Raw genomic sequence first — 57,128 nt, forward strand, 5'->3', positions numbered from 1 at the left:
TTCCAATATCATTAAATGACTTTTAATTAGTCACGATTTTTTCCAAATCCCAAAATACCGAAAACAGTTTTAAATGCGATAAGCGTACCTATAATCAATGAGATATTTGCTATCGCGGAGAACAAGAATGTTTGTTGTCCCAATGCAGTGCATACATCCGGTACAAAACGGATAAATGTGCCTATTAAACCTAAAGCGATAGCTACTACCAATGTTTTGTAGTAATGAGTTTGATTCGCATTATTATCAGTTGTCTTTGGAGCTCTTGGTTGTACAGTTTCTGCCATTTCTATTTCGATTTTATTCGATACAAATGTACAAAATATTCTATGTTTGAAAAATAAAATTGAAAAAACCAGCGAGGATCGAAATCTTACAGGAAAAACACAAAAAATACAGTCAAAATTTCAATCAATATTTAGCCGAACGTCTAGCAATTCGGCATATTTTTCCTGGTTACTTCTCTTTTCTTCGGTTGCAAATAATAGCGCTTATTACTTTCAGAAATATGGAAGCCCTAACGACAATTGAAAACGCGATTAAATTACCCCGCATGACAAAATAAATAAAAATATTGCCTCCATCGTCGGGATGTCATAGTGGAAAAACGTCAAAGGCCACCTTTTGAAGATGCCGTAAGATCGTATAAAATCTCATTGATTTACTCAACTCCACTTTTGCTTACGAAGCTATCCAGTTCTTTATTAACTTCATCCAACAACTGCCGTTCGGTGGGCAGATAAAGCTCGTATTGACTGGCAACGATCTGTTTTTGTTCCTCGGAAAGTGTAAATTTCACGACTGCATCATTTTTACTCGCACAAAGTAAAATACCAATTGTAGGGCGCTCATGTGGGAGCTTTTCAATACGGTCCTAGTAATTGACATACATTTGCAATTGACCTATGTCCTGATGCGTTAATTTATGTGTCTTGATTTCAATGATCACAAAGCTTTGCAATAGACGGTTGTAAAAAACTAAATCAACAAAGAACTCATCGCCTTCAATATGTATACGTTTTTGGCGGGCAATAAAGGAAAAACCATTCCCTAATTCCAACAAAAACTCTTGCAGATGGGTGATAATAGCACCTTCAAAATCTTTTTCATGATAGGCGCTCTCTCGCTTCAGACCTAAAAACTCCAGTACCATCGGATCTTTGATAATCTCTTTGGCATCGGAAGGCATCTTTTCTTGCAAAAGCTAATACACTTTCTTTATCGTTACTAAGTAATAGGCGTTCATATACATTACTAAAGACCTGTCGTTCCAGCTGTATCGATGTCCAGTTATTTTAATGGTTTCGGCGATATAAAACTCTCTTTGCTCTTCGGAGTCAAGCCGCATCAATAAGCGGTATTGTGTCCAGTTCAATTGCGAACGCAGTACGTTCGCAATTGGAAAAATGCGATAGAACTGTCTAAACAACTCAACTTGTCTTCTTGAGAAACCACTACCATATTCAGGCTCCAATTCTTTGGAGATATATCTAGTTAGATATTTTCCATAGTCAGCCCTTACCTTCCTGCTCCTGTTCGAAAATACGTTTGCCGATATGCCAATACATCAATGTACGCTGATGATCGACAGCACGAATAGCATTGTCTTTGGACTGAGCAATAATTGTTTTTATGTCCGATATTAAGTTTGATCTGATAACATAATTGTTTATTTAATTGGCACCAGCCCCATAAATTAATAATACAAAGATAGTTAAACAAAGACTTAAAACACTAATTTATTTAGCATTTTACATTTAAAAAAAACAACATTTTCTTCTATTTCTCCCTTTGATGTAATGACTTAAGCACTCAATAGTTTAAGTCTTCGTTTTTTTGATATTAATATCATTTTAATTGGTGTTATAAATATTAAACTTTAAATCATAGCTTTAGTAGGATTTTCCTCTATTTTCAAATGGCAGATTTCAAATTAAAATACCCCATCATTCTTATTCATGGCACAGCTGCTAGCGATAACAGTTTATTTTGGGGAAGAATTCCAAAGACTTTTAGAGAGAACAACATCTCGTTTTATTATGGGAAGACGGATGGTTGGGGCACTGTGGAAAATAATGCGCGGATGCTAAAGAGAAATCTGACTGATCTTGCAGAAAAAACAGGCACCGATAAATTTAATCTGATAGCTCATTCGAAAGGCGGGATAGATGCTCGTTATTTTATTTCAACACTAGCTGGTGATAAGATGGTTGCTTCTTTAACCACCTTATCTACTCCCCATTTAGGAACACCAATAGCAGATTATTTAATGGAGAAACACCTTTCGGACGATTCTGTCACCAAAAAGCTGATCCAGCATATTTCATTCTTATTCGGTGGCCAATCCCCTTCTCCAGTTGAATTGATCCGTGATCTCAGCGAAAAGAAAATGCTTGCTTTCAACAGACTCAACCCAGACATGGACAACGTATTTTACCAAAGTTTTGCTTCAACAATGAAAAAGCCGCAGGACGATTTATTATATGCGTTAAGTTTTAAATATCTAACACGACGGGCTGGTGAAAACGATGGAATGATCCCTTTACAAAATGCGATCTGGGGTGCTAATTTTGAACACATACACAATTCGCAAGGTATTTCGCATGCTGGGATCACTGATATCACGCGTAAAAATATTGGGAATGTACATATACCACAAACCTATCTAAACATTGCTAGCGGATTAAGTAAGTTGGGACTATAATTTAAGGTGGCCATATCTAAAAAAGATTGTATTGACATTCAAAAAAACATAAATTAGCGTATTAGAATCCTATTTAAAATCCGGCCAAACATAATGATTATGAAAATAAGTTATTTCCTGTTATTTCTGTTCTTATTCGCTCAAAAAGTAATGGGGCAAACGAAGACTGATAGTATTCCCTTTATCGCCTATTGGGCTGCCGGAGATTCCCATAATTTTACCATTACAAAGATAAAGCAACAATGGCAGGAGGACAATCTAATAAAAAATGATTCCACTTCTTTCCAGGCCAGCTTTACAGTGTTGGATTCATCCGACATTGGTTACAGAATTAAATGGGCCTATGACATAGATTTGTCGCAGTTCGCAAATTCTGCTGATTCTACTTCCAATTTGATAAAAAGTATCGCAAAGGATATGATTATGGAAGCCACTTATAGAACAAACGAAATTGGGCAGTTTGTGGAACTCGAAAACCTCGAGGAAATTAAAAATAGAACACTCAGCATTTACAGGACTATTTCTGAATATATGGAAAAATCGGGAAAAATGTCAGCAGAACAATCTGAAAAAATGCAGCTGACTCTTAATAAAATATTTAGTTCGAAAGAATTGGTTGAACAAATGGTTGCAAAAGATATTATATTATTTCACAGTCCATTCGGGTTTCAGTACCCCGTCACAGATACACTTCGTTACGAAGATAAAATAGCCAACCTTTTTGGAGGCCCAGCATTACAGGCAGATGTACGGGTTCATGTTAATGCTTTGGATCCGGACAATAGGTATTGTATTATTTCTCAGACAGCATCTATTAACCCGAAGGATGCAAAAAAATACCTGATGTCTTTACTCCCACAATTAGGTATAACCGACAAAGAAATGGGTGAAATAGCCCAAACGTCAACATTCAATATTGTTGACAAAAAACACCTTGAATATTGGTATGATCCGGGTATACCTAATTTCATTGAAAGTAATAGGCAGTCCATATTACAGACAGGAGATAAAAAAGTCAAGCGTGTTGATATCACGAAAATTCAGTACAACGATTAATAAATGTATATGCTGTACTTCATTATTTTTCTGATCTGGTTTTGCATCCCAGCCCTATTCATCTATTTTATATACTGGATCCTGAAAAAATCCAAACGTAAAAGACTAGGCATCATCACTTCGATCGCGTTCGCTTTTTCCTTCCTTTTACTCACACTATATCTTCTGTTTGGTGACCTGTTATTCTCCAAATCTGATGCGAGAAAATTACTGCGTGAACATCATATCATTCTGAACGATGATTTTAAAATTATCTCCAACCAAAGTGGCGGCTTTAGAGACTATACACATAATTTTAGACTCACTATTTCAGAAAAAGATAAACAGTCTTTTATCCGTCAGAGAACTTGGAGCGATAAAGAAGATGAAAGAATACAGGTACATTCAACAGCTGTAGACAGGTATGAAGGGGATACACTACGCGCCAATTATCATCATGATGACTATTTTTTACCTATTCGATGTACCGCCCCAACGGCAAAGGCATAACTCCTACATTTATAACAATTACTGTATCGGAAAGTAAGAATACCCTGACATACGAAGAAATTTTAGACTAAATCATTGTTAACATCCAACAAGGCTTTATGACAAAGCAATTCTTTTCATCCGTTCCCTTTCTAATTCAAAATAGAACATCGCAAACAAAAGCTCTTCCTCAGCATTTTTGGAATACCAATCAGCTCTGCTATATTTTTTACCTCTTTTTTGAAATATTTGATGACTACAGTCTGTTACTTCATACTTCACAGGAAGCACAGTACAAAGTAACAAAACTAGCTATCCATTCAACATCTTGACCGCAAGTATATGTTTACACAATCCTCTTTTACCCTGATGATTAGTAAACCAATTGCAGGTACATTGATACCTATCGCCCTGTATGACCACTGTATGTTGTACACCTGACCCATCGACTCGAGCTTCAATATAATCTGCTGTATTCTTGACAAATTGCACCCCGGCTGTCGCAACAAGTTTTTTGGCATTTTTTAATCGTGGATTTAATGCCAGGATACGCTCCATTTTAAAAGGCAGCCTGCGGTAATAATGCTGATGACTATGCAGATCATAGCCTAGCAAACCAATGGATGACAATGAAGCAGATAAAGTGTCCATCGTGTCAAAATCCACATCATGCTCAATGGAAAGCATCGTCGGGTCAAATAATTCGTTTGATTTGAGCAACCCATTGACAGCATGTATCCATTCATCGGGAACCGCTTTAATCATATTTTCCAATACATTCCCCTCACCCGAAAACCCTCTATAACTATCTGGTGACAATGCAAGAGTCAATCTCATTTTACCAAAATCTGTTACAAATGCCACACTCTCCCCACCCTTTTCTTGGTAAATAAGTAATTTATCTGCATAACCGAGCAATCCCTCCAATAAACGTAATCGTTGTATCCCACCGATACGTACTGCATCTCCCGTACTTATGGGAGAAAACACAAATCGGTTAGCTCTTTTCGTCAAATAGAATTCCCCTTTCACATTCCCTTTCGGTATGCCCTGAAATAACTGGATAAGCTGAATTTTATTTAATTCAAACTGTAGCTCCATACCCGCCAAATATAATTGGACCGAAGTCAGCCCTTTGATCCAGCGCGGTGGCAAAGTTACTTTCTTTTCAGTCACTTTGGCCTTATCAGTACTAATGGCAACCTCATTGCTTCCTACTCCCAACACCATCTTTTCGCTTTTCTTGACAGCATTTAACGCATTGAGCATCGGTTCATTAAAATCCACATTGGTTGTACCACTCGTAATAAACTCGCCATCAATGGCATCCTCCAATAAATCCAGACGCGCATAGACACCATTGCAGGAAGAAAAGCCCTCAAAACGAATCTGATTGGTCCCAGCTGAAACGATAGGATCCCGTAAACTCGGAGGCACGGGCCCGAAACTCGACCGTACTACTTTCGACAAGGTCAACAAACATTTGGATGTCAATAAAGGATCCGTCAAACTCCCCCAAAAGAAACAAGGTACATTGGCGACTTCTGCCAATTCCGACTGATGTGCCAATACCAATTGCTGTATGCCCGATTGTTGGGTCAGTTGTGAATTTCTTGCATAGCTGATCGCTAAATCTTGCTCCGCCATATTGTTATTTTCTTATTTTTTTCAAAATAGGTTGTAAACTCTTATAAATTTCCAGTTTCTCAAAAACCTGTTGAAGATCATCTGGAAAATGATGTTGCTCCTTGTTCATCAAATCGTAATAATATTCGATGATTTTCTTAAAATTGGTCGGCATTTTTTCAGCAATGTTGTAATGCGCAAAAGCCGCATCCAATAGCTGCAATAAAGCATTGTTATGCTTCGAAGATATATCGCGGCATTGTTCCAGTACTTCAACACAACGACCGATCGGGCCGTAACCATTGCTCAGCAGCATTCCCAATTGTTCACCTAATACAGTGGTGTCCAACCTATTTTCATTAACTGCAGCCAGAATGACTTCAACAGCCATCGCACGCACCTCCTTCTCTTTATTAAAGAGTGAAGTTGCCAGGTATAGATTGGACTGCTGATCAAAACGGAAAAAGTCGTACAGCATCTCCTGTAGGTAAGCTGCTGAAGATTTTCCGCCAATATCACTCCTACTATTCAGCCCCATCGTTAAAAATTGGGAAAGACTTTCCGTATTCTGTGGCATCAAACTATGCATGTAGGGGACATCAGCCCTATACAAATAATAAGACAGTAGAGTATCATTCCCACGGTTGAAAATATCTTTGTGATACAAAAAGGCCTCAGCCCCCTGTTTGTAAGACGGGAAATGATAGGTCAGCTTATCACCGTTATATACCTGTTCCGATTTTCTAGTTGTGTAGTTATAACCGTTATAATAGGTTGGTTCTATTTTCAATACCGGACGGAATGGCTGTCCAGCAAAAGGAATGTCCGCTAAAGGCTCTTTGGTAAATTCTTCAAAATGGCTATCCCGATGATGCGTGCGAGCCACGGTAGCCCATACACCAATCCAATTGACCTGATCGGAATCTTTGGAAGACAATAAATTTTTAAGCCAGGATTGCTGCTGAACCCTCATCGGATCCAGACCCAGGGCATAGCTGATCACATCCTGTACCTGCTGTTCCTTTATTTGTTTTATCAGGGCTTCAATTCCTTCCAGATCTTCACGGACAGTACGGCTCAGGGCTATGGACAAATCCAATAAATTGATCTTCACTCCTACCTCCTCATAAGCCAAAATACGCTTAACGAGAACGCTCGGTGCGATCCAAAATGGCTTATGTGTCGGTAAACTCAAAAGCGGCAGGCGGATACCATCAATCCGATAACGTTGCAATAGTTCCAATTGGCTACCCATCAGACTGACCCATTTGGAGTAATTGTGATACCGATCCTTATCTTTATATACGACAGTGGGTTTATAATACATATTAATGAAGGTCCCTGAGAAATGATTGTACCAGGAAGATTCACGATAGGCTCCTGTCAGTTGTTTAATGTAAGGTTCCAGCTGTATCTGATAGTCTGCTGGAAACACAGCCGTTTGTTGCACCCATGCATTCATTAGGATCTCCACCTGAATCGGGTCAGAGCCTCCGATTACCTCCCCCACCTTGAAAAATAACTCGTTCCAGGTCTGTGGGTATTCATAAGCTTCGTTCAGGCAACGAGCTTCTGTCGGCTGATAAATATATTGCTCTGAAGATTGACCATTCAGCTCTGCTAGGATTTCATCTTCAGAATATCCATCTTCTTGCAAAAGACGCTTCAGGTCAACAGCCACTGTACCCATCATTTGGGTTTTATATAACTGAAGCTTACCAGAAAGTTCTTCTGAAAGCTCTATCTGATTTTTTAAGATAAACTTCGCCGCCCTTTCCTGTAACTGCAAATCCGAGATCATAAAGATATCCGACGTTAGCGAAACAAATCGTTCCCGCCATTCCGGTTTTTGCTTCAATAGCTTATCAAATTGAATCAAAAGAGTTTTAAGACTCGACTTAATATCAGTCCGCATAAAGATAGGTTCGGCCCAATCTAAAAATTCCTGTAACTGGAAATCACTATGCGAGAAGAATGGTTTTAGATAATCGACCACAAAATTGATCACAGCGCTATGTTCAGCATGCAATAAGGGAAAGAACAGTTGCTGATGTTCAATCACTGTATTCTCGGAAAGCTTCATCCGTTCAATAAGCTTTCTGAAATAGCTTTTTAGATTATTATTCCAATTTTTGGTTTGAGCTTCGAGCGCTCCAGTAATGATGAGTTCCGGATCAATTTTTCCGTTTTCCAACAACGTATCAAATACCTTATCCCATAACAGTTCATTGACCGTGTTCTGATAATTATAATTCCAATACGTGCTGTGAATGCCCGTTTCATAAGCAAATACCAACGGGATATCCCGTTGGACCGTCAATTCATCTGTTGTCAGAAGCTCAAAAAACCTTTTTGATTCATAATTATTAAAACCAGAAATTGAACTTGCATAAAGCTCCGGTTCAAAATCAACATGTCCCATTTGCTCCAAAAAACGGAGATTGTCGTAATTAATCTGCTGCCACTCATTTTTACGAACTAACTGTAATAAATATTCGCCCAGCCAATTGGGCTTGGCATAGGTAAGGATCTGTATCACCTCCTTACTCCGGGCCTGGTTCAAAAGTTCATGAAAAATATCCCAATTACCGGCATCCGAGCCAGAAAATGTGGCGAGAGCTAGTAATTTTACCGTACGCTGCTGCTCCTTCGTACCCCGTGTCCCCCAATTGTACTGTGCCTTATTTTTAAATTCAGGATCTTTGGAGAGATCACTGTAATCGACCCAATATCGCTTGGCTGCACGAATTTCTTTTTTTAAAATTTCGAGGTTGCCACTGGAATATTCCTCCAGAAAAGGGATGATATCTTCCATCCTTGCCTCTTTGATAAGCAACTTCAGTGCTGCTACCGCCTCTTCTTTTCGCTGGCTGGCAGCCGTTGGCTGTCGAACAGCTGATCCCTTGTCCTTACTATCTGAATCAACAGTACCATCTTCAGAATAACCTTTTTTTGTCTTCTCAGCAATTAGTTTTTCAGCATCCTTTAGACAGGCTTCCTCCGAATCGAAGGTTTTACTTTTACTTTGTCCCGCCGTTCCATTTCGACCATAGGTAACCGTATGTATTGCACCAGCTGTTTGTATTTCCCAAAATTTATCTGATGTACCGTCTATGTATTTTAAATGCTTAAACATTTTTTCTTAACGTATTATAAATTCTTTTCTCTGATGCTTAAATATAGGAAATTTAAACACAACAATAACCTTTCATTTGTACTTAAGGGACAATAAGAACGAAGAAAATACATCCTTTAAAAAGGCTTCACGTTTATCTACTGAACTTAAGCGGTGCAAATCTCCCTTTTATTTTTTAATCAAAAAATCGTATATTAAACTTAAATCACAGCCATATGATACGCATATATCCCCTATTTAGTTTTGTATTGTTCTTCTCTGCAACAATGACAGTAAAAGCTGGTCTTTCACCCGATAAAAATTATTCTAAGCAATTAACGGATACGCTTCCCGAAAATATAAGAAAGTACATCACACAATTGGCCATTTCAGATGGCTTAGATAAAAACTCCATTAAAATAAAAACGGACAGCTGGGGCGAATTAACAGTTTCGGATAAGTGGAGTAATAGCGTCAAATACAGCAAAAGTCATTGGGACGGATATACAAAAACAGATAAAAGCGGACTTAAAACAGCTATAAAACAGGATTTTTCCGGCAATATTGTCGTAAAATATAACAATGGAAAGGAAACAACAGTCAGAAAAAATGGAAGTGATTTATCCTTTTGCATATTCAGAGAAGGTTACCCTAGCTTACAAAGTATTATATATCCACCATATTTTTTTCTAATGGCATATTGAACCCACAAAACAAGTAATTATCTAAAGTTGTTATATCAATTACCGCTACCCCACAAGATAACTACGCAATAAATCTGCGTACTAATTTATCCAAAGCCATTTTATTTTCGAAATAAAAAAAATAAAAATCTAATAATCAGATAAATAAATATTAATCACACATTAACCTCTTATTGCGCACATATAACGCGTAGGTCAGCTTGCAATTTTGTAATGTCAGTTCAGAATAGTCTGGCACAAATGTTTAACGATAATGCAATGATTATGAAATTCAACTTCCTTAACACTAAAAAACAGCTGGTTACGAATCATGAAAAAGCAAAGGCTTACCTCATGACACCAGAACTGGAATTGTATACTACGGTAGTCACAACTGGATTGAATGATTCATTTTATGAAAGCGGCAACAATAGATTAAATCGAATCAAGGAACTGGTCATAACATGCGAATCGACATTTGTTGCCAAACTGGCTATCTACGCACGTACAGTGATGAACTTAAGGTCCATCCCGATAGTACTAGCTGTCGAATTAGCGAAGAAAGCCTCTGGCGAGTCGATCGTTAGTAAAGCAGTGAGCCGGGTAGTATTGCGTGCTGACGAGATAACTGAACTTCTGGCCTATTACCAGATTGCAAATAACAGAAATGGAGCGAAAAAGTTAAGTAGACTTTCCAAGCAAATCCAAAGAGGTCTTGTAGCCTCTTTTAACAGATTTGATGAATACCAGTTTGCAAAATATAACAGGGAAGCCGAAATTAAGTTAAAAGATGCGCTTTTTCTTGTACACCCTAGTCCTAAGAACGATCAACAGCAGGCTATTTTTGACCGAATCGCAGCGGATAATCTTTCGACCGCATATACTTGGGAAACGGAACTTTCTAAATTGGGTCAGGAAAATTTTAATAACGCCCTGGCCAGATCTGATGCTTTCGCCAGAAAATGGGAAGAGTTGATCGAAAGTAAAAAAATGGGTTATATGGCTTTGCTCAGAAATCTCCGTAATATACTGGAGGCTAACCTATCAGCGCAACATGTCTTGATGGTCTGCAATTATCTCTCGAATGAGCAAGCAGTACTAAACTCTAGGCAATTTCCGTTCAGGTTTCTTTCAGCTTATAGAGAGTTGAAAGTGCTAAAATCGGGTTTAACGTCAACTGTATTGACAGCATTGGAAGACGCTACATTATGCAGTGCCAGAAATATAAAAGGCTTCGGTTTTGAGACTTCGGTTGTGATTGCCTGTGATGTTTCAGGATCTATGCAAAAGCCTATTTCGGCAAAAAGCACGGTTTTACTGTATGATGTAGGCCTAATGTTAGCGATGCTATTGCAGTCACAGTGTAAAGATGTAACAACAGGGATATTCGGTGATACATACAAGATAATCAATATGCCTAAACATCGGGTGCTGACGAATGTAATGGAATATTACAAACGAGAAGGTGAAGTGGGCTATTCGACAAATGGATACCTGGTCGTGGACGATCTAATCCGTAGAAAAAAGATCGTGGATAAAGTCATGATATTTACTGACTGTCAATTATGGGATAGTAATTATAATGGTAATTCTTTGGAGAAATCATGGAATAATTACAAAAGGTTAGCTCCAAAGGCGAAACTCTATCTATTCGATCTGGCGGGATACGGAAAACAGCCTATAGATGTTAAACAAAATGATGTTTACTTATTAGCAGGCTGGTCGGATAAAGTGTTTGATATACTTTCTGGCTTGGACAATGCCCTATCCGCTGTCGAACAGATCCATCAAGTTGAAATATAAGATCATCCCGCAGTAATTTGGCTGCGGGATTAATAAAAGGAATAAAATAAGCAAGTGTCGTAGAAGAGAGTTACTTCGCATTTGAGTTACCCGTGTCACAGGTTCGAGTCCTGTCTCTATAGGTATATAGAGTAGCTCAGTTGGTAGAGCAGGAAAAACAGTCTCTTTTCGTTAGTTACCTTGCTTCATGATAAAATTGGATAAGTGCCGTAGAAAAGAGTTACTTCGGTCCAATGGCAGGTTCAAATCCTGCTTCCGATCAGTTCTAGATAGATCATATCGAAAACGTCGGAAAAAACTCTTTTCATCAGTTGCCTTTCTGATTCTAAACAGAATGCCGTAAACGATAGTTACTTCGTCACCATGAAGGGGAGGAATAATGAAGTTGTAAAATCAACAAGATTATCCGGTTCGAATCCGGCAATGACTAGCCCCCACTATTGTTGCTTTTTGCTTCTGTTTTTTTAAACTAGAAATTTGTCAAGTACAATGTATTCTCTTACATTGTACTTTTGATGGCAAGTCCTCCCAAAAGACTGGGATATATGAGATTCAATACAAATGAAGTTAACGGACAAAATAGATTTTATACCACTGATTGAACTTCCTACCATAAAGGGAGCCCAAAGCAATAGAGTGCCTGGGGGAACTTCCTTTACGAATACGAAAGAATGGGATCTATATCAAGAAAATGAATTAAGGAAAAACTATATTGATATCCCCCGTCCAATCACAACAGGAATTTATCAATATAGACTTTTTGACATTAAGATCGAAGATTTAAGAACAATAATCAAACTACATATTGGAGACATGCCCATAAAAGACTCTTGCTCACTATTTGGCGGGTACGCAATTTCCATTAATGGACAGATTGAATTGTATCCACAATGCTGTGGTCTAATGGAAGAAATCCAACAATGGAAAAAAATATTAAATGAAAATTTCGAAGATTTTTCGTTATTGGAGTGCCACCCTTCACCCCTAATCACCAAAAATCAAGAAAGGATTACCATTTTCTGCGACGATAAATACGAACCTTTCTTTCCATATTTTTCAAAAAATAAAATCGAACTTGATTATCAAAACACAAAAAATGCTTTCATCACACTGCTAAGTCAACTGCATTCTTTCTCCGAAAAATTAGACAACCTAGCGGCAGAATTTAAGGTAAATAATATTGCAAATATCTTGATTTGGGGACAGAATGAAGAGGAGCAATCTCTCGAAGAAACTTAAAAGATAAGCTGGAGAATCCGAGCTTCGCTGAACGGAAAAAATTAGCCATAAGATTTGAGAACAAAAAAGAAAGTTTTCGATTAGAATCAGCCCCAAATAATTTAAAATTTCCAAAAGAAGATTAAAATTCCTAAAATTGCATTCTCATTTTGACAAGATCAGTTTCGATAAGTCTAACATTAACTTATCTCTTCTGTAGATCTGAGCATAAGGAAATCAGTCAAAACTGTTGCTACAGTGGGGTTAAAATTAAAATGTAAATAATAAGATGAAGAAGGTTATATTTTTTCTATTACTGATACCTTTCTGGGCAAGTGCTCAGCAGCAAAATATCCAAGATTTTGTCATAAAAGAGAATCTTTCCAAAAACGGAAAACTTGCGGTTATCGCTTTGGATTCAATAGGCAATACCAATGAGACTATCAATGGAAACTACATGTTTACCATTAACGGTTTCTCTCAGGCGCTCCAATTTCACGATGGTGTAGCTGTTCCAAATCAAAAAATCGAATCGTCTACCTTTGTATTTTTTAATCACAAAAACCAAGAGAAATCTAAAGGTCGCCTGTTTTACATTTATAAGACTGATAATGGGCTTTCTCCCTTTGCCATCAGTGGATTGATGTTTTTGATCATCCCTGCTATTGTATTAGGTATCGCCTACATGTTTAAAAAAGTAATCATGACAGCCATTGCACTGGCAATCGTTTTCTTTATATTCAATCACTCACAAGGATTAGATTTAAGCAAGATCTTTGAGTCAATTTTCTCCAGTCTAAAGAATCTCTTAGGCTAGGGCTAGCATTCAATATCAGTACATCAAAGTCGTAATCTAAGCCACTTACTGAGCTGCTTATAAAAATTATTGTTTACTAGAACGGCATACCGATCCCAAAATTGTACTGTATAAAATTATAACGGTCCGGTTTATGGGTCTGATAATATTGCTCCTTAAATTCTTTTGAATCAAAGAAATTCTTGATGACCCATTGATTGCTTCCTGAAAACTGTGGGTCTTTTACCTTTAAGCCTGCATCCAAACGGATCACAAAGTAATCTGAATCAAAGCGTAGCCCAAAACCGGTACCAATGGCTACCTGTCCCAAAAACTTGTTGAATTTAAATTCGCCGCCAGGATTTAAATCGTCATCTTTTTTTAGCCGCCAGACATTCCCCATATCAACGAACGTTGCTCCGTTCATCTTGGCCCCCAAAAAATTATTTAAGATGCGAAATCTATACTCAGCATTAGCCTCCAATTTAATCTCTCCCAACTGATCTAAATTCCTTAGATTCAGACGAAGATCTTCGCTCAAATTTTGCCTATTGTATGCGCCAGGCCCTAGGGTTCGTGCTTGCCAAGCCCGTATGCCATTCATCCCACCACTATAAAAACTCTTTTCAAATATCAGCAACTTCGAATTGTTACCATACGGAATTGCGATCCCCGGATTAAAGCGGAAGACAAATTGTCTATTTCCGCCAAGGTTACGGTACAAACGATAATCAAATTCGGTTTTCGCATACTGCAAGAACGGTACTCCAAAGATTTTTTTCTCACCATCGGCATTTGCCGGTAGTTTAGCAATACTACTGATCAAATCCAACACATTACCGCTGACATCTACTGTTCCACGGAAATATTGAAAATCTTCCTTGCTCGTCAGCTTTTTTCCGTTCAGAATAAAGGTGTATTGCGTTCCCAATCCGAAATATTGACGGTCATTACTACGTACATACAATTGATACCCCTCCTGTTCGAGATTTTTTCGAAAATTTGAATCTAACCTCCCATCCCGATATTCCAATACTATCGGGGTAAAACTATGATATTTATTCTCTGTTTCATACCAGGAGTAATTCAGCGAAGTAATAAAATAACGGTTGGAATAAGTACGGTCCTGATCAAACAACTGAAGAGTCATCGAATATGTTGTTTTTGGTAAACCAAATTTACCGCCCGGATTAATATGGAAAGGCACCATGAGTCTTGGGATCACTAAATTGACACCTGCCTGAAAATCATTGTTGAATATCTTACTGGAAAGCCCTCCTGCCAAACGAGGATCAAATAGCACACCATACCGCAGCTTTACCTCCAATTGCTCAGAACCACCAAAAATATTACGCTGTGAAAATGTATTTCCAATATTAAAACCACTCATCCCCGAACTAAAAGTATACTCTCCTTCGATCTGGTTACCCATTCGTGGTCGCGGGACGAAATCATAGTGAACATCGAGTTTATTGGAATCTTTTTTTACAAACTGTACTTTCACAGACCGAAAGCCGTTCATCTCGTAAAGCCGATCATAAGACTTATTTTCTTCGGACAACGAATAATAATTCCCCGATCGTAGGTACATATACCTTTCCAAAGGTTTCCAACGAAAGCTATTTGTTTCATCTATAAAAAGAAGTCGTTTTGCAGAATCAGTTATACGGCGAGGTGGTTTCTTTGACATTGCCCCATAATTCCTAATAGTCATATATACACTATCAATTTGATACTTTTTATGTATCGTTGAATCACTGGGATTTTCTACATTTATTTTTAAATCGATCAAGTTTCCACTCAATGTCGAGTCAATACCGACACGCATATATTGCCTCAAGTAGTCATAATACCCATTGTTGCGCATAACAACATATAACTTTTCCCGTTCTTCCAGCAATTTGGCGGCATCATATTGCGTACTGGGTTTAACTTTAGTTTTTGGCAGGATATCCCGATCAAATAACCATTTAACATCCCCATCTTCAAATTTACGTTCGATGTTCCTAATTTGATATGCATTTCCTTCATCAACGTTAAAATTGATATGCGCTCTTTTTTTGTTAACCGTAATCTCGGGACTGACTTTGGCGTTAAAATATCCCTTGGTAAACAAAAAACGTCTGATCTGGTTGGCGGAAAGGTCGACCATTGCTGAGTCAAGCAAATGGGGTGGTTCGCCAACATTTCGAATTTTCTTGGTCTTATAGCGTCCTTTTTTTGTATTGAAGGTATTGTAAATAAATAGATTGACCCTCGAATTAGGTTTTATCTGATTGGAGATATAGGTTTCGGAAGACTCTTTCAATGCTGGTGAAATGCCGGAAATCTGTATTTTTGTAACCAAGGCTTGGTCGTCATCTATATATTTTGAAGATCGGCAAGATGCAAAAAATAGCGTCAAAAGCATTATACTTGCAAATCCGATAAAACGAGGGTACTTAATCATCAATAAAAATGTTGTCAAAAGCGCAAATCAGTCTAATAACGTCTCTACAAAACAAAAAGTATAGAAAACAACATGGCTTATTTATCGTTGAGGGCATAAAATCCGTCAAGGAATTTATCTCATCGAGCTACCAGGTTGAGTCTATTTTCTATACAGACGACGCAAACACAAAAGTGGGTAAAATCTCGCATAATATAAAATCCCATGAACTGACGGAGACTGAATTCCAAAAGATTAGTACCCTAAAATCTCCTCAGGGTGTCCTTGCCCTGGTCAAGCTTCCGAAACAACAACAGATCGAAGTAAGTGATCTAAGAAATTGCTACAATATCGTATTGGATGATGTACAAGATCCGGGTAATTTGGGAACCATCATTCGCACAGCGGAATGGTTTGGGATCAAACATATCATTTGCTCTATTGGCACAGTAGACGCTTATAATCCAAAAGTTGTGCAGGCGACAATGGGCTCATTGGCAAGAATACAGGTTCATTATGTAGACCTGCATGAATTTATCTCTTCAACAGACCTACCGGTCTATGGCGCACTGCTCAATGGGCAATCCATTTACCAGACCAAATGGAGTTCAGAAGGGTTGATTGTCATGGGAAATGAAGGCAATGGCATCAGTGCAGAAGTAATAGTCTTAATAGATCAAGCGGTGACCATCCCCCGCATCGGCCAAGCGGAATCGCTGAATGTTGCCGTGGCAACAACGATATTTTGCAGTGAGGTTGCCCGACAACAACTGGTTTAACGAATTTATTTTCAAAGGAGCCCTATAACCTTTGATGAAGTCCGATCCGGTTTCCTTCGGAGTCTTCAATCTCAGCGACTGCAAAGCCTAGATCTTTATGAAAGGTCGCAGGGTATAATACCTTTGCACCCGTGTTTTCTGCTTTTCTTAAAGTCTCTTCCAGATCTTCGGTATGCAAATAAAGCAGTATCCCCTGATGCATAGGCTGATAAATTTCTCCTTTGGCCAGCGCACCAGTAATCCCCGATAGCTTTTCCTCAAAAGGGAAATAAGCCATCTGAATTCCATCAAACTCTTCCTGATCAAAGGAGAAGGAAAATAGCGCGCTGTAAAAACGAGCAGCGCGGTCCATATTCAGTACGGGAATCTCAAAATAGACCCCTGGATTTCTTGTTTCTTTTGACATACGATTAATTGGAGTTTTCTTAAAGTTCGGCCAATAAAAGAGGTTTCCATCACTAGCGAAGACCAAATATACAAATTTGCCTCAACTGGATTTCTGGAGGATTATTTTTATGTTATCATTGAAGGTTTTTAAAAATTTCGAACAAAAGAAAAAGTTTAATCGTTTCAAAAGCTGTACATTTGAACTACTCTTCAAAAAGTACAGGTATCTTCCACGGTACCGCATACTTGAGGAATTATTCATGCACGACAATTGTTTTAAAATGCCATCTGAACAGAAATCCATCTATACGCTTCAATTTATTTTACTCTGCCTGAGCTCACTCCTATTTTCATCTAGTTTCAATATGATTATTCCAGAGCTCCCTAATTACTTGAGTAGTTTGGGTGGAGCGGAATACAAGGGGCTGATCATCGCACTATTTACATTGACTGCCGGAATTTCAAGACCTTTCAGTGGTAAGCTGACCGACCGTTGGGGCCGTGTACCCGTCATGGCTATCGGATCCATCGTCTGTTTTATTTGTGGTTTTCTTTATCCGATCTTAACTTCCGTCGCTGGTTTTCTGTTTCTGCGGTTGATCCACGGTTTCTCTACCGGTTTTAAACCTACCTCCACCTCAGCTTATGTTGCTGACCTTGTTCCCCAAAAAAGATGGGGCGAAGCCTTGGGAATGCATGGTCTTGCATTCAGTATTGGCACGGCAGTAGGCCCAGCAATAGGGAGCGCAATTTTTGACGCGTTTGGGATTAATGTTATGTTCTACTCCTCTTCCTTCATGGCATTATTATCAATCCTAATTGTCATCAATATGAAAGAAACTTTGGTTAAAAAGGAAAAATTTAATCTTTCCATGCTCAAAATAGACCGAAAGGATATCATCGAATGGCGTGCACTTCCTGCTGGAATAGTTACATTTCTATCCTATACGGCATACGGTGTAATCCTGACCCTTATACCAGATTGGAGTGAACACCTAGGACTTAAAAATAAAGGCCTTTTTTTCCTGGCATTTACGATCGCATCCGTCATGATACGCTTTGTTTCAGGAAAGGTTTCCGATCGCTATGGAAGGCCAAAAGTTATTATTACAGGCATAGTGATTATTGCCGTTGCTTTGGTGGTGATTGGTTTTGGGGATAGCTTTATCGGTATGATGATTGGAGCGAGCATCTACGGTATTGGCACGGGTATATTATCCCCCGCAGTTAATGCCTGGACTATTGACCTGAGTATCCCTGAACATCGCGGCAAAGCGGTCGCAACCATGTATATTTCGCTCGAAGCGGGAATTGGTCTTGGGGCGCTCCTCGCTGGATTATATTATGCTGATGTCATCCTCCGCATTCCGCAAATTATGTATGCAAATGCCGTGGTACTAGTGATCGCTTTACTCTATATGCTAAATTGGCAAAGAAAATCTTAGTTTTTGATATAGGTATGACTATTTATAAACAGATAGCAAATGATAAACAATTATTTAAAGCTTCAATATAAATTGTTGACACGCCATTTTAAGGCGACCGGCCTTCCCATAGCGATTGCGCCACTTTTGTTACTGGGGGTCTGTTATCTTGCCTATTACCTTTTGCTCCAGTATCCTGTTTTTGGGAGCTATGCCTTACTGCTGAGCAACTTCCAGCTACTCTTTCTCCTGACCGAAAAAAATAGGAACGATTTTCTAAAAAATACCTTTAGTAAAAAGGATTTTTACACGATCAGACTACTGGAAAATGGCATTGTGATTTTACCAACCATTGCTATTTTTATATTTCGAGGACTATGGCTATATAACGTCGCGCTAATTGTGCTGGCTGTTATATTTGCTTTTCTGGTTTTTAAAACTTTTGGTAAATCCGTCCCAACTCCATTCGCAAAGAAACCTTTTGAATTTATTATCGGGTTCCGTAAGAGCTACCTGCTGATTCTCGTTTTATATTTTCTGGCAGCAATCGGTTTCTATGTAACGAACCCTAACCTCGTTCTATTTTGTATAGCTGCTATAGCACTGACCTCTATGTTTTATTATCAGTTACCAGAACCTATATTTTATCTTTGGAACAGCCGAGAAACGCCCTCCAGATTTCTCCTGGGGAAATTTAGACGTGGAGTATTGCAATGCCTTTTATTTACCCTCCCACTCCTCTTGACATACGCCTTTATCTTTTCATCTGGATGGTTTAACGCATTAATTGTTTTGGGTGGTATACTATTCCTGCTCCCTTTTGCTATTACATTAAAATATGTCGCTTATCCGCGAGAGATCAATTTTCCGGAGGGCTTTGCACTGGCATTATGTTTCAGCTTCTATCCGCTGATATTAGCACTATTACCATTCTATTACTTTAAAGCCATCAAAAATTTAAAGAACTATTTATGATCGAACTTATTCATATCAGTAAATCCTTTGGCCAGCATCAGGTCTTGCATGAGGTCACCTTTACTTTTGAGGATGGAAAGGTCTACGGTATCGTAGGCGAAAACGGTGCTGGAAAAACAACATTATTTCGTTGTATAGCAGGTTTGGAAACAGCCTCAGGAAAAATCAGTGCAAACCTACGACCACTTAAGAACCATCTGGGCTACCTGACATCAGATCCCTATTTCTTGTCAAAACTGACGGGCGAAGAGTATATCTACCTCCTTACTGACGCCCGTGGGAAAAGTATTAAAAACCTCGATGACAGAAATATCTTCGAACTACCATTAAAAGAGTATGCAAGTTCCTATTCTACGGGGATGAAAAAGAAACTGGCACTAACTGCAACCCTGCTCCAGGACAACAGTTTTTACATTCTGGATGAACCTTTTAACGGAATAGATCTACAAAGCAGTATTATCCTAACCGAAATTATACTGCGCCTAAAAGCCATGAACAAAACCATCTTGATCTCATCGCATATATTTTCCACATTAAAAGATACCTGTGATGAGATCTTGGTACTCGAAGAAGGTCGGATCAGTAAATCTGTCAAAAAAGAACATTTTGGTGATTTTGAAGAAGAAATGAAGGAAAAAATATTAAAAAAAGATATCGATAAACTGTGGCTTTAAGCCCCAGTAAAACCTTAAACGTGTAAGATGGAAAAATACCTGCCGACATTAGAAACCGAACGTCTAATCATCCGTCCGATAAACATGGACGATAAGGACTATTTTTTTGCAATGGATTCGCAGACTGATGTACATACCTTTCTCAATAAAGAGCCAGTTCAATCCATTGAAGAAATGGAAAAAGTGATTGCTCTCATTCAGCAACAATATGAAAAATATGGTATTGGCCGGCTGGGAGTCATTGAAAAATCTAGCAATCAATGGATCGGTTGGACAGGATTTAAATATATTGATGAATTGGAGAATGGACGTATCGGATTTCTGGATCTCGGCTATCGTTTCAGGCTAGAATCCTGGGGCAAAGGATATGCTACTGAAGCGGCATTAGCCTGTATGCAGTATTATCATGAGCATCTGACTCATTTCGAACTTCATGCCATCACCCATACCGAAAACAAAGGATCACGACATGTATTGGAAAAAGTGGGTTTTCAGGTCACCGAAGAGTTTCATTTTGACCATTGGGATATCCGTTGTTTTTGGTATGACCTGATTGAACAGAACAGATCAAACTAATTATGTTAGCTTTAAAAACTAATTTTTTTAACTTTTCATAGTTTCACTGGGATAAAACAAAATGGTTTTGTATTTTTACACGTTCGAATAAAATAAAATTTTGAACATTTCTGTATTGTACAATTTAATCTATTGCTGAGTAAATGAGTGACGAAACAAACTTCCCAACGGAAGATAATCAAGAAGAATTAGGATCAGGAAAAACAGAGGGCGGAAGTCAGACAATACCTTTATCTGGACTGTACGAAAACTGGTTTTTGGATTATGCGTCCTATGTGATCTTGGATAGAGCTGTACCCCATATAAATGACGGCTTGAAACCCGTGCAACGTCGTATTCTCCATTCCCTAAAGGAAATGGATGATGGACGATATAATAAGGCTGCCAATGTCATTGGTAATACCATGAAGTACCACCCCCATGGAGATGCTTCCATTGGAGATGCCATGGTACAACTGGGACAAAAAGATCTATTGATTGACTGCCAAGGTAACTGGGGTTTCCCCATTACTGGTGATTCGGCGGCAGCACCACGTTATATTGAGGGACGACTTTCTAAATTTGCGAATGAAGTTGTCTTCAATCCCGAAACGACGGAATGGCAGCAGAGTTACGATGGACGTAACCGTGAGCCGGTCACTTTACCGGTTAAATTCCCGTTGCTTTTGGCACAGGGAGCAGAGGGTATTGCTGTAGGTTTAGCGACCAAGATTATGCCACACAACTTTATTGAACTCATTGATGGCTCAATTCAGGTACTGAACGGCGAACGCCCAAATATTCTTCCCGATTTTCCCACAGGTGGTATGGCTGATGTGTCCAACTATAACGAAGGTCAACGTGGCGGAAAGATCCGTGTGCGCGCTAAAATCGAGGAGCGAGATAAAAAGACTTTGGCAATTACTGAGATTCCTTTCGGTACCACCACTGGTGGGCTTATCGAAAGTGTTGTCACCGCGAATGAAAAAGGTAAAATCAAAATCAAGAAAATCGAAGACAACACCGCTGGAAATGTTGAAATCATCGTGCATTTAGCACCGGGAATATCCCCTGATGTTACGATCGATGCACTGTATGCATTCACAGCCTGTGAGGTTTCCATTTCACCCAACACCTGTGTCATCAAGGATGAGAAACCTCATTTTATGAGTGTCAATGATATCTTGATTGAGAACACCAAAAACACTAAAAATCTATTGAAGTTAGAACTAGAGATTCGTTTAAACGACCTCCAGGAAAAAATATTCTTCAATAGTTTATTAAAGATATTCATCCAAGAAGGGATGTACAAGCATGCCGATTATGAAAATGCCGGTGACTTTGATACAGTAGTACAGGTTTTAAATCGCTTGTTTGAGCCATTCTTTGATCAGTTTTATCGTGAAATTCTTCCTGAGGACTATAAGAAATTGATCGATAAACCGATGAGCAGCATTACACGTTTCGATGTAAAAAAATCAGACGAAACGATGAAGACGCTTGAAAATGAAATTAAAGAAGTTAAGCGTCATTTGCGTCAGTTGACCGAATATGCTATTGCCTGGCATGAAAAACTGCGTGAAAAATACAGCAAAGATCGTGAGCGCAAAACAGAATTACGCATCTTTGATAAGGTTGAGGCAACGCAAGTTGCATTAGCTAACGCCAAACTATATGTCAATCGTGAAGAAGGTTTCATCGGTTCAGGAATGAAGAAAGATGAGTTCGTATGCGATTGCTCGGATATAGACGATATCATTGTATTCCGCGAAGATGGCAAATATGTCGTCAGCAAAATCCAAGACAAAGTATTTGTTGGAAAAGGGATTATTCATGTGGCGGTCTTCAAAAAAGGTGACGAACGTACCATATATAATGCCATCTATAAAGAAGGCGAAACTGGTACAAGTTATATCAAACGTTTTTCTGTTGTTGGCGTTACGCGCGACAAGGAATACGACGTATCCAAAGGATCTAAAGGATCTAAAGTTTTATATTTCACTGCTAATCCAAACGGCGAAGCAGAAGTTGTCAATATACAGCTCAAACCGCACACGAAATTACGAAAATTGAATTTCGATATGGATTTCGCTGAAATTGCCATTAAAGGTCGTGCATCCCAAGGAAATATTGTCTCCAAATACCCGGTCAAGAAAATCGCTTTCAAAAGCTCAGGTATTTCAACACTCGCAGGACGAAAAATTTGGTACGACGCCATTATGAAACGCTTAAATGCGGATGAACGTGGCCAATATTTAGGCGAATTTGATGGTGATGATAAAATATTGGTTGTACTTTCTGATGGCAGCTACGAGTTATCGAACTTCGACCTGAGCAACCACTTTGATGAGAAAATGATCCGTATTGAGAAATTCTATCCGGAACATGTTTATACCGTAGTACATCAAGATGGTAAGAGCGGCACCTATTTCGTCAAACGTTTTAAATTTGATGACCAACCTATTGGTAAACGCATTTCGTTTATCAATGAAGAACCCGGTTCAAAACTAGTTCTAATGAGCAATGCGGCTGAACCTACAGTCAAATTAGATATTCTAAAAGGCAAATCTCAAACGGAGGAAACGCTGGAACAACCATTGACTGAAATCATTGATGTCAAAGGCATAAAGGCGCAAGGTAATCGTCTTTCCTTCCATACCGTAAAATCTGTAGCCTTAATTACAGTAGATGAGGATCTCAGTGAGAAAGGAAAGAAAAAAACAGAAGTAGCTTCTGTAGATGAAGAAACAAAATCCGATGAGACAAAGGCGGAGGTTTCAACAGCTGAAACAGCAACAGATGCATCCAATGACAAAAAAGAAGATGACATCAAATTAGAGATCACTAATCCTGACGACATCCAAATTGATGACAAAGGACAAATGGAAATGTTTTAACAGCATTTTTCAATAAGTAATCCGCATAAAGAAAAGGCTCGAATATGATATTCGAGCCTTTTTATATTATTATTGATCGCAGGTAGTTCTCAAAGAAAGGTCACCAAGGCCTTGTTTCAATCCTCCTCTCCCACTAATAAACAGTCCACCATCAATTCGCTGTGCTTGACACAAAGCTCCTATATAAAGCTCTTAGGCTTTAAATTCTTTTAGGAATTTTTGAAGTTTCGGCGCAATGACCACTGAACAAAATGGGTTCTCAGGATGATCATTAAAATAATTATGATGATAATTTTCAGCAAGCCAAAATGTAGATGCCGGTTCTACCGCTGTTACAATTGGATCTTCATAGATATCCTCGTTTTCCAATTCATCAATAAAGTTTTTCGCTAGGATCTCCTGTTCTTCATTATGATAGAAGACCACAGAACGATACTGCGTACCCACATCATTACCCTGACGGTTCAATGTTGTCGGATTATGTGTCTTAAAGAAAATTTTCAACAGATCCTCATAATTGACCAACTCATCATCATACTCCAACTCCACCACTTCTACGTGATCGGTTGTACCTGTACAGACCTGCTCATAAGTAGGATGGTCTATATGACCTCCCATATACCCAGGCAATACGGATGTCACTCCCTCGGTATTCTGGAAAATCACTTCCGTACACCAAAAACATCCACCTCCAAATGTTGCTTTCATATTTTTATAGTATTTAGTAATGAGTATTGAGTATTTAGCCTTTGATTTTTAAGCCCTTGGCATACTTGTTATCTCATTTTTCTCACGCTAACGTCGCTTATACAAAGATAATCAATAATAAATTTAATACTTCTATCTAAACCTGTATTCTATAATTAATAGTGCGTAGTGAGTAGTGAGTAGTAAGTATTTAGACTTTGCTTTTATAAGCCCTTGGCATACTTGCTGTCATATTTTTTCCAGTCCCTGATCCTTTGTCTCAAATCTCCTATCTCATCTAAATACTAATAATAGTGTTTTCCTTTGATCAATAGATCCTGCTGTTTGCTGTCGCAAACGGCGTAAGAGAATCCCTCTTGCAATGCATAAGCTCCATACTCCCCTTTTTTATTGATCGCCAGAAATCCAACTTGTATCTCTTTGGCAATTGCGGGCTTTTTCTTCACAATACGCATCACGGCTTCCTTGCAGGCATCTTCAGGCGAATAACCCTGGCGCATTAATTCGACTACCAAAAAGCTACCAACATTTCGAATAACCTCTTCACCGACACCGGTCGAAGTAGCCCCACCAACTTCATTATCCACATAGAGTCCAGCTCCGATAATCGGACTATCTCCTACCCGGCCATGCATCTTAAATGCCATTCCGCTGGTCGTACAGGCCCCAGAGATATTTCCGTTGGCATCCAAGGCTAACATACCAATTGTATCGTGATTGTATTGATTGCCGGGTAAGCGCTCCGCAGCAAAAGTTTTATTTTCAATATTAACGACAGGTTTGTATTTCTTCTCCTTTAACCATTCTTTCCAAGCTTTCTCCCCTTCTGGCGTCAATAAATTCTCTTCTTGAAAACCATTTTCCAATGCAAATTGCAATGCACCTTCACCAACAAGCATGACATGCGGTGTTTTCTCCATCACCAGACGGGCCACGGAGATCGGATGACCAATTTTTTCCATACCAGCCACAGCGCCACAATTACCATCAGCATCCATAATACAGGCATCTAGGGTCACATGTCCATCACGATCCGGATACCCCCCTTTACCTACAGTCATATTCTTCAAATCCGCTTCGGGTACACGTACACCCTGCTCGACAGCGTCAAGAGCTTTCCCACCTTTCGATAAGATCTCCCATGCTGCTTTATTTGCCGCTATCCCAAAATCCCATGTCGATATCACGATAGGATATTTCTTCACCTTGACACTAGATGCAATCGTCAACCCTTTTGTATCGAATGCACTCAAGGTACCTATAGCCGTAGCAGCCATAAAACCTTGCTTAATAAAATTACGTCTAGAACTCATATGTAAATTATTTATCTTTTAACACCCCATTTTATTTGAGTAGCGTCCTACCGTCCAAACATGGATATACTATTTTCTGATTCTCATAAGCAGAATAATGCATCCATAACGATTGATTCTAAGATGCTCCTACCTCCTATTGGATCATCGTAACAATTGCATGATAAAACCGCACAATTACGCTTGCAATCCAACGAAATCGGGAACAAGAATATCTTCTTTTTTTACCCTATTATCAACCGAACCCGAAATTATCAAAAACTTGACAATATTCTTTTTTTAGTACGCGTATTGGATCCAAAAAGCACTTCCATCGCTCACCTACTTATCTTCAGACAGAGAGTCATCAAAAAAGAAACTGATTTCGCTATCAATAAGCAATAATACAAAATGGTTTTAGCAAATAGACAAATTAATTAAAATTAAGCCTAAAGATTCGTTTTTTAGCAACACAACATTCAAATCACTTAAAAATCGACAATAAACATTGATTTATATTGTGAATTAATCCTATCTTTAGGAACAAACTAATCAGCATGAAAAACACACTAAAATTCGCCATTTTAGCATGTGCAAGTCTTATTGGCACAAGTCATGGCCATGCACAGCAGGTAGATTCCACAACATATTTCAAAATCAAAGAATTGCAAGAAAACGTAAAACGTGAATTTGCACCAGATCGCAGAACGAAAATTGTGGCTATTCAAAAAGCGGATATCCCACAAAATCAATATATCCTCGAGACAACCGAAAAAGATGCGAAGTTCGTACTTGAACAAAAAGCGAAAGAGATATCCGCTAATATCCAAATCCAACTATTACCTGACGCAAGTGTCGAAGGTAAAACTATCGGCGTCATCAGACTTTCGGTTGCCAACATGCGTACCGATCCGAATAATGCTGCAGAATTGACAAGTCAGGTCTTACTGGGTACACAAGTAGATTTATTGCAGAAAAAAAGTGGTGAATACCGTGTACGGACACCCGACGGGTATATCGCATGGGTGCCTAGCTCCTCGATAGCTGTAATGGATAAAACTGAAATTGACAGCTGGAGGCAAGCGGACAAGCTGATCTACACAAATGAATTTGGCAAATCCTATTCCGAAGCCGATGAGAAGAGCCAGCGAATATCGGATTTAGTTTATGGCGACATCTTAAGATTAACAGGGCAGAAAGGCAACTTTTATACGATTGCTTACCCCGATGGCCGAAAAGGATATATCAAGAAATCTGAAAGTCTAACCTTAAAAAACTGGTTGGATACACGTACCCCTACCGCCGACAATATTATCGCTAGCGCAAAAACGATGTTGGGACTACCTTACTTATGGGGTGGAACATCCGTTAAAGGAGTCGATTGCAGTGGTTTTACCAAAACAAGTTTCTTTATGAATGGTTTTGTTATACCCAGAGATGCATCGCAACAGGTACTGGCCGGCGAGAAGATAGACATTCTAGACAATGAGGGGCATTTCGATGCGAGCAAAGCGCTCAAAAACCTTAAACCTGCAGATTTACTGTTCTTTGCTGCAGGTAAAAATAGTAATCCCAACGCTCGGGTAACCCATGTAGCCCTTTATATTGGTAATGGTACCTTTATTCACGCTGCAGGATTGGTCCGTATAAACAGTATGCTAAAAGATTCGCCAGATTACGACGACTTCCAAACACGTACTGTGGTAGCAGCCCGCCGTTACCTTGGAGCCAAGGATAGTGCAATTCAAAAAATCGCTGAAAACAATTATTATATCAATAAATAAATCAAGATGAGCAACCAATCTGAATGGATCAGCAAAGACTTTGGCTTTTTTAAATTACGGTTCCGTCCATATACGTTAACATTGCGGCATGTTTTCACCGTTGCTTCCTACAGCCGAAGTACAACACCCGTTGTATTGACCGAACTGGAGTACGATGGTATTGTAGGTTATGGTGAGGCCAGCATGCCACCATACCTTGGTGAATCACAGGAAAGTGTTATCGCTTTTTTAAATCAAATTGATCTATCAGCATTCAACTCCCCTTTCCAAACCGAAGAGATCTTACACTATATAGATCAAGTAGCAACAAAAAATACCGCAGCAAAAGCAGCCATTGACATCGCATTGCACGATGTACTTGGTAAGATTATGGGCCAGCCGTTTTATAAAATCTGGGGATTAAACCCCGATCTTATCCCACCGACGTCCTACACCATCGGCATCGATACGGAGGATATGATCCGTAAAAAGGTTGCTGAAGCGGATCAATTTAAGATCCTAAAAGTAAAATTGGGACTGGATACCGATAAGATGATCATTGAGACCATTCGTCAGGTCACTGACCGTCCCTTATGTGCAGATGTCAATCAGGGTTGGAAAACGCAGGAAGAAGCATTGGAAATGGCACATTGGCTCGCTGAGCGAAATGTTTCTTTCCTTGAACAACCCATGCCCAAAGAACAGGTCGATGATAATGCCTGGCTGACTGAACATAGTCCAATCCCAACAATTGCGGATGAAGGTTGTCAACGGTTAGTTGATGTGCCTGCACTAAAAGGAGTTTACAGTGGTATCAACATCAAACTGATGAAATGTACAGGCATGCGTGAAGCCAAACGAATGGCCGAACTTGCACGTTCTCTCGAAATGAAAGTAATGATTGGTTGCATGACTGAAACCTCATGCGCTATCAGCGCTGCGGCACAATTAGCACCATTGACCGACTGGGCAGATCTAGATGGGGCACTACTGATCGATAATGATATCTACGACGGAATGACAGTGATCAACGGAAACTGCTTCTTGCCGAACCGTCCTGGAATTGGAATTTTAAGAAAATAACATTATATTCAATGCAATGTTTTTTGTCTTAAAGAAAAACATTGCATTGAATCGCTATCGGAGTTATAACCAATAGCCAATTTTACCAAGATATTAACAAACTAAATTAATCAATTCACACTTTATGAAACAACATGTGCTCACAACGTTGTGTCTCATAGCCTGTAGTTCGATGCAGTCACTATACGCGCAACAGATTCAGATTGCTGGAAAAATCACCGACAGCAATGGAAATCCCATCAGTGGAGTTACCATAAATGTCAAAGGATCCAGCCAAGGAACATCTACCAACGAACAAGGCTTATTCACACTCAATGCAAATTCGAATGCCACACTACTCCTATCTGCTGTTGGCTATAATGCGCAGGAGGTTCAGGTCAATGGCCGGAAAACGATCAGCGTTACACTCGTCGGCAACGAACAGGCTTTAGATGAAGTGGTTGTAACAGCATTAGGGATCAAACGGTCCCAAAAATCCATTGGTTATTCTGCACAACAAGTCAAAGGAGATGATTTAACATTTACAAAAGAAACAAATGTACTAGGTTCCTTAGCAGGAAAAGTTGCTGGTGCACAAGTAACGGGATCTTCTGGCGCAAATTTGGGTGGAACACAAAAAATCAAGATCCGCGGTGTTAACTCAGTTACAGGTGGAGGCCAACCGCTTATGGTCATCGATGGCACACCGATCTCAAATTCGAATTTCAGTAGTTCAACAGGTAATGGTGTAGACCTTGGAAACGTTGGACAGGATATCAATCCTGAAGATATCGAAACAATCAATGTCCTGAAAGGCCCTACTGCTTCTGCGCTATATGGTATGCGGGGACAATATGGTGTAATCATGATTACAACAAAAAAAGGAAAAAAGGGGCCTAAAAAAATTGACATAGGATTTAACTCTGCTACTTCCTGGGAGAAAACAGGCAACTTTATGCCGCTACAAAACACTTATGGTGTCGGTAATAATCAAACCTTCCTGAAATTAGCTTCTGGAGAGTACTATGTCAATGGTAACGACGAATCTTGGGGGCCAAAAATGGACGGAACTCCCGTTCGCATGTTTTATAGCTTTTATCCCCAAGATGCCGACTTTGGCAAAACCACTCCTTTTTCACCCCAACCTAATAACATACAGGATTTCTATAATACGGGATTTACAACAAACAATGGGCTGACCATTGCCGGCGGTAATGAAAATGCCGCAATCCGCTTTAGCTATAATAATACTTATATCAAAGGTGTTATCCCCAATACTTCTTTAAAGAGAAATAATTTTGGCTTAAATGGAACATTGGACATCACATCTAAACTGGTTGTTGGTGCTAATATCAATTACGCAAACAATAATGGACAAAGACCTGTACAAGGCTATCAGGGATCATTCACAGGTGCTACACAATGGTTTCAACGCAACATTGATATTAATAGACTCCGTAACTATAAATATGCGGATGGGACGATATTAAACTGGAACGTAAATCCGAATACATCTACAGGAATAATTACAAATAACAAACCCTCTGACTGGAACAATCCATTTTTTGACGCTTACGAAAATCTAAATAATGACTCGCGCGATCGGGTATTTGGAGATGTTAACGTATCCTATAAAATTTTTGACAATCTAAAGGTTTCAGGTTTTGTAAGAAAAGATTTCTTTACGCAAAACCTCAGCAGTAGAACCGCATTTGGGGGTCGTTTAGATGAAGCATTTTCTGTAGGAAAATATCAAAATGATGAGAGCAATTATGAGTTTTTAGCAGAGTACAACAACAAGTGGAATGATTTTTCGCTAAATGCTAATTTAGGTACCAATATTTATACCCGCGACTATTCTTATGTTTCGCAAGCTACTGTTGGCGGCTTGGCAACGAGGGGATTTTATAATATTGCGGCATCTATTGACCGTCCGGAAACAACTTCCTATAAATTGAAAAAACAAATCCGGTCACTGTATGCAATGGCCTCTGTCGGTTATAAGGATATCTACTTTATTGATGCATCAATTCGTCAGGACGTATCATCAGCATTGCCTAAAAACAACAATTCTTATGTTTATCCATCGGTTTCTGGATCTTTCCTATTTAGCGAACTATTCGATTCCAAAGTACTATCTTTTGGTAAATTGAGAGCTTCCTATGCGATTGCGGGCTCTGATGTTGATCCTTATTCTGCACTTTTAAACTATCAAATGGGGACGGCCTACAAAACCAGTACAGGTACAATTACAACCGTATCTGTCCCGGATAAACTAAAAAATGCGAATCTGGAACCATCTTTTGCCCATACTTTTGAGATCGGTACAGACCTCAAATTTTTCAATGATCGCTTAGGACTTGATTTCACTTATTACCAACAACGTAATAAAAAACAAGTTATTGATCTATCACAGTCATCAGCTACCGGATATGAATCTGAATTTGTGAATGCCGGAGATATTGAGAACAACGGTATCGAAATATCGCTTTCTGGAACACCTGTGAAATCAGCTAACTTCACCTGGAATACGACCTTGAATTTTGCAAGAAACAACAGTAAAATCCACGAATTGATCGACAATATTAATTCTTACCAGTTGGATTTAAACACTTATTCTAGTCAAACAGTTTATTTAAGAGCAGACAGGGGAAAAGCATTTGGTACTTTAATAGGGCCGGGCTATTTGCGCGATCAAGCAACAGGAAAAATTTTATTGGATGCCAATAACATGCCGATACAGGAACTGAACAAAGATTTCGGTTCTGTTCTCCCCAATTTTACGGGTGGATTCTTAAACTCAATCCGATATAAAAACATCGATTTTAATGCCATGATAGACTTCCAATCTGGGGGCAAATTTTTTAGCTGGTCTAAAATGCTCGCTGTAAAATCCGGACAGGCAGAAGAGACTGCTGCAATGAATAGCAATGGCAAAAATGTACGCGATCCATTAGCTGACGGTGGTGGGTACGAAATTTCGGGTATTTCGCAAGCTACGGGGGAAGCTGTCAATGCATTTGTCGATGCAAGAAGCTATTTTAGAAACCAGATCGGAACTAAATTTTACGAAGAATGGTTATTCAATGCCTCCTATATAAAATTGAGAGAAGTAAGTCTAGGGTATACATTTTCTGAAAATACATTAAAGAAAACACCATTTAAATCTATCCGTATTGCTGCTATTGCGAGAAACCCATGGATGATCTGGCAAAAAGCACCGAAAGGAATTGATCCTTCCGAACTTTCTATGGGAAGTGCATCCATCAGTTGGATCGAGAAAGGGGAATTGCAAACAGTACGTTCTTACGGGGTAAACCTAAGCTTTAAATTCTAAAATCATGAAACAGTTATCATTATTAAAATATACCCTCGTTTTTGCTATTATAACGACGACGGTGTCGTGCAGTAAAAAATTTGACGATTCATATGATATAGACCCGAATAATCCTTCCACTGCAACAGGCATGCAATTATTAGCCAATGCAGAGTTCTTTCTATCAGGGACGAGTGCCAATACGGCTAATCAGATGGGGGTACATTACCCTCAATATTTATCGTTAACGACATATACAGACAACTCTAGGTATATATCAACCAATTTAAATTTTGAAAGTTGGTATAAGGGCCCGTTAAAAAATATTCAGGAAGTAAAGGATAAAGCTAAAAATGGAACATTAAGTGAATCAGAGGGTAGTGTGGCTAACCAAATTGCGCTAGCTAATATTCTGGAGTCTTATTTTATGTTGCATATGACCGATCGTTGGGGAGATTTACCTTATAGCGATGCGCTGAAGGGAAGTCAGAGTCGCCTTCCTAAATATGATACGCAGAAAGAAATCTACACAAGCCTGTTCAAACAGCTAAAGGAGGCAAGTTCCACCCTAGATCCCAATGCTACATTAAAAAATGAGATCATCTTCAATGGCAACATGAGCAAATGGAAGAAAGTCGGTAATACGATTCGCCTTCTTATGGCACTCCGTTTGTCCAAAGTGGATGCCACTTGGGGTAAACAGGAATTTGCCAGTGCTTTAGCAGACGGTGTCATGACCTCTAATGCGGACAATTTTGCCTATCCACATTTAGCGGAAAAGGATCATGAAAATTTCTGGTATAATTCGTTCACGCGTCTCGAACGTCAGTGGTTCGCACTGAGTAAGCCTCTAGTAGATTATATGAAACCTAAAAATGATCCGCGTTTACCGATCTATGGTGACAAGAATCAAGCAGGGGAATATGTTGGTTTAGAATATGGAAAAGCGGCAGGAAATTCTGGTGATATTCCGGGAATATCATTGTTGGGGGCCAAGCTTAGACAACAAAATTCTCCGGTCAACTTAGTGACTTACCCCCAAGTATTGTTTGCAATGGCTGAGGCCGCGAAATTAGGATGGATAAATGGTGGTGATGCTGTTGCAGAAACCAACTACAAAAATGCGATCAGAGAGTCTATTAATTCATGGACAGCTAATGCGACTTCTGCTTCCACCATAGATGCATATATTACCCAACCCTCGGTAGCATATACGGCTGCTACGGCTATACAGCAGATTGCCGAGCAACGTTGGATCCATCTTTTCTTAAATGGTTATGAGGCTTGGTCAGAATGGAGAAGAACGGGTTTCCCTGTTTTAATGGCACCTGCAGGAGCCAATGGAAATCTGATTCCACGTAGAGAAGGCTACCCTACCCAGGAAGCATCAAATAATACAGTGAACTATAATACTGCTGTTGCAGCTTTCCCATACGGTGGTGCCGACGGACTTAATGCAAGAGTATGGTGGGATAAGCCATAGCATGATTTATTCCACGTAACGGAAAATATATTCTAATACAAATGCCTCAAAAATTAAATACTTTTTGGGGCATTTGTATTTAATCAACGCTATTATATTACAATCTCCCCTATCAGTCAGCTTGGTTGATAAAACTCAAATTACCTTAATAAAAGCAAAAAGAGCACTTAAGAAATGGAACTGAAAATATTGTTTTTACATTTTTGCACAGGTAGATTAGTCATCAGATTCAATAAGTAGCCGTTGATCACAGCATACTTAATATCCTGGTTAGTGCCAATAAAAAAGTTGGCTCGCGAACCCAGTAAAAGCATATCCTCCAATAAAAGCTGTTTATCAACGCTGATATTTATTGGATAACTATGTAATTTTCCCATTGATTCATCACTGTCAATATGAATAGCTCCTATTCCCTGTTTCAACAAATCACCTATCATTGCTAAAGTTAATTCCGCTAGTGAAAATATCCGATCTGTATACAATTTTGCGGGAATAAATTGGAGCCCTTCAACATCAAGATCGGTATATCCATAAAAGTCCCGCAGATCGCCTATATCTTCGATCACTCCTTCTACAAAGTAGTCATTTACTACGGTTTTTTCATTTTGCCGAATGGCTACATCCACGAGCATCTTCTTACCATTTTTTTCGATAGATAGGTTCCGGATCAAAACATCATGAAGCTTTTCATCATTAAAAGGAATCACGTTGTAATCAGCAATATCATGTTCCGAATAAGATCCCGAAGCGATTTCCTGAAAGGCCTGTAATAGCGCAATGAAATTATATTTTCGAACCTCTAGCTTCTCAGGATCACCGGCACAGGCTCCTGATTCAACCAGAATGGTACTTGCGCCCCATTTTTGAAAATTATCGCCGAAACCACGTGGAGTATGCTCGTCGTCATATTTCGCGACAGCATTCGGGATAAATTCCTGTAATATCTTATTGATTCCGACAATTACCCGCATGGCATCTGCCCTAACCGTATTAACACTTCTGGCATAGTCGTATGCCGGAGCCAGCAAGGAAATTGTTACCGGGGTCGCGGTGCCTGGAATATTATAGTAATTATTCTGATTATGGAGATTAAAAGCAAAATCGGGTTTTAATAACATCGCCTGCGCTTTCAACAGAGCGCCTTCCACAGTTGCAACAGCACGCGCATCGCGATTCATGTCCACATCCATCGCCGTTCTCCGCTGATAACGCTCTGCGCCATCAGGATTCAACATCGGAATAAAATATAAAGTCAGTTTATCCGCTATTTCCTTTCGAAAAGTATCAAAGCCATCCGCCTCCCCGTTAAAAAAATTAAACAGATCAAATAGCGCCATTGTAGCTGTAGGCTCGTCACCATGCATCTGCGACCACAACAGTACCTTTATCGGCCCTTGCCCATATTTCAACCTAAAAATTGAACGATCTTCTACTGATCTTCCAATCTCCTCTACCGTAAGTTGCTGATGGATTTTATTCTTCTCCAATAAGGGCAAAATATCTGGATGTTTAAATCGTCTATGTTGCAAAGCCTTTTCTTCATATAAAGAAAAGGCTTTGATAAAATCGTTTTTCACTAAATTCATGTTAATCTTTTAAGGCTGCCTCAAGTAAGTTAATCGTTCCTTGTGATGCATCCATTCTCACCCTTGCACCTACGGGAAGGATAAATTGCTCCGCAATATGCCCAATGACAGCACCGCTATAAGCAGGCACGTTTAAGGGCTTAATATAATCATTGAATAGCTGATCCAATGTCACAGAGCCATAGCCTCCCGATGGTTTACAATTGGTACATTTCCCAAAAACAAAACCTTTAATCCCTGCCAATATCCCTGCATTTTTCAACTGACAAAACATCCGATCGACGCGTTCCATATCTTCATCGACCTCCTCAATAAAAAGTATCTTATCTTTAAAGTCTGGTAGATAAGGAGTCCCACATAAGCCCGTTAATACGGTCATATTCCCGCCCAGCAGCACCCCTTCAGCAACACCTGGGAAGATTGTAGCTATCCGGTCCTTCGTCTGTACAATATGATCCCCCTTCAATTTGGGATTTTCAAATACCGCAGGCTTATTGGCAACAAATTGTGCATTAAAGGCCTCGGCCAGCTTCTTTGTCCATGTGCTTATACCAACCGCGCCATGGAAAGTAACAAGTCCAGTTTTCGCGTACAGAGCAAGAATTAAAGCCGTTATATCTGAATAACCCAACAAAATTTTAGGATTTTGAGCAATCATCTTATAATCAAGTTGGTCTAAGAGCCGGGAAGTTCCCGAACCTCCCCTGACACAAACCATTGCTTTGACAGCCTTATCAGCAAACATATCATGTATATCAGCAATACGTTCCTGATCTGTCCCTGCCAAATTACCGTAACGGCTACGGATATGTTTTCCCTCCTTCACTTTAAAACCCAATGTTTCAAAGATCTCGCGTGCGATAATGATCGATTCCTCATCGTCCAAAACACCTGCTGGAGTTATCAACCCTATAGTATCCCCTGGGTATAGCTTCTTTGCCAACAAAGTAGCCGCTCCTGCAAGCTCCGCTGCGACTTCTGTAGCGCGCCCAGCTCCTAATACCGGAATGGCCAGTGCGCCCAAAGCAATTGATTTTATAAAAGCCCTTTTTTCCATATTATGACAACTTATCTGTTGAACAACAAACGCTCACCAGCACCTTTCTCGATAATTTGTCCCTGAGAAAATGCGACTTTACCAGATACAATGGTATGTTCAATGGTTGAACTAAATGTGTGTCCTTCAAATGGTGACCAACCACATTTAGAAAGGATATTTTCTTTTGAAACGGTATATTGTTTATTCAGATCCACGAGTACCAGATCCGCCCAATAGCCTTCACGAATATAGCCACGATCTTCAATCTGAAATAGTGTAGCTGTATTATGTGCTGACTTTTGAACCAATTGTTCCAAGGTCATTTTACCTGCTTTGACCATATCCAATAATGCTTGTAAAGCATGTTGAACCAAAGGACCACCGCTAGGAGCCGATGCATATGGCTGTGTTTTTTCCTCGATAGTATGTGGGGCATGATCTGTCGCTATTACATCAATATGTCCATCCAATACAGCTTTAAGAATATGGTCACGGTCATTGGCCGTTTTAACCGCCGGATTCCACTTGATAAAATTCCCCTTTGTTAGGTAATCTTGATCAGAAAACCAAAGATGATGGATACAAGCTTCGGCAGTGATTTTCTTATCCTTTAATGGGATATCATTCCGGAATAGTTCAATCTCTCTTGCTGTTGATATATGTAAAATATGTAATCTTGTATCATGCTTTTTGGCCAATTCCACAGCCTTAGATGAAGATAAGTAACAAGCTTCAGCAGATCGGATCAATGGATGCATTTCAATCTTCAATCCCTCTTCACCATATTGCTCCTTGAATCTCGCCAGATTGGCTTTGATTGTTGCTTCGTCCTCACAGTGTGTAGCGATCAATGTAGGCGAATTAGCAAAGATGCCTTCCAAAGCTTTTTCATTATCCACCAACATATTCCCTGTGGATGATCCCATAAATACTTTTATACCACAGACATCACGTGGATTGGTTTTCAGTACTTCTTCTAAGTTATCGTTGGCCGCTCCCATAAAGAACGAGTAATTGGCTAATGCATTCTTTCCTGCAATATCATATTTATCCTGGAGCAATTCCTGCGTCAGGGTATTGGGAACTGTATTTGGCATCTCCATAAAGGAGGTTGTCCCACCTGCCACCGCAGCACGGCTTTCATGCCATATATCCGCTTTATAAGTTAACCCCGGTTCTCTAAAATGAACCTGGTCATCAATTAATCCCGGAAACAGATGTAGTCCCTCAGCATTGATTTCCTGATCCGCAGGATGATTTATCTCCTGTGCGATCATTTCGATTCGACCATTACTGATATATACATCAGCAGTCTCAACTTTACCTTCGTTAACAAGTTGCGCAGATTTTATAAGAATAGATGACATGTTGATCTTTTTACGTTGATATCTTTCAAAAGTAAAGATTTGTTACCGTGATATCAAGTTATCCGGTCAAAGAGTTACCCCATATAGAAGACAAAAAAATAGTTTGATCTTATCCTTATGCACGTTCGAATGATCGTGCACCAACTTTTATTCAACGAGGGAAAAATCCAGGCTGGAAATAAAACCTTTATGCTTTCAAAGCACCAACAGTTCTAAAAATCGAATGAAGGTTCGTTATGGCCGGTAAACCCGGCACAGCGAACTCATTGATACCTTAATAAAAAACACGAATCATTAAAAAACAGGTTTTTTATAAATAAAAAAGTCGGAAGATTTTTCTTCCGACCAAGACAGGCCTAAGCCTCTTTTTTTATTCTTTATCAAATTTGTAACCTACTCCTTTTACTGTAGTGACGTAATCGTCGCCTATTTTTTCACGGAGCTTACGGATATGCACATCGATTGTCCGATTGGTAACAACCACCGAGTCTTCCCAAATACTTTTTAAAATCTGCTCTCTTGTGAAAACTTTATTTGGTTTGGAAGCTAACAAGTAAAGCAATTCAAACTCTTTCTTGGCAAGCACAATCTTTTGCTCTCCTTTGTAAACTAAGAAAGAATCTCTATCAATAACCAGATCAGCTATCTCAATTTTATCCTGTGCGTTTGAATCAGACTCCTCCGATGCGTTTCTTCTTAAGATCGCATTAATACGACTCATCAGTGCTCGAGGCTTAATTGGCTTGGCGATATAATCATCCGCTCCAACATGAAATCCGGCAATTTCTGAATATTCTTCGCTTCTGGCTGTCAAAAACACCATAAAGGTACTTTTGAATTCAGGCATAGCGCGCATGATGCGACAAGCTTCAATACCGTCCATCCTAGGCATCATCACATCCAAGATGATCAGATCGGGGTTTACTTGCTTGGCAACTTGTATTGCCTCTTCCCCATTTTGCGCTGTAGAGACCTGATAACCTTCACGATTTAAGTTGAATGCAATTAAATCCAAGATATCTTTTTCGTCATCAACAATTAAAATCTTTTGTTTCGAAGAACTCATTTGTCTTATTTTTCTGCTAAAATATGAACAAAATGATAACAATCGATTAATCTAATGTTACCAAATTATTAAGTAATATTTCAATTAACAATAACACATTGATTACTTAATTGTTTTCTTCAAAAAACCAGCAAGCTCTTCACCACGCAGATTCTTTGCTATGATAATACCATTTGGATCGAGGATATAAGAGGTAGGCAATGCTTTGACACGGTAATCTATTACGACCGGTGAGCTCCAAGCCTTTAAATCAGACACATGTGTCCAAGTCAGTTTGTCATCTGCAATAGCACGCATCCATGAACCAGGGTTATCATCAAATGAAACAGACAGGATATCGAAACCTTTGGTGTGATAAACATTATATAACTTGACAAGATTTGGATTTTCCTGGCGACATGGCATACACCAAGAAGCCCAAAAGTCAACCAAAGTGTATTTTCCTTTAAAACTAGACAACTTCACCTCTTTATTGGAAGGCGTAAATGACGTCAACTCCGGAGCAGGCTGACCAATAGCCATTTTCTTCAGCTTTTGGGTTTCCTCCTTAAACTGAGTCACATATCTATTTTCCGTAAATTCATTTTTAATTCTATCTGCATAAGCAATAATTTCTGCCTCCGCTACCTCAGGATCCAACGTGGAGATGGCATAAAATCCAGCCAGATCATTATGCTTAGTGGAAAAATCGACAGCCTTGCTGGTATAGTCACGAAGTTCATTTGCAAATTTGGCTTTATATTCTGCACGAAGTTTTTCTATTTCGTCAGCAGTTGAATTTGCTGTTAATTTGGAAAAGACACCCTGTAGAGAATCTTGCATGTAATCGCGATGGTTCCGTTCCTTAGCAAACGGCTGGATCGTTTTCGACAATTCAGACCCTTCAACGAGATAATCATTAACATCCTTATGCAAATCTGCTTTAAATGAAATTGTCTCACCTGGGGAAGCAATCAGGTCATAGCGATTTTTACCGACACGCAGCGACAACAATCTCGATTGACTAGCCTGACGCACAAACTGAAATTTATTATTGTCACCAAAAAACATAGAATCTAGCTTGGTATCACCCTCATACAAGGAGACAACTTTTATATTACCAGGATTTTCTATATTTCCTTTGATGGTAAACTGCTCTTTATTCTGGCAACCCAACATCAATCCAACCACACCAACTACTAAAAAAATTGCCTTTTTCATCCGTATATTGTTTTGTGAGCGCCATAGGTCCATCTGTAAATAAATGTCATTGCACTCGGTTTCCTTTTAAATTGAAGAAACTATCCTATTTATTACTCCCCCTGTGATTATTCATGCATAATTTGCTCTTCAGCAGAATTAGTGAACTCGTTACACTCGGTTTGAATAAATAGGAAGTTTCATATAATTTAACTCAAAAATTCCTTCGCCCGTTCAATGGCTGTTTTTAATCCTGCAGAATTTTTACCTCCCGCTGTCGCAAAGAAAGGTTGTCCCCCGCCACCACCTTGGATATCTTTTGCCAGATCACGAACAATGTTACTGGCATTTAAACCTTTTTCTTTTGCTAAATCATCCGAAATTACAACGGTCAAACTTGGCTTTCCATCGAATTCCGCTCCAATAACCAAAAATAAATTATTGACAGCTCCCTTTACTGCATAAGCTAAGGTTTTAACCGCTTCTGCATTCGGCAGATCCACCAACGTCGACAAGAAGTTGATATCGCCGACCTGTTCGATCTTTGCTTCCAGCTCTGATTTCAATGCTAAAGATTTTTCAGTAATGCTTTTTTCAATTTCTTTTTTCAGCGCTCCATTTTCGTCAATGATCTTACCCAAAGCAGACACAAAGTCCTTTGGACTATTCATCAGTTCTTTTAGATGCTGTACCAATTCAAAATGCTCACGAATTACCGCCGCTGAGCGAGTTCCTGTAATCGCCTCAATACGACGCACCCCTGCCGCAACAGCTGACTCAGAAACAATCTTAAAGAATCCGATCTGACCCGTAGCTTTCACATGTGTACCACCGCATAGCTCTTTGGAGAATTGATCTTCAAAAGTAATCAAACGTACAAAGTCACCATATTTCTCACCAAACAGGGCGGTTACACCTGAATCCAAAGCCTGCTGATAAGGTACATTCCGTTCTTCTTTCAACGGGATATTTTTACGTATTTTGGCATTCACGATATCCTCTACCTGTTTGATCTCATCCTCACTCATCTTTGCAAAATGAGAAATATCAAAACGTAGTATATCAGCATTGACCAATGAACCTTTTTGATTTACGTGCGTACCTAATACCTGTTTTAGTGCAGCATGCAATAAGTGAGTTGCAGAGTGATTGTTTTCGGTATCCAGTCGTTTGGTAGCGTCAACCTGCGCAATAAAGGTACTGCTCAGATCCAAAGGCAATTTATTGGTAAAATGGACAAAAATTCCATTTTCCTTTTTCGTATCCGTAATGTATATCTTTTCACCTGTTTCTTCTGAGACAAGTTCACCAGAATCACCAACCTGCCCGCCCCCTTCGGCATAAAATGGGCTGACAGAAAGTACCAATTGATACTGCTCTTTATTTTTTGCGACAACTTTACGGTATTTTACGATTTCTGTTTTTGCGGTCAAGGTATCATAACCAACAAATTCAAAACCCTCATCATCATTGACTAGAATCCAGTCACCGGTGTCAATTGCTGTTGCCGCACGGGAACGATCTTTTTGAACCTGAAGCGCCTGTTTGAAGCCCTCCATGTCAACAGACAATCCTTTCTCTCGTGCTAACAATTCTGTTAAATCGATTGGAAAGCCGTATGTATCGTATAGTTCAAATGCAAAATCACCATTAATAACGCTATGATCTTCCACGTAATTTTCAAAACGCTGTACACCAGTGGACAAAGTTCTTAAAAACGAAACTTCTTCCTCTAAGATTACTTTTTGAACAAAATCCTGTTGTTGGATCAATTCATCGAATACGCCACTGAATTGTTCCGCCAAAACTGGAACAAGCTCATGAATAAATGGTGTTTTGAATCCTAAAAATGTATAAGCATAACGCACCGCACGACGTAAAATGCGGCGGATTACGTATCCAGCTTTATTATTAGAGGGTAATTGTCCATCTGCTATCGCAAAACTTACCGCACGGATATGATCAGATACTACACGCATTGCAATGTCAGTTTTCTCATCTAAACCATATTTTATCCCCGATTTCTCTGCAATAAAATCAATAGTTGGCGTAAAGACATCCGTATCATAATTTGAGGTTTTACCTTGAATACATCTGACAAGACGCTCAAAGCCCATACCTGTATCCACATGTTTAGCTGGTAAAGATTGGAGAGATCCGTCTTTCAAGCGATTGAATTGCATGAAGACCAAGTTCCAAATTTCAATCACCTGTGGATGATCAGCATTAACTAAGCTTTGTCCTGCTACCTGCGTACGTTCTTCTGCACTACGCATATCAAAATGGATTTCAGAACAAGGTCCACAAGGACCAGTCTCTCCCATTTCCCAGAAATTATCCTTTTTATTACCAAGCAAGATACGATCTTCAGCTATCCATTGTTTCCAAAAATCAAACGCTTCCATATCCCGGTCCAAACCTTCACTCGCGTCGCCCTCAAAAATAGTTACGTATAAACGATCTTTGTCAAGTTTATAAACTTCGGTCAATAGTTCCCAAGCCCAAGCAATAGCTTCCTTTTTAAAGTAATCCCCAAAGCTCCAGTTTCCCAACATTTCAAATAAGGTGTGGTGGTAAGTATCAATACCAACTTCCTCTAAATCGTTATGCTTACCCGAAACACGCAGGCACCGCTGCGTATCAGCCACACGTGGAAATTTAATCGACGCTTCCCCCAAGAATAAATCCTTGAACTGGTTCATCCCTGCATTGGTAAACATCAATGTAGGATCATTTTTTACAACTACTGGTGCTGAAGGTACTATCTGATGCCCCTTACTTTTAAAAAAGTCTAAAAAGGCTTGACGAATTTCTCTACTTGTCATTTAATTATCTAAAAATATGTGCAAACTTACTCAAAATTGGTCTGTTATGCAATGTAGAATACGAGATAATAACCCTGACACAATGATTTCAATAATGCTCAGTTTTCATAGTCAACTGACTTTTCAAACAAAAAAATCAGGACATAAGATTCAGATAGACAGGATTGTCCTATTTTCAGGATGACCGCAATTACAAATATGCATTAAATGCAACATTTTAAAAGTATTAAATGTTAGCCACCTTTGTACGATCAGGATCATATTTAATACGTTAAACAATAAAAACATTTTGACTGATAGCCATTCACAATTGCATTTGTTTTATTACATTTGATAGGGATAGAGGGCTCTAAAAAATTAATAAAAATTAAATCTGATGGCTTCATCACAACTAAACAAACAAACCGAGTGAAACGAGCTCATTTATACCGATGAGAACAACACATATAAATAATTTAAACAGATGAAAAAAAACATTCTACTACCGGTAGATTTTTCGGCTCATTCTAACAATGCGGTAAATTATGCTGTGAACCTAGCCATTCAAAAAGGCTACAGTATCCACCTTTATCACAATTATACCTCTGCTTCTGCTGTATTTGAGGAAGAAACTGATTCCATTGGAAAGCGAAGCCCCATATTTAAAGCTGATATCCTTATTAAGAATCTTTCAGATCAGATAAAATCGACACATGCTACCCTTGAAGTGACTACCCAGTGCGAACGTGGCATGATCACGGAAACTCTCCCTGAAATGGGCACACCTGATCGTTTTGACTTTGTCATCATGGGCACAAAAGGTATTACCAATGCTGATAGCCAACTTATTGGCAGCACCACTTACGTCATTAGCAAAAAAGCAAAAATACCTGTTCTGGCTATTCCGACAGAAGCATCATTCGAACAGGTTGATAAGGTTGGTTTATTGTCCAATTTCAAAGAAGAAGAAGTACAGACGGTCCAAGATTTCGTCAATATAATGGGTAAGGATTTTGAATTAAAGTTGATGCATGTTCATTATGATCATTCTTCGGAAAACCGGATAGAAGATAAATTGGAAGTATGGAAGTATAAAATCAAAAAATATATTGGCGTGACCAACATAGCCATTGAAGTCGACTCGATACAAGGCGACATTGAGGATCTAGACACTGTCCCCGAAGTGATCAATGAAATGATCCATACTGAAAAAATCAAGATATTACTCGTAACACGTTCAAGAAAATCCTTTTTTGAACGTACTTTCACCAGATCAGTGGCAAAAGCATTATTTAGCCACCCTTTAGTTCCAATATTTTTTACCAAAGCATAATTAAGTATATCGCTATGTCTAAATTATTAATACCTGTAGATTTTTCCGAAAATGCGGAAGTCGCAGCAAACTATGCAGCCCAGATTGCTCAGGAAACACATGATGAAATCACACTTTTCCACTCCTTCACTTCACATATCAACAAATTCGCAAATGCGAAGCATTTAGTAGACCCTACCGAAGAGGACGCCCGTCGTAAGATGGAGAAACTTGTCGCTGAACTTCTACAAAAATATCCTTCGTTAAAAATTTCAACCTTATTTACGAATGGAATTTTAGCCGAATCATTGGAAAAACAGGAGATAAAAGAGAACTACCAAACGGTGATTATGGGTACAAAGGGGGTAACAGGACTTGAATCTGTACTGATCGGAAGCAATACTTATGACGTCATTAAAGAGTCAAAAATCCCTGTATTAGCGATCCCAAAAAATGCTATAAAATTAAAAAAAGATAATATCGCGCTGCTGACAAATTTTAAACCAGGTGAACTGGAAGTCCTCAAACAAGCGATCCCATTATATGGAAAGGATTTTCATTTACAGCTTATCCACATCAACAAAAACGAACTAGAAATCAATATCTTAGGATCAAAACTTGAAAAATGGATTGAACAGATTATAGCAGAGACTGGTATTGAAGACATCTCCTACATCGTCAAAGCACCGAGCTATTTTGCAGGCTCACGGGAGAACATTGCCAATGGTATACATACGATTATTAGAGATGAAGATATTGATGTGATTTTGATTACAAAAAGTAGGAAAACTTTTTTTCAAAACATTTTTACTGAGAATATTGTTAAGCACATGGCTTTTGAAATTGAGGTGCCAAATTTTTTCGGTCGAGTAAGCTGACCAAATAATTTTTGGCAAATTTATTGCAAGAGTAGTCAATGAGTTAATTTAACAAGAATTTTATAGTAAAAAATTTCACAAAAACACATTATGAAAATTAGCCTTAAAAAATCAGGATTACTAGTAGCGGCAGGAATCATCTCAACCGCATCCTTTGCCCAAAACGCAAAGCAGTCATCAATTGAAGGCACTACCCCATTTGGTCCGGCAACACAATACAGGACTTGGTCTATCGGTGTAGGCGCCGGTGTTACAAGCTTGCAGAACATTGCTAAATTCAATAATGGAGGTTATGATAAATTGGACTGGAACTTAGGTTACAGTGCCTATATCAAAAAACAAATTTCACCTTCGTTCGGAATCAAGGCAACTTACTTTGGCGGAAAGACCTCTGGTTATGAGAACAGTGATAAACAAATAGGGTTTGAAACAAAAACACCTTGGTCAGTTGCATTATCTGGAGAGTTTATCGCAGCCAATACAAACTGGAGATTTTTCAATAGTTTTATTAAGCCATACGCGTCGATCGGTGTCGGGGTAATGAATGCGGAGACAGCAGCAATTGCGGGTGGAAACAAAGGTGAATATGGTGATTCATATTCTAAAATCTTTGTACCAGCAGACTTCGGTTTAAAATTTGCGGTTGCCAAAGGCATTAACTTCGAATTGGGCTATCAATTGAACTGGGCGAATCAACGTTTCAACAATCGTTACAATACAACTCCGCCGCAACAATATAAAAATGATTTGTTCACCTATGCTCACGCAGGTCTAGAGTTCGCTTTGGGTAGTGGTAGCAAACCAGCGTTGAGCAACTCAAATCCGGTAGCGACATTGGTAAATGATTACACTATAAAATACGATGATTTAAAAGCGCAGAATGATGCTCTTAATGCAAAAAATCAGGCTTTACAAAGTCAATTGGATGGTTTGAACAGTGATTTAAAAGATGATGATGGTGACGGTGTAGCAAACAAATATGATAAATGTCCGGAAACACCTTCTGGTGTACAGGTAGATGGATCAGGTTGTCCTATTCTTGTCAAAAACGAAACTAAAATCGTAGAAAAAGTTGTTGTTACAGAAGCAGACAAAAAAGTTGTTGCTGATGCGATCAAAAACCTAGAATTCGATTTGAGCAAAGCAACTATCCGTCCTACTTCATATGCAACATTAAATAAAGTTGCGGCATTGTTGATCGAGAAGAACTTTAGCTTGAAATTAGCTGGTCACACAGATAACACAGGTTCACGTGAATTGAACATGCGTTTATCAAAAGAACGTGCTGAGTCAGTGAAAGCTTATTTAGTATCTCAAGGCGCTAACGCTTCACGTATCGAAGCTACAGGTTACGGTCCTGACCAACCAATTGCATCTAATAAGAACGCTGCTGGTCGCCAACAAAACCGTCGTGTAGAGTTCACTCTTTATTAATCGATAATATTCGATCTATACAAAAAAAGGCATCACTCTTAAGTGATGCTTTTTTTGTATAGTTACATTACATAAGCTTACTTAATCGCTTCAGCCCGATGCTTAGCCAAAATAATCGTCAACACGGCTGCCGAGAAGGGAGTCAAAGTTATCCTTTATACGATTTACACAAACGTAGCAGCAACGTTGTTCCATATTCGGATTCCGACAATAGTGAGAGCATATTGAGTACATATCAAGTCAACCTTTTAATACGACATTACCCTGAAAACAAGCTAGCCACACAGCGCTTGACAACAGGAAAATAGTGTCTATTTGTACCCTAAAGGTATCAAAAAGGCGCTTAATACAACTCAACCCCTCCCCACTGATGCGAGAAAAATCCGCCATATTACAAATTTGACAAAAAGAAGGCGCTCTGCTATGATCAAAAAATAATAAAACGGGTTTATTTTTAAAATTTCAACAACGAATAGATGTATACTTCATAAAATTTCTTTTTGGCACCCGCATTTGATGAAAGCATAGTTCCCCCTTTGAAGTATAATACGAATAAATTTATTGCCCTATCAATGGCACATATTCCGATTCGGCTAAAAATCAATTATTTAAATTCTTTGATTATTCAAATATTATTCTTACCTTTGCAACGCCTTAGGCAATAGTGCCTATTGTATAAAATATTTCATGAACCCATTTTTAGAACTGGGAATCCGTGAGGAAGTTGTTAATGCCATCTCAGAATTAGGTTTCGAAAAACCTTCTGAAATTCAGGAAAAAGCCATTCCTGTTTTATTGACTGGTAACGACGATTTTGTCGGATTAGCCCAAACTGGCACAGGAAAGACCGCGGCATTTGGTCTTCCATTATTAGAGCAATTAGACTTTTCTCAAAAACACCCACAGGCATTAATCCTTTGCCCTACCCGGGAATTATGTTTACAAATCTCAAAAGATTTAGAAAAATTTGCTAAATACGTTGACAACGTACATGTTGTTGCTGTATATGGAGGTGCAAATATCTCAGACCAGCTACGTCAAATCAGACGTGGAGTGCAAATTGTAGTAGCGACCCCAGGTCGTATGTTGGATATCATTGGCAGAAATGCAATTGATTTTTCAAATGTTAAGTATGTTGTATTAGATGAAGCAGATGAGATGCTCAATATGGGCTTCAAAGAAGACATCAACAACATTTTGTCAGAAACTCCTGACGAGAAAAAAACTTGGTTATTTTCGGCGACAATGCCTTCCGAGGTACGTCGTATCGCAAAGAATTATATGACCGATCCTGTTGAGCTTACTGTAGGTACAAAAAATACCGGTAACGCCAACATTGAACACCATTATTATTTGATCAAAGCAAAAGATAAATATGCTGCGTTCAAACGTATTGTGGATTCAAACCCTGATATCTTTGGTATCGTATTTTGTCGTACAAAAATCGAAACACAGGATATCGCCGAAGCGTTGATCAAAGATGGTTACAATGCAGACTCGCTGCACGGTGACTTGTCCCAACAACAACGCGACAAAGTAATGAAACGTTACCGTGACCGTAGTTTACAATTATTGATCGCAACAGACGTAGCAGCTCGTGGTATTGATGTAAGTGATGTAACTCACGTGATCAACTTCTCTTTACCTGATGAAACAGAAAACTATACACACCGTTCTGGCCGTACAGCCCGTGCAGGTAAAACTGGTATCTCTCTTTCTTTGGTAAATGTAAAGGAGCTCAGCAAAATCCGTCATCTTGAAAAGATCATCGGTAAAGCTTTTGAGAAAAAACAAGTTCCTCAAGGTGCTGAAGTTTGCGAAAAACAATTGTTCTCTATCGTTAAGAAGATTGAAAACGTAGAAGTAAATGATGAGCAGATCAGTCCATTCTTGCCTGCAATTATGGAAAACTTGGAATCTCTTTCAAAAGAAGATATCATCAAAAGATTTGCTTCTCTTGAATTCAACCGTTTCTTGGACTATTATAAAAACGCTCCTGATTTAAATATCGAAGCCCGCGAAGGTTCTCGTGAAGATCGTGGCGATAGACGTGATGGTCGTTCTCGCGAAGGTTCAAAAGGTTATACGCGTTTGTTCATGAACTTAGGTTCAGTAGATGAGTTCTCTCGTGGAGACATGTTAGGCTTTATCTGTAACAATGCAAACATCTCAGGAAAATCTATCGGCAAAATTGACTTAAAAGGTGTCTTTACATTCTTTGAAGTTCAAGATGCTGAAGTAGAGAAAGTATTCCAAGGTTTCCAAGGTGTGGATTACAACGGTCGTCAAGTACGTATCGAAGTATCCGGAGAAGCAAAAAGCGAAGGCCGTGGTGGTGATCGTGGAAGAAGCCGTGGCGGAAGACGCGAAGGCGGATACCGTGGTGGTGACCGTGGCGGAAGACGTGAAGGCGGATATGGTGGCGGTGACCGTGGCGGAAGACGTGAAGGCGGATATGGTGGCGGTGACCGTGGCGGAAGACGTGAAGGCGGATTCAGCAGCGAAAAACGCGACCGTGGTAGCAATAGCGGAGGTTTCCGTGATTTCTCAGGTAAACGTAAAGAATCTAAAAGCAAATACTAGATTTAGTATTTAGATAAGCGTATAAAGACTCTGATTTGGAAAGCCCCGGCTTTGCAGATCAGAGTCTTTTTCATTTATAATTTCCCGACGGATTCACAACCAGTTATCCCTCTCCTCTTCCGCTTAATAAGCGATATTCCATTTCCCATCTGCTTTAATCTCCTCAAAAATCCGTAAATTAGCTCAATTATACGAACGGGATTTCCATCATGCTAACAGCAACACGATTATTTGATTTAGCCTACCTGCAACAAGAAACTGCGCCCGGCTTTCCTATGTTTTCCTACAAAAACGGAACAAATTGGGTAGCGGTAAGTAATACAGAATTTATCGAACAAGTCAATCAGGTATCCAAAGGTCTGATTACACTAGGTGTTCAAGCAGGAGAAAAAGTTGCTTTAATCAGTGAAAACCGTATCGAATGGAATATTCTTGATTTTGCAATCCAGCAGATCGGCGCTGTTGTTGTCGCGATTTATCCGAATATTTCTGAATCAGACTACAGGTATATATTCAACCATGCTGAGATCAGAAATTGTATCGTAAGTTCCATAAAATTATACACTAAGATCACTTCGATCAAAGACTCATGTCCGCTCTTAGAGCATATTTTCACCTTAGATAAAGAAGAGCATATACCACATTGGCAGCGTTTCGTAGCTGCTGGTGCTTCTGTCACTGATGAGCAGGTTCAGGGACTTCGAAATGCCGTCAATACCGATAGCCTGGCTTCAATCATTTATACATCGGGGACAACCGGAAATCCAAAGGGAGTTATGCTAGCCCACCGAAATCTATTGGCCGATACCATGAGCAGTGAATACTCCTTCCCTGTCGAACGCGGAGACCGTGCACTTTCCTTTCTACCCGTTTGCCATGCCTACGAACGTGTATTCCAATATGTCTATATGTATAAAGGCTTAACAATCTTTTTTGCCCAGTCGATGGATACCATTGGAGAAGATTTCAAATCAGTCCGACCACATATCTTTTCAGCCGTGCCCCGTGTACTTGAAAAAGTATATGAAAAAATTATTGCAACCGGTGAAAAGCTGACCGGATTCAAACGCAAGATATTCTTTTGGTCTCTTCGTGTTGGTGAACAATACACATTGGAAAACCGCTCTTGGTGGTATGATGTTAAATTAAGTATCGCACGAAAACTCGTCTTTTCTAAATGGCGGGAGGCCATGGGTAGCGACATCAAAGGGATTGCATCGGGCAGTGCAGCTTTACAAGAAAGATTAATCCGATTGTATATGGCTGCCGGAATACCTATTTATGAAGGTTACGGTCTGACCGAAGCAGGCCCTTGTATTGCCGTAAACTGCTTTAAAAGAGGGATGAAAATCGGTACAGTAGGTCTACCATTGATCAATATTGAAATCAAACTTGCCGATGATGGAGAGATTCTCACCAAAGGTGAAAACAATATGATTGGTTATTATAAAAATGACGAAGCCACTGCGGAGGTGCTCAAAGATGGTTGGTTATATACTGGAGATATTGGTCAATGGGTTGACGGCAAGTTTCTTAAAATAATAGACCGCAAGAAAGAGATGTTCAAGACTTCTGGTGGGAAATATATTGTCCCCCAACAGCTTGAGTCCAAGATCGTAGAATCTTCTTTTATTGAGCAGGTGATGGTAATTGGTGAGTCGCAAAAATTCCCTGCGGCTCTTATTGTTCCAAGCTATGTCAATCTGTTGGAATGGAGCAAGAACTCCTTCCCTTCGTTGGCAAAATTATCAAAAATAGAATTCCTGAACCACCCTGAAGTTAGGCTGCAGATTGAGTTCGAACTCAATCGCATCAATCAAAATTTTGGTAACTGGGAACAGATCAAGAAATTTGCAATTATTCCAAATGAAATGACAATAGAGACGGGTGAATTAACCCCCACCTTAAAGATGAAGCGGAAAATCATTCTTCAGAAGTATGAAAAAGAGGTTGAGGCGATTTACAATACTTAGTTAAATAAATAGACAAATCTATTTATCAGGGACAAACAATAAAGCATGTAAGATGTCGGGATCTGGATCAGGCTTTCGCCTGCAGGTTTAAATAAAGATCGGTATAAAACTAAACCAAGCCCTCCTACTTAAATATTAAAGTAAAAATCAAATAAGACCGATAAAAAAAAATAGCCTTTGTCAGAGACAAAAGCTATGTTATATCGTAGATTTTTTTACGCTTACGACTTCTTCGGCAGACGTTGACGAATTGCCTCATAGATCACTACCGCAGCCGATACAGACACGTTAAGTGAGCCTATTTCGCCATACATTGGTATCTTGGCAAGATTATCTGCAATACGAATTAAATCATTTGACACGCCGACATCTTCAGCGCCCATGATGACACAAGTAGGTACAGTATAATCCACGTCATAGATGCTTGATGTTGTTTTTTCCGTACTAACAACCAATTGCACACCTGAATCTATCAGAAATTTACCCACTTTTGATAGGCTGTCATGACGGCAGACCGGAATTTTATACAGTGCTCCAGCTGATGTCTTAATTGCATCCGGATTTATTTCAGCAGATCCTTTTTTAGGCACAATGATCGCATGCACACCTGAACATTCTGCCGTACGTGCAATAGCCCCCATATTACGGACGTCAGTCACCCCGTCTAACATCAAAAGTAAAGGAGTTTCACCCTTCTCATAGATCTGAGGTAAGAGATCTTCAATATTTTGATATGTAATTGGCGATATCACCGCGATAACACCCTGATGATTTTTCCGTGTAATACGGTTCAGTTTCTCAATAGGTACCTGCTGAAAAGCAATATCATGTTCTTTCAATAAGGACTTCAATTCCAGAATCAGACTACCGCTTAATCCGCGTTGTACAAATAACGATTCAATTTCTTTACCACTATCGATCGCTTCAATGACGGCACGGATACCGAATACCATCTGATTTACTTCACGTCTTTCGCCGTGATCGCGATCACGTCTCTGAAAATTTCCTTGCATCATAAAACTAAATATTACCTTCCAAATAGAAGAGATTGCAAAGGTACAAAAATTTGATAGGAATTAGAATGGAGATTTAGCTTAAACCTAAGTTAAACTCCTTACGCAAAGTATCTAAAAGCGGATTTTTGGTTACCATTGCCTGATACTTTTCCTGCGAAGTGTACGGTTTGCGGGAAACCGTGAATTCCATCATAACACCTTGCAGATCAAGCGCAAAATTTTGCAGCTTTACCCGAAGATAATTCAACACATCCACTTTCGCACTCTGCAATACATCCATCTGCACACCATTCTCGACATCAATCTCGATCAATGTACCCTTCAAGCGAGGTTGCGTCGTCGTCATCATCGTATAGAGATTGATTTTATTTTCTGTCTTCAACTGCTCAGCATAAGCGTTCCAGATGGTTATAAATTGATTAAAGCTTACCTCACGCTGTTCGGTACCTCTTATTAATTCAGGCTCATCACCTTCTTTGGCAACCGAGTTGTTGTCATAAATGGTGTTCAAATCCGGTAATGATGGAATAATCGCTGAAGCAGAGGATCCCCATCCCCCTTTTTTAACTTTTGGCGGCACATTTGAAACTGCTTCATTTTTTACCTCAGGCTTGACGGTCGAAGTCTGGGAATTGGAAACAGTTGCTGTCGGATTGGATATAGGCGCGTGAGTCAATACAGCTGGTGCTGATGTCGCATTTTGTCCCGTATTTCCAGAAGATGCTGCCGCAGAAGGGCTTTCCTTCGCTTGTGGGATTACTGGCTCAGGGAGTTTTTTTTTTACTCCTTCAGCATCTGAAGGAATCTGTACGGAACCAAGCTGGCTTAATTTAATGGCACTTGCGATGTGGCACATTTTTAACAAAGCAAGCTCTACCTGCAAGCGTTGGTTTTTGCTCGTCTTGTAATTTATTTCACACTGGTTTGAAATATTCAATGCCGACAATAAAAGCCCCGAAGAACCTTTTTGCGCTTGCTGTAAATATTTTTGTCGTATGCTATCGCTAACTTCCAATAGTTTTAACGTCGCGGGCTCTCGGGCCACCAACAGATTCCGGAAATGAGCCGACAAACCAGCAATGAAATGGCTTCCATCGAAGCCATGATTCAAAATCTCATTAAATGTCAAAAGCGTTTGCGCAGCATCTTCAGCCAAGATCGAATCCGTTAGCTTAAAATAATAATCGTAATCCAGAATATTTAGGTTGTCAATAACAGCCTGATAGGTTACATTTTTATTTGAGAAACTGACAATCTGATCAAACATAGACAAGGCATCCCGAAGACCACCATCTGCCTTTTGCGCAATGATATGTAAACCATCTTGGTCATAAGCGATCGCTTCACGGTCAGCTATTCGCGCCAGATGACCTGCCATGTCCTCCACCTTTATACGGTTGAAATCAAAAATCTGACAACGAGAAAGAATCGTCGGCAAAATCTTATGTTTCTCTGTTGTTGCCAGGATAAAAATCGCATAGGAAGGTGGTTCCTCCAATGTTTTCAAAAACGCATTGAAAGCGGCCTGTGAGAGCATATGCACCTCATCGATAATATAGATCTTGTACTTTCCTGCCTGTGGCGGTATACGGACCTGATCAATAAGGTTACGGATATCATCTACAGAGTTATTAGATGCGGCATCGAGTTCATGAATACTGAAAGAATTACCGTTTTGAAAGGATTTACAGCTGTCACATTCGCCACAAGGCTCAGTCCCGGGTAAGATCTGTTCACAATTTATTGTTTTGGCTAAAATACGAGCACAAGTAGTTTTACCAACACCACGTGGCCCACAGAATAAAAATGCCTGCGCCAACTGATTGTTGTGAATTGCATTCTTTAAGGTACCTGTAATGTGTTGCTGACCTACAACCGAATCAAAGGTAATCGGGCGGTATTTACGTGCAGAAACAATAAAATTATCCATTGCACGAAGATACGGATTTTATCGTTATTTTTCTACGTAACATTAATTTGTAGCGGTAGTAAATTGCGACACCGGCAAGGTATATTTTCATTTACTCCAATAAAAACAAGAGATTCCGGAGCAAAACATCCATAAACCGCTGGTAATTACGCCAAATCTCTATCCCATTAGTCATTACTTCACCGTTATTTAGCGCAAAGTGCTTCAGTCGTACGACATGCCCTTCTGATATCATCTTATCTTCAGACATTTTATTGATTTCCATTAATGATTTTATTGCTTCGAGGCAGGGGTTCAGCTATAATCCCTCCTTCTGAAAAAGAAACGGTACCAATCCCAAACACATGTTACATAAAGATATCAATAAGTTTGTGCAATTTACGATCGACTTATGGTGTTATAGATCCAACAACATACGGAAAGAGACATCCTAAAACCGAAATACCAACAGAATTCATGGCTTTATAGCATACCTATAATGCGCTTGTTTTTTGTGCAAGGGCGATAAAATAGACCAAACCCGAAATGCCAACAAAATATAGGGATCTGATTCACAGATATTGCAAATAAATACAACCTCAAGCATAACAACCCGTATCTTCACTGTAGTAAGGATGCACAGCATACAAAAAAGTATAGGCGTTATTTAAGAATATATTCAAAAATAAAGTTAAATTGGATTTTTAATCAAGTTATTGCCAGTGTAGATCTTTCTATTACATTGCTTGCATGTTAAATCAAAACGGAAATTATGAAATACATTCGTGCGAAAGCTAATTTTATTCGATATACTGATGAGAAACTGTTGGTTACGGCACACTATATTCTTATCAGATTAAAGGATTCGCCCGTATTTATAAACCCCACCCCTCCACTTTCAACCATTCAATCAGCCTATGAGGACTATTATCAAAAAGTAATAGCATCCAGAAATGGCAACCGACAAAAAAAAGCGTTTAAACGAGAGAGCAAGCAAAAACTATGTAGCTTATTTCAGCAGCTGGTGGTATATATCAACTTGATCAGCGACGGTCGGTTATCCTTGCTATACAGTTCAGGATTCCCCGTACTTGCCGAGAAGCGTAAAGGAAAAATTCCCGATCCACCTACCGCTCCCTTTCTTTGCGACGGAAGATCGAGTGGTGAAGTCACCTTTGGTTTCAAACCTGTTGGACGCGACATGTTCTATGATTACAGGTTTGCTTTACAGGTAGATTCTAAGGGGCTTCCCAACTGGGGTGAAATAGCGTACAAAACAAACTCATTCAAGACCTATCAAGCAGGATTTACGCCGGGACAATATATCTACTTCCAAGTGAGAGCTCGTAATAAATATGGAGCCAGTCACTGGACAGCCCCGATACTTTTTATGGTCAGATAATTGAAAAGTCTTTTATATCGCGATGGTTCGCAAGTATACTACCTTAAAGTATTTTAGACAAAGTCATTTTGAATTGTTAATTTTAGCGGGCTAAAGACTATTGGAAAACAACTTTATTAATTATTGATAAAAAGCAATATATCCCTGCATCAGGATACCTTTGGCTATAGCGGATAGTTAATAGCTTTCGTTAATCTTACAAAAACCAAATTTATGAAGCACTTAACGCACCTATTTTACGCTTTTTTATTGAGTACATTTTTATTTGTAGGCTGTAAAAAAGAAGACAGCTATGAAGAACTCACCAGTCTAGCAGATGATAAAATTCAGCAAGCCGTTAAACTAACTGAAAATCTTTCTTGCAATGATCTGAAGGAATGCCGTATTGACACACTTTATTATACCTACGTACCCGTACATCCGAGCTTCGAGCAGGCGTATAATAAATTACTTGCCGAGGCCGCAGATCTTAAAGAAAGAGCACAGAAAGTATATAAAGGACCGATTGTGTACGACAATAGTGTATCCCCTAATTATCTTCCACCCCATTTTGGGATACGTTGCATCGCTGGTAAACTGAAAGTCGCTTCGGCTAGAGATCTAGAATTATCTGAAATCAATCAACGATTGGTGGATCTGCTCCCCAAATTGCAGACATTTTTTGATGACGTTCTCTGCAACGACCCAAGTAAATGGCACATTGCTACCTTTCGCAAAGACTGTGAATTTATCCCCATACTATATACCTGCAAAGAAAATTTTGCTGTATTTGGCAATATGATGGAACAATATAAGCACTTGGATCATGCAAAAAGGGAATTAGACAAAAGCTTGAATTGTCCAGACAAAAATGACAAGCCAGCTAAAGGTGTTATTTGTGAAAATGGCAAGCCCAAAATTACTTATTAATGTCTTGATGCGGAGAAAAGCCCAGTCTTCCGAGGGAAGACTGGGCTTTCCGCTACAAAACTATTCAAACCGGTACCTCTTTCAAGGATTGACTTACGAATAAATGGCTATCCTTTTTTCATTTTATGTGATAAGACATATAAACTACCAACTATCTATTCTCCTTTAGGAGTCTCCTAATCTAACCCTAGGTTTCACCTACTATTTTCCTACTATTCACCTACTGTTGGCCTACTTCAGTAGGCCAACAGTAGGTGAATAGTAACCCAAAAGTGGGGTGGGGAGCGAATACGCTCATAAAAAGCAGCAAAGAACATAGGAAGTTAGTGCAATTGGCATTATCTAAAAATTGCTCATTCCGCATTCGGGACTCGTTCAGGACTACTTCGCCCCATATTCGCCTACCGTTTTACATTTCTCTACTCTTTCCCTACTGATTATGTAGGCAATAAGTGGAGAATGAGTAGAAAATCTATATGGGCATTCCGAAGATGGTACGGACAAGAGGCGAAGAAATACTGCACAAATAGCGAAGCAAACACCCAAAATTAGTACTTAAAAGCCAATTTTTTTGGTATCCCCCTTCCCTAACTTTGATTTGATAACATTCCAAAAATCAGGAAAATGAAAAAGCATACAGCGTCATACAGCCATTGTCCAGTTCGAGCATGCTCAATTTTTGTCCTTATTTCTCCAAAAGTGTCCGAATTTCTCACACGACGCAAGCATTTTCCTTAAAATCCAGTATTATGCATTTTGAATACTGGTGTAAAATGGCACAAATGGTCAATTCTTTTTACCCTTTTGGTCAAATTTAGATCTTGTATACACAATATATTTGGAATTAATTCAACAGTCACAGGAAGTTATGTCGATCAATTGAGAAGTAATGCAGTGGATTTAGGAATTAATTCCACATTATAAAACAATCACAAATTCTATGTTTGGAGTTATTTGATGAACAAGTGTGATATAGAACAATATATAGTTACAAACAAAGTGTTAAAAACAATAAAATGCCTAAAGTAAATAGTTAAACACACATATTAAATAATTAGCCATATTCCGGATGCTCAGTTTTCTTACTATTAGGCTTAGATAAAATTGTAAACAAACCAAAATAAGTATGAAGAAGACCTTCAAATTTATATTACCAAAAGTAGCGCTTTTCGAGGACGAAAAACATCCATTTCTGCCCCGATTACCTGATGCAAAACGTAATCTATATGAGGATACTTCGATACAGCTTGTGGAGGAATTTATAGATTACCGCCAAGTGATATTATATCGACTACAGGCGCATGTGTCCAATGATTGCATTGTTCAGCTGAAAACAAGCAAGCTGGACTTTCACCTCATTTACACCAAGAAAGCGACGGACGATATTATCATTCAAAAACATGGTACCAAAAACGAAATCGTACTCCCCCACGAACACAGCACATTTACCTACATCCCG

At 39.2% G+C, this 57,128-nt stretch carries 42 protein-coding genes, 1 tRNA gene and 1 pseudogene; 26 read left to right on the forward strand and 18 right to left on the reverse strand.

Going from position 1 to position 57,128, the window contains the following annotated elements; translation table 11 throughout:
• Nucleotides 1-26 precede the first annotated feature (26 nt).
• From AC07UV_RS23115 to AC07UV_RS23125, 3 genes and pseudogenes are all read right to left on the reverse strand, one after another.
• Complete coding sequence (locus tag AC07UV_RS23115; RefSeq protein WP_495185452.1) at nucleotides 27-287, reverse strand: hypothetical protein; 261 nt, start codon at nucleotides 285-287, stop codon at nucleotides 27-29.
• A 374-nt stretch (nucleotides 288-661) separates the two neighbouring features.
• Nucleotides 662-1,189 (reverse strand): annotated as a pseudogene (locus AC07UV_RS23120) (PDDEXK nuclease domain-containing protein).
• Between the two features lie 15 nt (nucleotides 1,190-1,204).
• Complete coding sequence (locus AC07UV_RS23125; RefSeq protein ID WP_495185485.1) at nucleotides 1,205-1,564, reverse strand: DUF1016 N-terminal domain-containing protein; 360 nt, start codon at nucleotides 1,562-1,564, stop codon at nucleotides 1,205-1,207.
• Between the two features lie 354 nt (nucleotides 1,565-1,918).
• Here AC07UV_RS23125 and AC07UV_RS23130 point away from each other — a divergent pair, with 354 nt between their 5' ends.
• The 3 genes from AC07UV_RS23130 (at nucleotide 1,919) to AC07UV_RS23140 (ending at nucleotide 4,249) form a co-directional block, all read left to right on the forward strand.
• Nucleotides 1,919-2,704 carry a lipase family alpha/beta hydrolase gene (locus tag AC07UV_RS23130; protein WP_495185453.1) on the forward strand — a complete coding sequence of 262 codons (786 nt, stop codon included), beginning with the start codon at nucleotides 1,919-1,921 and terminating at the stop codon, nucleotides 2,702-2,704.
• 99 nt (nucleotides 2,705-2,803) lie between these two features.
• The gene (locus tag AC07UV_RS23135; protein WP_495185454.1) at nucleotides 2,804-3,760 is read left to right on the forward strand and encodes a hypothetical protein; all 957 of its coding nucleotides are present in this window, start codon (nucleotides 2,804-2,806) and stop codon (nucleotides 3,758-3,760) included.
• Between the two features lie 9 nt (nucleotides 3,761-3,769).
• Nucleotides 3,770-4,249, forward strand: a complete 480-nt coding sequence (locus AC07UV_RS23140; protein ID WP_495185455.1) for a hypothetical protein — start codon at nucleotides 3,770-3,772, stop codon at nucleotides 4,247-4,249.
• A 291-nt stretch (nucleotides 4,250-4,540) separates the two neighbouring features.
• Here the strand turns inward: AC07UV_RS23140 and AC07UV_RS23145 are convergent, their stop codons facing one another.
• On the reverse strand, nucleotides 4,541-5,875 hold the full coding sequence (locus AC07UV_RS23145) for an SWIM zinc finger family protein (RefSeq protein ID WP_495185456.1): 1,335 nt from the start codon (nucleotides 5,873-5,875) through the stop codon (nucleotides 4,541-4,543).
• A gap of 4 nt (nucleotides 5,876-5,879) precedes the next feature.
• On the reverse strand, nucleotides 5,880-8,990 hold the full coding sequence (locus AC07UV_RS23150) for a DUF6493 family protein (RefSeq protein ID WP_495185457.1): 3,111 nt from the start codon (nucleotides 8,988-8,990) through the stop codon (nucleotides 5,880-5,882).
• 215 nt (nucleotides 8,991-9,205) lie between these two features.
• Between AC07UV_RS23150 and AC07UV_RS23155 the strand changes: the two genes are divergently transcribed.
• From AC07UV_RS23155 to AC07UV_RS23175, 5 genes are all read left to right on the forward strand, one after another.
• The gene (locus AC07UV_RS23155; RefSeq protein ID WP_495185458.1) at nucleotides 9,206-9,673 is read left to right on the forward strand and encodes a hypothetical protein; all 468 of its coding nucleotides are present in this window, start codon (nucleotides 9,206-9,208) and stop codon (nucleotides 9,671-9,673) included.
• 264 nt (nucleotides 9,674-9,937) lie between these two features.
• A complete protein-coding gene (locus tag AC07UV_RS23160; RefSeq protein ID WP_495185459.1) occupies nucleotides 9,938-11,455 on the forward strand; it encodes a TROVE domain-containing protein in 1,518 nt (505 codons plus the stop codon).
• 130 nt (nucleotides 11,456-11,585) lie between these two features.
• Nucleotides 11,586-11,714, forward strand: a tRNA-OTHER gene (locus AC07UV_RS23165).
• A gap of 302 nt (nucleotides 11,715-12,016) precedes the next feature.
• Nucleotides 12,017-12,694 carry a hypothetical protein gene (locus tag AC07UV_RS23170; protein ID WP_495185460.1) on the forward strand — a complete coding sequence of 226 codons (678 nt, stop codon included), beginning with the start codon at nucleotides 12,017-12,019 and terminating at the stop codon, nucleotides 12,692-12,694.
• 268 nt (nucleotides 12,695-12,962) lie between these two features.
• Nucleotides 12,963-13,490 carry a hypothetical protein gene (locus AC07UV_RS23175; RefSeq protein WP_282253375.1) on the forward strand — a complete coding sequence of 176 codons (528 nt, stop codon included), beginning with the start codon at nucleotides 12,963-12,965 and terminating at the stop codon, nucleotides 13,488-13,490.
• 76 nt (nucleotides 13,491-13,566) lie between these two features.
• Here AC07UV_RS23175 and tamL read toward each other — a convergent pair whose 3' ends face one another.
• Nucleotides 13,567-15,918 carry a translocation and assembly module lipoprotein TamL gene (tamL, locus tag AC07UV_RS23180; protein ID WP_495185461.1) on the reverse strand — a complete coding sequence of 784 codons (2,352 nt, stop codon included), beginning with the start codon at nucleotides 15,916-15,918 and terminating at the stop codon, nucleotides 13,567-13,569.
• Between the two features lie 8 nt (nucleotides 15,919-15,926).
• Here tamL and AC07UV_RS23185 point away from each other — a divergent pair, with 8 nt between their 5' ends.
• Nucleotides 15,927-16,676 carry a TrmH family RNA methyltransferase gene (locus tag AC07UV_RS23185; RefSeq protein ID WP_495185462.1) on the forward strand — a complete coding sequence of 250 codons (750 nt, stop codon included), beginning with the start codon at nucleotides 15,927-15,929 and terminating at the stop codon, nucleotides 16,674-16,676.
• Nucleotides 16,677-16,698: 22 nt separating this feature from the next.
• Here the strand turns inward: AC07UV_RS23185 and AC07UV_RS23190 are convergent, their stop codons facing one another.
• A complete protein-coding gene (locus AC07UV_RS23190; RefSeq protein WP_495185463.1) occupies nucleotides 16,699-17,082 on the reverse strand; it encodes a VOC family protein in 384 nt (127 codons plus the stop codon).
• Between the two features lie 262 nt (nucleotides 17,083-17,344).
• Between AC07UV_RS23190 and AC07UV_RS23195 the strand changes: the two genes are divergently transcribed.
• The 5 genes from AC07UV_RS23195 to AC07UV_RS23215 all read left to right on the forward strand — a co-directional run bounded on the left by AC07UV_RS23195 (nucleotide 17,345) and on the right by AC07UV_RS23215 (nucleotide 23,588).
• Nucleotides 17,345-18,508, forward strand: a complete 1,164-nt coding sequence (locus AC07UV_RS23195; protein ID WP_495185464.1) for an MFS transporter — start codon at nucleotides 17,345-17,347, stop codon at nucleotides 18,506-18,508.
• A 39-nt stretch (nucleotides 18,509-18,547) separates the two neighbouring features.
• Nucleotides 18,548-19,462, forward strand: coding sequence for a hypothetical protein (locus AC07UV_RS23200; protein WP_495185465.1), 915 nt, complete (start codon nucleotides 18,548-18,550; stop codon nucleotides 19,460-19,462).
• The gene (locus AC07UV_RS23205) at nucleotides 19,459-20,136 is read left to right on the forward strand and encodes an ABC transporter ATP-binding protein (RefSeq protein ID WP_495185466.1); all 678 of its coding nucleotides are present in this window, start codon (nucleotides 19,459-19,461) and stop codon (nucleotides 20,134-20,136) included. The genes AC07UV_RS23200 and AC07UV_RS23205 overlap by 4 nt, the downstream gene beginning before the upstream one ends.
• 27 nt (nucleotides 20,137-20,163) lie before the next feature.
• Nucleotides 20,164-20,712 carry a GNAT family N-acetyltransferase gene (locus AC07UV_RS23210; RefSeq protein WP_282253368.1) on the forward strand — a complete coding sequence of 183 codons (549 nt, stop codon included), beginning with the start codon at nucleotides 20,164-20,166 and terminating at the stop codon, nucleotides 20,710-20,712.
• A 143-nt stretch (nucleotides 20,713-20,855) separates the two neighbouring features.
• Nucleotides 20,856-23,588, forward strand: a complete 2,733-nt coding sequence (locus AC07UV_RS23215; protein ID WP_495185467.1) for a DNA gyrase/topoisomerase IV subunit A — start codon at nucleotides 20,856-20,858, stop codon at nucleotides 23,586-23,588.
• A gap of 192 nt (nucleotides 23,589-23,780) precedes the next feature.
• Here AC07UV_RS23215 and msrA read toward each other — a convergent pair whose 3' ends face one another.
• Nucleotides 23,781-24,296 carry a peptide-methionine (S)-S-oxide reductase MsrA gene (msrA, locus tag AC07UV_RS23220; protein ID WP_282253366.1) on the reverse strand — a complete coding sequence of 172 codons (516 nt, stop codon included), beginning with the start codon at nucleotides 24,294-24,296 and terminating at the stop codon, nucleotides 23,781-23,783.
• A gap of 284 nt (nucleotides 24,297-24,580) precedes the next feature.
• On the reverse strand, nucleotides 24,581-25,609 hold the full coding sequence (locus AC07UV_RS23225) for a glycosylasparaginase (protein ID WP_120259951.1): 1,029 nt from the start codon (nucleotides 25,607-25,609) through the stop codon (nucleotides 24,581-24,583).
• A gap of 536 nt (nucleotides 25,610-26,145) precedes the next feature.
• Here AC07UV_RS23225 and AC07UV_RS23230 point away from each other — a divergent pair.
• The 4 genes from AC07UV_RS23230 to AC07UV_RS23245 all read left to right on the forward strand — a co-directional run bounded on the left by AC07UV_RS23230 (nucleotide 26,146) and on the right by AC07UV_RS23245 (nucleotide 33,212).
• The gene (locus tag AC07UV_RS23230; RefSeq protein WP_495185468.1) at nucleotides 26,146-27,372 is read left to right on the forward strand and encodes a C40 family peptidase; all 1,227 of its coding nucleotides are present in this window, start codon (nucleotides 26,146-26,148) and stop codon (nucleotides 27,370-27,372) included.
• 6 nt (nucleotides 27,373-27,378) lie between these two features.
• Nucleotides 27,379-28,434, forward strand: a complete 1,056-nt coding sequence (locus AC07UV_RS23235) for a dipeptide epimerase (protein WP_495185469.1) — start codon at nucleotides 27,379-27,381, stop codon at nucleotides 28,432-28,434.
• Between the two features lie 124 nt (nucleotides 28,435-28,558).
• Nucleotides 28,559-31,750, forward strand: coding sequence for a SusC/RagA family TonB-linked outer membrane protein (locus AC07UV_RS23240; RefSeq protein WP_336044265.1), 3,192 nt, complete (start codon nucleotides 28,559-28,561; stop codon nucleotides 31,748-31,750).
• 4 nt (nucleotides 31,751-31,754) lie between these two features.
• A complete protein-coding gene (locus tag AC07UV_RS23245) occupies nucleotides 31,755-33,212 on the forward strand; it encodes a SusD/RagB family nutrient-binding outer membrane lipoprotein (RefSeq protein WP_495185470.1) in 1,458 nt (485 codons plus the stop codon).
• Between the two features lie 167 nt (nucleotides 33,213-33,379).
• On the opposite strand, the gene AC07UV_RS23250 is transcribed toward AC07UV_RS23245, so the two are convergent.
• From AC07UV_RS23250 to alaS, 6 genes are all read right to left on the reverse strand, one after another.
• The gene (locus tag AC07UV_RS23250) at nucleotides 33,380-34,798 is read right to left on the reverse strand and encodes a M14 family zinc carboxypeptidase (protein WP_495185471.1); all 1,419 of its coding nucleotides are present in this window, start codon (nucleotides 34,796-34,798) and stop codon (nucleotides 33,380-33,382) included.
• A 1-nt stretch (nucleotide 34,799) separates the two neighbouring features.
• Nucleotides 34,800-35,855 carry a S66 peptidase family protein gene (locus AC07UV_RS23255; RefSeq protein WP_495185472.1) on the reverse strand — a complete coding sequence of 352 codons (1,056 nt, stop codon included), beginning with the start codon at nucleotides 35,853-35,855 and terminating at the stop codon, nucleotides 34,800-34,802.
• 11 nt (nucleotides 35,856-35,866) lie between these two features.
• Entirely contained in the window at nucleotides 35,867-37,204 is a 1,338-nt protein-coding gene (locus tag AC07UV_RS23260) for a dihydroorotase (protein ID WP_495185473.1), read from the reverse strand.
• A gap of 370 nt (nucleotides 37,205-37,574) precedes the next feature.
• The gene (locus tag AC07UV_RS23265; protein ID WP_120259941.1) at nucleotides 37,575-38,270 is read right to left on the reverse strand and encodes a response regulator transcription factor; all 696 of its coding nucleotides are present in this window, start codon (nucleotides 38,268-38,270) and stop codon (nucleotides 37,575-37,577) included.
• A gap of 102 nt (nucleotides 38,271-38,372) precedes the next feature.
• Nucleotides 38,373-39,470, reverse strand: a complete 1,098-nt coding sequence (locus tag AC07UV_RS23270; RefSeq protein WP_282253357.1) for a TlpA disulfide reductase family protein — start codon at nucleotides 39,468-39,470, stop codon at nucleotides 38,373-38,375.
• 188 nt (nucleotides 39,471-39,658) lie between these two features.
• Complete coding sequence (alaS, locus tag AC07UV_RS23275) at nucleotides 39,659-42,274, reverse strand: alanine--tRNA ligase (RefSeq protein WP_495185474.1); 2,616 nt, start codon at nucleotides 42,272-42,274, stop codon at nucleotides 39,659-39,661.
• 463 nt (nucleotides 42,275-42,737) lie between these two features.
• On the opposite strand from alaS, the gene AC07UV_RS23280 reads away from it, so the two are divergent.
• The 5 genes from AC07UV_RS23280 to AC07UV_RS23300 all read left to right on the forward strand — a co-directional run bounded on the left by AC07UV_RS23280 (nucleotide 42,738) and on the right by AC07UV_RS23300 (nucleotide 50,433).
• Nucleotides 42,738-43,586: a universal stress protein gene (locus tag AC07UV_RS23280; protein ID WP_495185475.1), complete on the forward strand. Its 849-nt coding sequence runs from the start codon at nucleotides 42,738-42,740 to the stop codon at nucleotides 43,584-43,586.
• 14 nt (nucleotides 43,587-43,600) lie between these two features.
• On the forward strand, nucleotides 43,601-44,443 hold the full coding sequence (locus tag AC07UV_RS23285; RefSeq protein WP_418360738.1) for a universal stress protein: 843 nt from the start codon (nucleotides 43,601-43,603) through the stop codon (nucleotides 44,441-44,443).
• A gap of 90 nt (nucleotides 44,444-44,533) precedes the next feature.
• Nucleotides 44,534-45,877, forward strand: coding sequence for an OmpA family protein (locus AC07UV_RS23290; RefSeq protein WP_495185476.1), 1,344 nt, complete (start codon nucleotides 44,534-44,536; stop codon nucleotides 45,875-45,877).
• Between the two features lie 687 nt (nucleotides 45,878-46,564).
• Nucleotides 46,565-48,460, forward strand: a complete 1,896-nt coding sequence (locus AC07UV_RS23295; protein WP_495185477.1) for a DEAD/DEAH box helicase — start codon at nucleotides 46,565-46,567, stop codon at nucleotides 48,458-48,460.
• Between the two features lie 209 nt (nucleotides 48,461-48,669).
• Complete coding sequence (locus AC07UV_RS23300; RefSeq protein ID WP_495185478.1) at nucleotides 48,670-50,433, forward strand: AMP-dependent synthetase/ligase; 1,764 nt, start codon at nucleotides 48,670-48,672, stop codon at nucleotides 50,431-50,433.
• A 221-nt stretch (nucleotides 50,434-50,654) separates the two neighbouring features.
• Here the strand turns inward: AC07UV_RS23300 and rlmB are convergent, their stop codons facing one another.
• From rlmB to AC07UV_RS23315, 3 genes are all read right to left on the reverse strand, one after another.
• A complete protein-coding gene (gene rlmB, locus AC07UV_RS23305) occupies nucleotides 50,655-51,449 on the reverse strand; it encodes a 23S rRNA (guanosine(2251)-2'-O)-methyltransferase RlmB (RefSeq protein ID WP_495185479.1) in 795 nt (264 codons plus the stop codon).
• Between the two features lie 73 nt (nucleotides 51,450-51,522).
• Nucleotides 51,523-53,379, reverse strand: a complete 1,857-nt coding sequence (locus AC07UV_RS23310) for a DNA polymerase III subunit gamma/tau (RefSeq protein ID WP_495185480.1) — start codon at nucleotides 53,377-53,379, stop codon at nucleotides 51,523-51,525.
• Nucleotides 53,380-53,470: 91 nt separating this feature from the next.
• On the reverse strand, nucleotides 53,471-53,644 hold the full coding sequence (locus tag AC07UV_RS23315) for a hypothetical protein (protein ID WP_495185481.1): 174 nt from the start codon (nucleotides 53,642-53,644) through the stop codon (nucleotides 53,471-53,473).
• A gap of 486 nt (nucleotides 53,645-54,130) precedes the next feature.
• Here AC07UV_RS23315 and AC07UV_RS23320 point away from each other — a divergent pair, with 486 nt between their 5' ends.
• The 3 genes from AC07UV_RS23320 to AC07UV_RS23330 all read left to right on the forward strand — a co-directional run.
• Nucleotides 54,131-54,760, forward strand: a complete 630-nt coding sequence (locus AC07UV_RS23320) for a fibronectin type III domain-containing protein (protein ID WP_495185482.1) — start codon at nucleotides 54,131-54,133, stop codon at nucleotides 54,758-54,760.
• A 213-nt stretch (nucleotides 54,761-54,973) separates the two neighbouring features.
• A complete protein-coding gene (locus AC07UV_RS23325) occupies nucleotides 54,974-55,669 on the forward strand; it encodes a hypothetical protein (RefSeq protein WP_495185483.1) in 696 nt (231 codons plus the stop codon).
• 1,126 nt (nucleotides 55,670-56,795) lie between these two features.
• Nucleotides 56,796-57,128: hypothetical protein (locus tag AC07UV_RS23330; protein WP_495185484.1), on the forward strand; the 333-nt coding region annotated here is incomplete at its 3' end.

This window comes from Sphingobacterium sp. GW821-FHT03E03, from assembly GCF_059420745.1.

Coding starts and splice junctions, on each gene's coding strand:
- AC07UV_RS23115 (WP_495185452.1), bottom strand. CDS start 287: ATGGCAGAAACTGTACAACCAAGAGCTCCAAAGACAACTGATAATAAT.
- AC07UV_RS23130 (WP_495185453.1), top strand. CDS start 1,919: ATGGCAGATTTCAAATTAAAATACCCCATCATTCTTATTCATGGCACA.
- AC07UV_RS23135 (WP_495185454.1), top strand. CDS start 2,804: ATGAAAATAAGTTATTTCCTGTTATTTCTGTTCTTATTCGCTCAAAAA.
- AC07UV_RS23140 (WP_495185455.1), top strand. CDS start 3,770: ATGCTGTACTTCATTATTTTTCTGATCTGGTTTTGCATCCCAGCCCTA.
- AC07UV_RS23145 (WP_495185456.1), bottom strand. CDS start 5,875: ATGGCGGAGCAAGATTTAGCGATCAGCTATGCAAGAAATTCACAACTG.
- AC07UV_RS23150 (WP_495185457.1), bottom strand. CDS start 8,990: ATGTTTAAGCATTTAAAATACATAGACGGTACATCAGATAAATTTTGG.
- AC07UV_RS23155 (WP_495185458.1), top strand. CDS start 9,206: ATGATACGCATATATCCCCTATTTAGTTTTGTATTGTTCTTCTCTGCA.
- AC07UV_RS23160 (WP_495185459.1), top strand. CDS start 9,938: ATGAAATTCAACTTCCTTAACACTAAAAAACAGCTGGTTACGAATCAT.
- AC07UV_RS23170 (WP_495185460.1), top strand. CDS start 12,017: ATGAAGTTAACGGACAAAATAGATTTTATACCACTGATTGAACTTCCT.
- AC07UV_RS23175 (WP_282253375.1), top strand. CDS start 12,963: ATGAAGAAGGTTATATTTTTTCTATTACTGATACCTTTCTGGGCAAGT.
- tamL (WP_495185461.1), bottom strand. CDS start 15,918: ATGATTAAGTACCCTCGTTTTATCGGATTTGCAAGTATAATGCTTTTG.
- AC07UV_RS23185 (WP_495185462.1), top strand. CDS start 15,927: ATGTTGTCAAAAGCGCAAATCAGTCTAATAACGTCTCTACAAAACAAA.
- AC07UV_RS23190 (WP_495185463.1), bottom strand. CDS start 17,082: ATGTCAAAAGAAACAAGAAATCCAGGGGTCTATTTTGAGATTCCCGTA.
- AC07UV_RS23195 (WP_495185464.1), top strand. CDS start 17,345: ATGCCATCTGAACAGAAATCCATCTATACGCTTCAATTTATTTTACTC.
- AC07UV_RS23200 (WP_495185465.1), top strand. CDS start 18,548: ATGATAAACAATTATTTAAAGCTTCAATATAAATTGTTGACACGCCAT.
- AC07UV_RS23205 (WP_495185466.1), top strand. CDS start 19,459: ATGATCGAACTTATTCATATCAGTAAATCCTTTGGCCAGCATCAGGTC.
- AC07UV_RS23210 (WP_282253368.1), top strand. CDS start 20,164: ATGGAAAAATACCTGCCGACATTAGAAACCGAACGTCTAATCATCCGT.
- AC07UV_RS23215 (WP_495185467.1), top strand. CDS start 20,856: ATGAGTGACGAAACAAACTTCCCAACGGAAGATAATCAAGAAGAATTA.
- msrA (WP_282253366.1), bottom strand. CDS start 24,296: ATGAAAGCAACATTTGGAGGTGGATGTTTTTGGTGTACGGAAGTGATT.
- AC07UV_RS23225 (WP_120259951.1), bottom strand. CDS start 25,609: ATGAGTTCTAGACGTAATTTTATTAAGCAAGGTTTTATGGCTGCTACG.
- AC07UV_RS23230 (WP_495185468.1), top strand. CDS start 26,146: ATGAAAAACACACTAAAATTCGCCATTTTAGCATGTGCAAGTCTTATT.
- AC07UV_RS23235 (WP_495185469.1), top strand. CDS start 27,379: ATGAGCAACCAATCTGAATGGATCAGCAAAGACTTTGGCTTTTTTAAA.
- AC07UV_RS23240 (WP_336044265.1), top strand. CDS start 28,559: ATGAAACAACATGTGCTCACAACGTTGTGTCTCATAGCCTGTAGTTCG.
- AC07UV_RS23245 (WP_495185470.1), top strand. CDS start 31,755: ATGAAACAGTTATCATTATTAAAATATACCCTCGTTTTTGCTATTATA.
- AC07UV_RS23250 (WP_495185471.1), bottom strand. CDS start 34,798: ATGAATTTAGTGAAAAACGATTTTATCAAAGCCTTTTCTTTATATGAA.
- AC07UV_RS23255 (WP_495185472.1), bottom strand. CDS start 35,855: ATGGAAAAAAGGGCTTTTATAAAATCAATTGCTTTGGGCGCACTGGCC.
- AC07UV_RS23260 (WP_495185473.1), bottom strand. CDS start 37,204: ATGTCATCTATTCTTATAAAATCTGCGCAACTTGTTAACGAAGGTAAA.
- AC07UV_RS23265 (WP_120259941.1), bottom strand. CDS start 38,270: ATGAGTTCTTCGAAACAAAAGATTTTAATTGTTGATGACGAAAAAGAT.
- AC07UV_RS23270 (WP_282253357.1), bottom strand. CDS start 39,470: ATGAAAAAGGCAATTTTTTTAGTAGTTGGTGTGGTTGGATTGATGTTG.
- alaS (WP_495185474.1), bottom strand. CDS start 42,274: ATGACAAGTAGAGAAATTCGTCAAGCCTTTTTAGACTTTTTTAAAAGT.
- AC07UV_RS23280 (WP_495185475.1), top strand. CDS start 42,738: ATGAAAAAAAACATTCTACTACCGGTAGATTTTTCGGCTCATTCTAAC.
- AC07UV_RS23285 (WP_418360738.1), top strand. CDS start 43,601: ATGTCTAAATTATTAATACCTGTAGATTTTTCCGAAAATGCGGAAGTC.
- AC07UV_RS23290 (WP_495185476.1), top strand. CDS start 44,534: ATGAAAATTAGCCTTAAAAAATCAGGATTACTAGTAGCGGCAGGAATC.
- AC07UV_RS23295 (WP_495185477.1), top strand. CDS start 46,565: ATGAACCCATTTTTAGAACTGGGAATCCGTGAGGAAGTTGTTAATGCC.
- AC07UV_RS23300 (WP_495185478.1), top strand. CDS start 48,670: ATGCTAACAGCAACACGATTATTTGATTTAGCCTACCTGCAACAAGAA.
- rlmB (WP_495185479.1), bottom strand. CDS start 51,449: ATGATGCAAGGAAATTTTCAGAGACGTGATCGCGATCACGGCGAAAGA.
- AC07UV_RS23310 (WP_495185480.1), bottom strand. CDS start 53,379: ATGGATAATTTTATTGTTTCTGCACGTAAATACCGCCCGATTACCTTT.
- AC07UV_RS23315 (WP_495185481.1), bottom strand. CDS start 53,644: ATGGAAATCAATAAAATGTCTGAAGATAAGATGATATCAGAAGGGCAT.
- AC07UV_RS23320 (WP_495185482.1), top strand. CDS start 54,131: ATGAAATACATTCGTGCGAAAGCTAATTTTATTCGATATACTGATGAG.
- AC07UV_RS23325 (WP_495185483.1), top strand. CDS start 54,974: ATGAAGCACTTAACGCACCTATTTTACGCTTTTTTATTGAGTACATTT.